The sequence below is a fragment of the Streptomyces sp. NBC_00400 genome (assembly GCF_036048035.1).
Lineage (GTDB): Bacteria > Actinomycetota > Actinomycetes > Streptomycetales > Streptomycetaceae > Streptomyces.
The window spans coordinates 2,727,954-2,783,933 of the sequence record NZ_CP107940.1; the positions used below are offsets into that span (position 1 = coordinate 2,727,954).

Below are 55,980 nucleotides of genomic sequence, written 5' to 3' on the forward strand. Positions count from 1 at the left end.
ACAGCGGCTCCCCCACGTCCAGTGAGGCTCCGGGAGCCACCACCACCCCCTCGACCTGCGGCGACGCGGCGAGCACGGCGAGCGGCCTGAGCACCTTGTCGCTCTCCACGCGGCCGGCGCGTACGGACAGCAGGAGTTCGGCGCGCGGGCCGCGCAGCGGATCGGCCAGCACGGCGGTGGGATCGGCCATCGGCTGCGCGGACATCCCGAGCGTGGCGTATCGCACCACCCCGTTGTCCACGAAGCGGAGGACCTCGATACGGTCGGTGCCGAGGAACGTGACGGCGGCGCGCGCGTCCGGCTCGCCCAGGGTCGTCCGCAACCGGGCCTCGACCAGCTCAAGAACGTCAGACATGACGCGAGCATAGGCCGGAGCCTTCGCCCGGCCGTCACCGCTCCACGGGCTTCCCCGGGCGCCGTCCGGGGACCCGGCGCGGCGTCCCGTTCTTCGTATGGAACGGGCAAAGCGGCGCCGTAGCACTGCAGGCGACTGATAGCCTTGCCGTCTGCTCAGGGAATGACGTCGTCCCCCAACGGGGACCGGCCGGAGGAGGTGGGGCTGCGGTGGATCCGAGTCGACCGTGCAGTACCGATAGTTCTCCTGTCATCCCCTTCGCGCAGCGAATCTCCTGATCCGAGAGCTTCCGTACCCCGCCGCTCAGCGGCGAAACCAAGGAAGCACCTTTGCGCCGGATGTAGATGACGGAAGAGCGCCTTCGACTCTTTGTTCCGTGTTTTCTGCGAACTGCCGTCAGTGCCCTCGCACGAGCGCCGCCCGCTTTGCGGACGTACAGCCGATGACGCCTCGTACGTCCACGTTCCGGGCAGCGTTGCGCCCCGCGCTCGCCACTGACGGCCGGCCCGTGAAGGAGCCTGCCATGTCGATGATCCGTGACCTGCGTGCCGCCGTCCGCCCCTCCCGGCGGCGCGACAGCACCCCGTACCACTACGAGAAGTCCGCCCCGGCCTGCGCCAACAGCGCCATCGTCGACTGCGGTGTGTACCGCGAGGGCCGCCGGGTGAGCGAGCACGTCACCCCGGCCGCGGCGATGGCCTCGGTCCGCTCCGAGGGCGGCTTCGCCTGGATCGGGCTGCACGAGCCCACCGAGGCCGAATTCGCCGGTATCGCCCAGGAGTTCGGGCTGCACCCGCTCGCCGTCGAGGACGCCGTGCACGCCCACCAGCGGCCGAAGCTGGAGCGCTACGACGAGACCCTGTTCACCGTCTTCAAGACGGTCCACTACGTGGAGCACACCGAGCTGACCGCCACCAGTGAGGTGGTGGAGACCGGTGAGGTGATGTGCTTCACCGGCCGGGACTTCATCGTCACCGTGCGGCACGGCGGCCAGGGCTCGCTGCGCGCGCTGCGGCACCGGCTGCAGGACGATCCGGAACTGCTGGCCAAGGGGCCGTCCGCGGTGCTGCACGCCATCGCCGACCAGGTCGTCGACGGCTATATGGCGGTGGCCGGCGCGGTCCAGGACGACATCGACGAGGTGGAGATCGACGTCTTCAGCTCGGGCACCAACGGCAAGGGCACCGGCGGCAAGGGTTCCCCCAAGGGCGGCGACGCCGGGCGGATCTACCAACTCAAGCGCGAGGTGCTGGAGTTCAAGCGGGCGGTGTCGCCGCTGCTGCGGCCGATGCAGCTGCTGAGCGAGCGTCCGATGCGGCTGGTCGACTCCGACATCCAGAAGTACTTCCGGGATGTCGCCGACCACCTGGCGCGGGTCAACGAGCAGGTGCTGTCCTTCGACGATCTGCTCAACTCCATCCTGCAGGCCAACCTCGCGCAGGCGGCCGTCGCGCAGAACGAGGACATGCGCAAGATCACGGCGTGGGCGGCGATCTTCGCCGTCCCCACGATGATCGCCGGGATCTACGGCATGAACTTCGACTACATGCCGGAGCTGCACTGGAAGTTCGGCTATCCGGCGATGATGCTGGTGACGGTCGCCATCTGCTTCGGCATCCACCGCGGGTTCAAGCGCAACGGGTGGCTGTGACGCGGACCGGGCGGGGTCCGGGCCGGCCGCGTCCCATCGCCCGGACGGCCCCCGACCGCCCGGTGCCGGGCCATTAGGCTGGACCGTATGACGGAGACCGTGTCGCAGGCCCTGCAGGATCGGGCGCTCATCGAAGAGGCCACGAAGAAGTCCGGCCTCATCTGGGTGCGGGGGAACGCCGGCCCGGCCCGGGCGCTGTGGCATCTGTGGCACGACGGAGCCGCCTGCCTCGTCGGGGGCGGACCCGGCGAACAGCCGCTGGACGACCTCGGGCTCACCGACGGCGGCACGGCGACGGTCACCGTACGCAGCAAGGACAAGGGCGGCCGGCTGATCGCCTGGCAGGCCACCGTCGTCGAGCCGGCGCCCGGGAGTGAGGCCTGGCAGGCCGCCGTCGACGAGCTGAAGGGCAAGCGCCTCAACGCGCCGGATGCCGACACCCTCACGGAGCGCTGGGCGCGCGAGTGCCGGGTGCTGCGGCTGGAGCCGACCGGGGCGGCGGAGCAGCGCCCCGGGCAGATGCCGGAGGGCTCACACGCCGCACCGCCGCTCGCGACCCCCGCGATCACCCGGCGTCCGGCGCCCGCGGCGCTGCCGAAGCTGCTGCGGCGGGGGCGCAAGGGCTGAAGCCCGGGTGGTGGCGCCAAGGGCTGAAGCCGAGCGGTGAGGGCCGCGGCCCGCCCCCGGATCTCAGCCCTTTTCCGGCCCTTTCCCGGCCCTTTTCGCTTCTCGGCGCTTGCCCGGCGCTTGCCCGGCCCGTATCTCAGCGCTTGCCGGAGATCTTGGAGCCGTAGTCCACGACCTGGTCCCTGGGCGGGGCCTTGAGGTCCACGCTCCGGCCCCAGTCGGCCAGCCGGACCACCCCCGCGCCGCCCGCGCGCTGGAGCCGCAGCGGGTAGGGCGTGCCCTCCAGGGAGACGTCCAGGGTGCCGCCGGAGCCCGCGCCGGCGGCCACCCGGACGGTGCGGACCCCGTCGATGTCGCTGCGGCTTCCGGTCGTCAGTTTGCCGTGCAGCCCGAGGAGGCCGGCGAGCAGTGTGTCCTTGTCGGTGAAGCCGCTGAAGCGCTGGTAGACCGGGTCGGTGGACGGAACCTTGACGTATTTGCCGTCGAGCTTGCCCGCCGCCTGGCTGGGCTTGCCCGAGGCACCGCCCTTCTCGCCGGCCCAGAAGGCCGCGTTCGCCTTCAGATAGAGCGCATCGCCGACCCGCAGCAGCTGGAAGGCGGCCGCCTTCGTGGTCAGCTCCCCCTTCGCGCCGTCCTTCGCCAGCCGCATGTCGAGCTTGTAGGTGCGGCCCTGGCTGACGACATTGCCGGAGAGGTGCACGGTGTCCGCCCGCTGGGCCGCGGCCCGCGCCTTGGATTCGATCTTCGCGGCGGGCAGCTTCCCCACGCCGTTGGTGCCGGCGTCCGGGTCTTCCCCGCCGCAGCCCGTCACCGCCACGGCCAGTACCGCACAGACCGCCCCCACGAGCGCGGCCCGTCCCGTACGACGGGTTCCGGCCAGGGGTCGAGGGCCGGCGCCCGGGGGAATTGCGCTCACGTCGGCTGTGCCTCCTGATGCGGGTGACCTCGACAGCAGTACGGCAGCGTACCTGGGCCGCGCACGGTCTTCGGCGGGGTGCGTGGCGGTCACCCTACGGCCTCCTTCCCCGGGGCGGCGCGGGCCGGGGCGCGTTAGCCTGAACCCGCATTGATGCCCTATTTCGGGGCCGAACGGGAGAAAGGGCGGCACTCTGCATGGCAGTGGTGACTCCCCGGGTCTTCGTCTCCCATCTCGCCGGCATCGCCGTCTTCGACCCCAACGGCGACCAGGTCGGCCGGCTGCGGGACCTCGTCGCGCTGCTCCGGGTCGGCGACCGTCCCCCGCGGGTGCTCGGGGTGGTCGTCGAGGTGATCAGCAGGCGCCGGATCTTCGTGCCCATGACGCGGGTGACGGGGGTGGAGTCCGGCCAGATCATCATCACCGGCGTGGTCAATATGCGGCGCTTCGAGCAGCGGACGTCCGAGACGCTGGTACTCGGCGAACTGCTCGACCGGCGGGTGCGCCTGGTGGAGACCGACGAGGAGGTCACCGTCCTCGACATCGGCCTCACCCAGCTGCCGGCCCGCCGCGACTGGGAGATCGACAAGGTCTTCGTGCGGAAGGGCAAGGGCGGGGCGCTGCGCCGCAAGGGCGAGGTGCTGACCGTCGAGTGGTCGGCGGTGACCGGCTTCTCGCTGGAGGAGCACGGGCAGGGCGCGGAGAGCCTGCTCGCCACCTTCGAACAGCTGCGGCCCGCCGACCTCGCCGGTGTGCTGCACCATCTCTCCGCCAAGCGGCGCGCCGAGGTCGCCGCGGCGCTCGACGACGACCGGCTGGCGGACGTCCTGGAGGAGCTGCCGGAGGACGACCAGGTCGAGATCATCGGCAAGCTGAAGGACGAGCGGGCCGCCGACGTCCTGGAGGCGATGGACCCGGACGACGCCGCCGACCTGCTCTCCGAGCTGCCGGAGGAGGAGAAGGAACGGCTGCTGGCGCTGATGCGGCCGGAGGAGGCCGCCGATGTGCGACGGCTGATGTCGTACGAGGAGCGGACCGCGGGCGGGCTGATGACCACCGAGCCGATCGTGCTGCGCCCGGACGCGACGGTCGCGGACGCGCTGGCGCGGGTGCGCGACCCGGACCTCTCGCCCGCGCTGGCCGCCCAGATCTACGTCTGCCGGCCGCCGGACGAGACGCCCACCGGCAAGTACCTGGGCCTGGTGCACTTCCAACGGCTGCTGCGCGACCCGCCGTTCACCCTCGTCAGCTCGATCGCCGACACCGATCTGCCGGCCCTGCCGCCGGACACCCCGCTGCCGGAGGTGACCAGCTATCTGGCCGCGTACAACATGGTCGCCGCCCCGGTCGTGGACGAGAGCGGGGCGCTGCTGGGCGCGGTCACCGTCGATGACGTGCTGGACCATCTGCTGCCGGACGACTGGCGGGAGGACGGGCTGCACGGCCCGGCCACGGCCGGCCTGAACGGCGACCGGCCCCTCGGGGAGAGTGCGCATGGCCGGTGAGGAGCGGGAGGGCGCCAGGGAGCGGTCGCGGGCGAACGGCTCCTCGGCGATGCGCCGGGGCGCCGCGGACCGGCCGCGGGTGCGCCTCGACCAGCCGCGCGCGCCGCGCCGTACGTTCCTGCCGGAGTACGACCCGGAGGCGTTCGGGCGGCTTTCGGAGAAGATCGCCCGCTTCCTGGGGACCGGCCGCTTCATCGTCTGGATGACCGTCACCATCATCCTGTGGGTCCTCTGGAACACCACGGTGCCCAGCGGCCTGAGGTTCGATCAGTACCCGTTCATCTTCCTGACGCTGGCGCTGTCCCTGCAGGCGTCGTACGCCGCGCCGCTGATCCTGCTGGCGCAGAACCGCCAGGACGACCGCGACCGGGTCACCCACGAGCAGGACCGCAAGCAGAACGAACGGTCCATCGCCGATACCGAGTATCTGACCCGGGAGATCGCGGCCCTGCGGCTCGGCCTGGGGGAGGTCGCCACCCGCGACTGGATCCGCTCCGAGCTCCAGGACATGCTCAGGGATCTGGAGCTGCGGCAGCCGGCCGGCGCGGAGAGTGATGAACGCGACCGCTGACGGGCTTTCCGGAGGCACCCTCACGCGCCGTACCATCGGGACATGGCCAACGACACTCCCCCAGGCACCGCACCGAGCGAGGACGCGATCCGCGACGCGCTCGCGACGGTGAACGACCCCGAGATCCACCGTCCCATCACCGAACTGGGGATGGTCAAATCGGTGGACATCGCGGCGGACGGCGCGGTGGCGGTCGTGGTCTACCTCACGGTCTCCGGCTGTCCGATGCGCGAGACGATCACCAACAACGTGCGGGAAGCCGTCGAGCGGGTCGAGGGCGTCACCTCCGTCGCCGTCGAGCTGGACGTGATGAGCGACGAGCAGCGCAAGGAGCTGACCACCTCGCTGCGCGGGGGCACCGCCGAGCGCGAGGTGCCGTTCGCCCAGCCCGGTTCGCTGACCCGGGTCTACGCCGTCGCCTCCGGCAAGGGCGGCGTCGGCAAGTCGTCGGTGACCGTCAACCTCGCCGCGGCGATGGCGGCCGACGGCCTGAAGGTCGGTGTCGTGGACGCCGACATCTACGGCCACTCCGTGCCCCGCATGCTCGGCGCCGACGGCAAGCCCACCCAGGTCGAGAACATGATCATGCCGCCGTCGGCGAACGGCGTGAAGGTCATCTCGATCGGCATGTTCACCCCGGGCAACGCCCCGGTGGTCTGGCGCGGCCCGATGCTGCACCGCGCGCTCCAGCAGTTCCTGGCCGACGTGTACTGGGGCGACCTGGACGTTCTGCTGCTGGACCTGCCGCCCGGCACCGGCGATATCGCCATCTCGGTGGCGCAGCTCGTCCCGAACGCCGAGATCCTGGTCGTCACCACCCCGCAGCAGGCCGCGGCCGAGGTCGCCGAGCGGGCCGGTTCGATCGCCGTGCAGACCCACCAGAAGATCGTCGGCGTGGTCGAGAACATGTCCGGGCTGCCCTGCCCGCACTGCGACGAGATGGTCGACGTCTTCGGCACCGGCGGCGGCGAGCGGGTCGCCGAGGGCCTGACGAAGACGACCGGTACGCAGGTGCCGGTGCTCGGTGCCATTCCGATCGACGTCCGGCTGCGCGAGGGTGGCGACGAGGGCAGGCCGGTCGTGCTGACCGACCCCGACTCCCCCGCCGGCTCGGCGATCCGCACGATCGCGGGCAAGCTGGGCGGCCGGCAGCGGGGCCTGCAGGGCATGTCGCTGGGTATCACCCCGCGCAACAAGTTCTGAGAGCGCGGCGGCCGCGAACACCGGATGACGCGCAGAAGGGGCGGGCCCGTGCGGGCCCGCCCCTTCTGCGTTGCCGTTCAGCTCTTTTCCTGCGCTGCCGTTCAGCCCTGGTACTCGGCCAGATCCTTGATCACCGAGAAGCCCAGCCCGTACGCGCTCATCCCCCGCCCGTAGGCACCGATGTGGACGCCCTCGGATCCCTCGGGCCCCTCGCTCGCCGAGCCGGCCAGGACCCAGCCGTACTCGGACTCGCGGTAGGCGAAGGACGTCGGCACACCGTCCACCGGCAGCATCAGCTCGCTCCAGCTCCCGCCGCCGAGGTCGTCGGCCAGCTCCCAGGCGAGCATCGTCTGCTGGTCCAGCCAGTCCTGGCGCAGCGTCCGGTCCATCCGGGTGGGCCAGGTCTGTGCGAGCAGGCCCGAGCCGGCGAGCCAGGCGGCCGTCGAGACCGAGGTCGCCTCCAGTACGCCGGTGCCGTCGGCGCTGCGCCGTACGGGGCGGCTGGCGACCGTCACCACGACCGCGAACCGCTCGTCCTGCGGCGGTTCCACCTTGATGGTGGGCTCCTCGCCATGCCCCGTGGCGCCGTGTTCGACGGTGCCGTCCGCGGCTGCGCCGACCTGCATCAGCCAGCGCGGACCGGTGAACGCCTCGTCGAGGCCGTACCACGGGAACGCGGCCAGCAGATAGCCGTCGACCTTCCGGCCGGCCTCTGCGGACACCCCTTGTGCCGCTGTCCGACTCGTCGTCTCCATCTGCGCGGAGCCTCCTTGTTGCCCTGCGTCGTGGGCGGCCCGCCCCCCTCAGGCGACCGAACCCCGGACACCCGGAGCATAGCCATAGGCGTCAACACAGCCGGTCATACCGGTGTGTGTCAGGTGGCGTCGGCGTCGAACGGCGGACGCTCGTCCGGCTGACGGCTTCCGGCCTTCTTGACCAGGTCAGGGCGCCCGGCGGAGGCGGCCGGGGACTCCTTGGACAGGCTGGGACCTGCCCCGTTCGAGGGCGTGGCGGAAGAGGCGCTGTCGTGGCCGTGGACGGCGTCGGTGACCTCGGCCATCTCCTTCTTCAGGTCGAAGCCGTTACGGATCTCCTGGAGGTCCTTGAGGCCGTACTCGTCCTTGTCCAGGACATGCTTGCGCACGAAGTTCTTGGGCTGGAGGTCCTCGAACTCGAAGTCCTTGAAGTCCGGCCCGAGCTCGCTGCGGATGTCTTCCTTGGCGCTGTCGGAGAACGCCCGCACCTTGCGGATGAAGCCCATGACGTCCTGGATGACCTTGGGCAGCTTGTCCGGGCCGAAGACGAGCACCGCAAGGATCACGAGCGCCACCAGCTCGAGGGGTCCTATATCGAAGAACACCTAGCAGCTCCTTGGGTAATCCGCGGCCTTCGTCGGCCTATGGGCCAGGCCGCCTATCACGGTACCTGGCCCCGTACGTCGGGCGGGAGTCGCCCGTACCAACACCATGCAAACGATCAACCCGTGCTGGAGGAACCCAGGCTGAGCCGTACGGAGCGGTCCTTGCCGCCCCGCAGGAGGGTGAGCACCAGCGTGTCGCCGGGCCGGTGGCTGCGGATCTTGACGATCAGTTCCTCACCGCTGTGCACCGGGGCACCGTCCACCTTGGTGATCACGTCGCCGGCCTTGATCCCGGCCTCGGCGCCGGGGCCGTCCGGGATGACCGACGGCTTGCCGCTCTTGCTGTGCTCGCTGACCCGCGCCCCGTCGCCGGCGTACTCCATCTCCAGGGTCACGCCGATCACCGGATGGGTCGCCCGGCCGGTGTTGATCAGCTCCTCGGCCACCCGCTTGGCCTGGTTGATCGGTATGGCGAAGCCCAGCCCTATGCTGCCGCCCTGGGCGCCGCCGGCCTGGCCGCTGCCGCTGTCGGCCGCCCGGATGGCGCTGTTGATGCCGATCACCCGCGCCTTGGCGTCCACCAGCGGGCCGCCGGAGTTACCGGGGTTGATGGGCGCATCGGTCTGCAGCGCGTCCACGTACGAGACATCGCTGCCGTCGCCCTTCTCGCCGCCCGCGGTGATCGGGCGCTGCTTGGCGCTGATGATCCCCGAGGTGACGGTGTTGGCGAGGTCGAAGGGTGCGCCGATCGCCACCACCGGGTCGCCCACCTGCACGGAGTCGGAGTTGCCGAGGGTGAGCGGACGCAGTCCCGTGACGCCTTCCACCTGGACGACGGCGAGGTCATAGCCGCCGTCCTGGCCGACGACCTTGGCCTTGGCCGTCTGGCCGCCGCTGAAGGTCACCGAGATCTCGCCACCGTTGCCGGCCGGCTGGACGACATGGTTGTTGGTGAGGATGTGGCCCTGATGGTCGAGGACGAAGCCGGTGCCGGTGCCCTGCTCGGCGCTGCCCCGCACATGGATCGTGACCACGCCGGGCAGCGCGGTCTGCGCGATCCCGGCGACGCTGTCGGGCCTGCGGCCCCCCTCGTCACCGGCGGACTGCGGCAGCCTGATGTCGTTGATCCCGCCGTAGCGCTCGACATACGCGCCGATGCCGCCGCCGATGCCGCCCGCGAGCAGCGCCAGCGCCACCGCGCCGGCGACCAGCGGCCCGCGCCGACGGCGCCGGTCGTGCGACGACGGGGCGAGGGGGCCGCCCTGCAGGGGCGCGCGCCACGGGTCGTAGTGCTGCCAGGCGCCGTGGGGGGCGGGGTGCTGCCCCTGGGAGGCGGGGTGCTGTCCCTGGGGGGCCGGGTGCTGTCCCTGGGGGGCCGGGTGCTGTCCCTGGGCGGAGGCCGGTCCCTGGTCGCCGGGCAGGGCGGGGTAGGGCTGCGGCTGGGCCGCATACGGCGCGGCGGGGGCGGCCGGCGGGCGGGGGCCACCGTCGCCGGGGTGGGGGACGAAGGCGCCGTCCGCGCTGTCCTGCGCCGAGCCGTTGGGTCCGGCTGCCGCCGCTCCGGGCACGGCGCCCAGGGGGGTGGTCTGCGGGGCAGCGGCCTGGGGGCCGGTGGCGGGCGGGGCAGCGGTCCGGGGTGCGTCGGGCTGCTGGGGGACGGGCTGTGCCGCGGCGGTGTGCGGTGCGTCGGCGCGGGGGGCGGCACCCGGAGCGGAAGAGGGCTGCGGGGGGCCGGACTTCTGGAGTCCCGGGTGCGAGGCGCGCGGCTCGGCGGCCGGGGCACCGTACGGGGGCAGCGGCCCGGCGGCCGGCGGGAGGGCGGTGCCGTGCGCGGGGGTGGCCACCGGCCGCTGTACGGGCGGTGCGGGCGCCCACGGCCCGGGACCGCCGTACGGAGGGGTGCCGTACGGGTCCTCGGCGTGCAACGGCTGCTGCCGCGGCGGTGTGGCGCTCGGGGTCCCGGATGCGGGGGCTCCGGGCGCGGGCGTCCCGGAAACCGGAGCGGGGGCTGCCGCCGTGGTCGTGGCCGCTTCGTCCGGGGCCCCGTCTGCCCGGTGCAGTGCCTCGCCCCGCGTGGCACCGGTGACCCGGCCGAGCGTCATGGTCGACGGGGCCGGTCGCGCACCGCTCGTCCCGGCGCCCGCGGCCCCGGCTTCCTCCTCGCGCGTCCGGTCCGGGGCTGTCGTTCCGCGTGCCACCGTCAACTCATCGGCCGCGGCGTCCGCTTCGGGACTCCCGGTGCTCCCGGAAGAAGGCTCCGGCGGTATGCCCGCCCCTGAGCCCTCGCGCGGCTCCGGCGGACGGACGATCCAGTCCTGTGCCCCCTGCGCGTCGGGGGTGCCGGATGCGCCGGACGCTTCGGCCACCGTGCCGTCCGCAGCGCCGCCCGCCCTGCCGTTCGCAGCACCGCCCGCCGTGCCGCCGGCGGGCGGCACCGCCTGCGGACCGGCCTCGGCGGACGGTTCGGTGCGCGGGGGGTCTCCCGGGCGGCTCCACCACTTCAGCTTCGGCCCGGCGGCCTTACCGTCGTCCATGCTCTCCCCAGAATTCGCCCGCGGACCTGCGCGGGCCACCACCACCTCGCGGTACGCGCCCGGTCAGGGGTGCGCCGCCCACAGGGATTCAACCAGTTCCCCGCGGGGCTGCGCAGGAGACGGTCAGCGCTGGGCCGGTGTTGAGCCAGAGACGGAGGGGGCGGCCACGACCGCGGAACCGGTCAGCGGGCGCATGGGCTCCAGGGGCGGGAGCGCGGGCGGGTTCTTCCGCACAGGGGCGGCGCCGGCACCGGCCACCAGGGGCGCGAGGTAGGACGCCGAGGCCGGACCCGTCGCGGCTATCAGGGGCGACAGTCCGAAGCGGCCGGCCTGGGCGGGCGCCGGCGCCGGGGACTGCGGGGAGGGGGGTGCCGCGGTGGGGCCGTACAGGGTCATGGCGCTGGGGGCCGGGGCCATGGTCGGGCCGCCGGACGGCTGCCAGGCACCGGACCGGGAATTCTTGGCGGGAAATTCCGCACCACGCAGGAGAGCACCGGCGTCGGCCGCCGGGCTGACGCTGAGCGGGGTGACGGCCGTGCCGCCGCCGTCGACGCGTCCGCCGGGCAGATCGACCGCCGCCTCCAGCGGGAGGGCACCGCCCAGCGCGAAGGCCGCGAGGGAGACCGCACCGGCCGCCGCGAAGGCGAACCGGCGCCGCTGCGCGGGCCGGTAGCTCTCCTGCAACCGGAAGCCGCGCCCGCGGGGCTGCAGGGGGACCGCCGCCATGGGATGGCCGGAGTGAGTGCCGGAGGGGACATAGCCGAACGCGTCACCGCCGCGGACGAACTCGCCACGTCGTGCGAACTCACCACGTCCGAATCCGCCGCGCCCGAAGCTGCCGTTGCCGAGCCTGCTGCCGTTGCCAAGGCGGCTGCCGTTGCCAAGGCGGCTGCCGGGACCGTCCGGATCGCCACCGGGCAGTTGCTGCAGTCGTGCCAGCAGCCCCTCGGAAGGACCGGGGGGTGCCGTCTCGGCGAATACGCTTTTCAGCCGACGCTGGGCGTCGGCTTCTGCCTTGCACCGTCCGCATGTCGCAAGATGCGCGAGCACCCGCTCGCGTGCGTCATGCCCCAACTCGCCGTCGACCAGGGCCGCGAGGCGGTCGCCGAGATGCTGCTCGGCGGGGGACGGACCGCCACTGCCGCTCACGCGATTCCGACCTCCCCCGTGGGCACCACGGCCAACGACCGCCGCTGCTCACGCTCCTCGGCACGGGTGCCCGGGGCGCGGTGCTTGAGGGCCTTGCGCAGGTGGGAGCGGCCACGGTGGATCCGGCTGCGGACCGTGCCGAGCTTGACACCGAGCGTGGCGGCGATCTCCTCGTACGACAGGCCCTCGATGTCGCACAGGACGACGGCGGCCCGGAACTCGGGCGCAAGGGTGTCCAGCGCCTGCTGCACATCGGCGTCGAAATGGGTGTCGTTGAAGACCTGCTGGGGCGAGGGCTCGCGGCTGGGCAGCCGCTCGGCGGCGTCGTCACCGAGCGCGTCGAAGCGGATGCGCTGACGGCGGCGGACCATGTCCAGGAAGAGGTTGGTGGTGATCCGGTGCAGCCAGCCCTCGAAGGTGCCGGGGGTGTACGTCGACAGCGAGCGGAAGACGCGGACGAACACCTCCTGGGTGAGGTCCTCGGCGTCGTGTTGATTGCCGGTGAGGCGGTAGGCGAGGCGGTAGACCCGTGCGCTGTGGGTGCTGACGATCTCCTCCCAGCTGGGCGGAGTCCACGCCTGCGCATCCGCGTCTGCGGCAAAGGTCGCGGTGGTTGCGGAGTCGGCGACGGGGGCCCCTCCCTTGGCCTTCTGGCCATGGGGGCGGGAACGGTCAGCAGTGTCTGTCACGGATTTCGGCTCGGCGAACGACCTTTTCAAGCGCCTCAGCACTCCTCGGTCACCCGCCGCAGCCGCACCTCCCCTGGTGGCTCTGGTGGTGTCCAGTAGAGCCCCTACCATATCCACCTCGCCCGTTAGCTCCGGATAAGCAGTTTTGACCTGCATTTGGTCCTGCTTCTGTTCATGATTCGTGTCACGCGCGGTCTTCACCGGTGCATCCCCCCGTCATCCCCTTCCCATCCTTAACGTCCGGTCCCATCTGCGGGTTCCCGGACGCAGCGGATACAGTCACGGTTGCGTCAACTACGGGGACAGGAGAGGGCCATTACCGGCAACCGGCAGACGAGCTTGGCTTTCGCCGAGGCGTACGGCGCCGGGACCATCGACGACAGCGCCGAGACCGCCCTGCTGTGGTCCCGCGACTGCGCGCGCGAAGCCGGCATCCGTACGGTGACGAGCGGCACCGGCGCGGCCCTCCGCCTGCTCGCGGCCGCCGCCGACGCCAAGGCGGTTGCCGAGATCGGCACCGGCACGGGCGTGTCGGGCATCTATCTCCTGCACGGCATGCGGCCCGACGGGGTGCTGACCACCGTGGATCTCGAACCGGAGCGGCAGACCTTCGCCAAGCAGGCGTTCCGTGCGGCCGGCTTCGCCGGGAACCGCGCCCGCTTCATTCCGGGCCACGCGCTGGACGTACTGCCCCGTCTCGCGGACGGCGGCTACGACCTCGTGTTCTGCGACGGCGACCTCATGGAGTGCCTGGAATACCTCGCTGAATCGTTGCGTCTGCTGCGCCCCGGCGGCCTGGTCTGCTTCGAGGGCGTCTTCGCCGACGGCCGTACGGTCGACTCGTCGCTGCAGCCCGCCGAGGTGCTGCGGCTGCGGGAGCTGCTGCGGGCCGTCCGGGAGAGCACCACGCTGGTACCGGCCCTGCTGCCGGTCGGCGACGGCCTGCTGTGCGCGGTCAAGCGCGGCTGACCGGCCCCGGTCTCCCGGCCGCCGTAGGCCACAAGCCGCAGGTCACAGGCAGCAGGTCACAGGCCGCAGGTCACAGGCCGCAGGTCACAGACCCGCCCCCCGGACCCGGCCCGGCCCCGGCGCCCGGACATGCAAACGGCCCCGGCACATGGCGCGCCTTGGCGCGTGCCACCTGCCGGGGCCGGGGTAATTCGGCTGGGGATACCGGGGTCAGCCCCGGGAAACCGCCGGTTGCGCCGCCCTTGTCAGACGGTGACCTTGTCCAGGGCCTCACCCAGGGCCTTGGCTTCGTCGGGGGTCAGCTCGACGACGAGCCGCCCGCCGCCTTCGAGCGGAACGCGCATGACGATGCCCCGCCCCTCCTTGGTCACCTCGAGCGGGCCGTCGCCCGTCCGCGGCTTCATGGCCGCCATGCTCGTTCCCCTTCCTGAAACCAGCTCAATCAAGCTCATCTCAGCCGACGGCCCGGATAGGCACGTGTCACCGGCATCGAACAGATTGCTTCCAGGCCATTATCCCGCATCGAACGACCCGATGACCAACATCGGGCCGCATCCCTTCGGCAACCCGCTCCCGCAAACCCCCTCAATTCGGGGAGGTGGCTGCAATACTTCTCCGCCCGCCGACCTCCGGCGCGCCCGCAATCTTTGATGTACGTCACATGCCGAGGCCCGATGATCTCCGGCATCCTGAGCGCTGGCTGCCGCTGACGAGCAGTCCGAGCCGCGACGGAGGGGACTCCCACTATGGCCGACACCGTGCTCTATGACGTGACCGACGGACTCGCGACGATCACTCTCAACCGCCCCGACGCGATGAACGCGCTGAACATCGAGGCGAAGGTCCTGCTGCGGGACACCCTGAAGGAGGCCGCCGCCGATCCGGCCGTACGCGCCGTTCTGCTGACCGCCACCGGGCGCGCCTTCTGCGTCGGGCAGGACCTCAAGGAGCACATCGGACTGCTGGCCGAGGACCGGGCCACCGGCTCCGGCGGCACCATGAACACCGTGCGTGAGCACTACAACCCCATCGTGACGGCGCTGACCGAGATGCCCAAGCCCGTGGTCGCGGGCGTCAACGGGGTCGCCGCGGGCGCCGGTGCGGGCTTCGCCATGGCCGCCGACTACCGCGTGGTCGCCGACACCGCGTCCTTCAACACCTCCTTCGCGGGCGTCGCGCTGACCGCCGACTCCGGGGTGTCCTGGACGCTGCCGCGGCTGATCGGCCATGGCCGGGCGGCCGATCTGCTGCTCTTCCCGCGCAACATCAGCGCCCAGGAGGCGTACGACCTGGGCATCGCCAACAAGGTGGTGCCGGCCGACGAGCTGGCCGCGACGGCCGCGGCCGTCGCCCGCCGGCTGGCCCAGGGTCCGACCGCCGCCTATGCCGCGATCAAGGAGTCGCTGGCCTACGGGGCGGGGCACTCGCTCGCCGAAACCCTCGGCAAGGAGGACGAGCTGCAGGGCCGGGCGGGAGCGTCGGAGGACCACGCGATCGCGGTCGAGGCCTTCGTGAAGAAGGAGAAGCCGGTCTTCCTGGGACGCTGACCCGGCGTCGGCGACCGGGGGTCGGCGACCCGGTGTAGCCGACCCGGCTCCCGGCGAAGCGGCCCCGTCGGCCCGGCCCCGTCGGCCCCGGCCGGCTTTCCGTCCGCTCCGACCGGCGGCCCGTCCGTCCGGGCCGGGTCAGCCGGCCGCCGCCGCTTCCACGGCCCGGCGGACATGGCAGTCCGCCAGATGGTCGTTGACCAGGCCGCACGCCTGCATCATCGCGTAGGCGGTGGTCGGGCCGACGAAGCGGAAGCCGCGCTTCTTGAGGTCCTTGGCGAGCGCCGTCGACTCCGGGGTCACCGGCTGCAGATCGCTCACGGTCCGCGGCACCGGCCGGCCGGCCCGGTCGGGGGCGTAGGACCAGATCAGCTCATCGAGCTCGCCCGCGGCGAGTTCGGCGGCGATCTTGGCGTTGTTGATCGTCGCGGCGATCTTGGCGCGGTTGCGGATGATGCCCGGGTCGGCGAGCAGCCGCTCGGCGTCCGCGTCCGTGAACCGCGCCACCTCGGCGATCCGGAAGCCGGCGAACGCGGCGCGGAAGCCGGGGCGGCGGCGCAGGATCGTGATCCAGGAGAGCCCGGACTGGAACGCCTCCAGGCTCATCCGCTCGAAGAGGGCGTCGTCGCCGTGGACCGGCAGGCCCCATTCGGTGTCGTGGTAGGCGCGGTAGTCGGCCATCTGCGCCGACTCCATCCCCCACGGGCAGCGCGGGATGCCATCCGGTTCGGTCACCACGCCGCTCATGCCCGGTCCCCGCTCTCCGGTGCCGCCCCGGGGCCTTCGGGCGGCTGCCGGTCCTTCTCCGGGGCGAGCCGCTTCTCCTCCATCGGCCCGAGCAGGGGCGGGCCGTCCTGTATGAGCCCCGGGCCGCCCATGGCGGAAGCGTGCACACCGGCCAGCGCCGCCTCCAGCTCGGCGATCCGGGCGTCGCGCTCGGCCAGCTCGGCGCCCAGGCGGTCCAGGACGTCGTCGACCTCGTTCATCCGGTATCCACGGACGGTCACCGGGAAGCGCACGGCTTCCACATCGGCGCGGGCCACCGGGCGGGCTTCCGGCAGCGGGTCGTACAGCCGGTCCGGCTCGGAATCCCGCAGCCCACCGCCGTCACCGCCGCCGACGACCACGAGGGTGACGGCTGCCACCACCACGACCATCGCGATCAGCAAGAACCAGAACACGACCAACTCCCCGGACTATGTGCCTGCACTGATCGTGCCATGCGGGTGTGACAGTTAGGGTCGCTCCCGGACCACGGAGAGGGAGTACGGGAATGCTGCGGCTGGGGAATCGCGAGTTCGGGGCGCACGAGCCGGTGATCATGGCGATCGTCAACCGGACACCGGACTCGTTCTACGACCAGGGCGCCACGTTCCGTGACGAACCCGCGCTGGCCCGCGTGGAACAGGCGGTGGCCGACGGTGCCGCGATCATCGACATCGGCGGCGTCAAGGCCGGCCCCGGCGAGGAGGTCAGCGCCGAGGAGGAGGCCCGCCGCACGGTCGGGTTCGTGGCCGAGGTCCGCAAGCGCTTCCCCGATGTGGTGATCAGCGTCGACACCTGGCGCCACGAGGTCGGCGAGGCGGTGTGCGAGGCCGGCGCGGATCTGCTCAACGACGCCTGGGGCGGGGCCGATCCGCGGCTCGCCGAGGTCGCGGCGCGCTACGACGTGGGCCTGGTGTGCACGCACGCGGGCGGCGCCGAGCCGCGCACCCGCCCGCACCGGGTGACCTACGACGACGTGCTGGACGACATCCTGCGGGTGACGCTCGGCCTCGCGGAGCGGGCCGTTGAGCTGGGCGTCCGGCGCGACGCGATCATGATCGATCCGGGGCACGACTTCGGGAAGAACACCCGGCACAGCCTGGAGGCGACCCGCCGGCTGGACGAGATGACGCAGGCCGTTCCCCGGGATCTCGGCTTCGCCGGGGCAGGGGACGCCCCCTTCCCGGTGCTGGTCTCGCTCTCCAACAAGGACTTCGTCGGCGAGACGCTTGACCGGCCGGTCAAGGAACGGGTGCTCGGCACCCTCGCGACCACCGCCGTCTCGGCCTGGCTGGGCGCCCGGGTCTACCGGGTCCACGAAGTCGCCGAGACCCGGCAGGTGCTGGACATGGTGGCCTCGATCGCCGGCCACCGGCCCCCGGCGGTCGCCCGCCGGGGACTGGCCTGAGGAATCCGGGCCGGGCGGGACTGTGCGGACACGTCCCGGATCGTCCTAGATCCCGACCTCCTTGGTCACCAGCGCGATCGCCTCGTCCACGTCGTCGCTGAGGTGGAAGAGCTCCAGGTCGTGCATCGACGCCTTGCCCTCGGCGATGAGGGTGTCGCGCAGCCAGTCGACCAGTCCGCTCCAGTAGGACGTCCCGAACAGCACGATCGGGAAGCGGGTGACCTTACGGGTCTGGACGAGGGTGAGCGCTTCGAAGAGCTCGTCGAGGGTGCCGAGCCCGCCGGGGAGCACCACGAACCCGCGGGCATACTTCACAAAGCACGTCTTGCGGACGAAGAAGTAGCGGAAGTCGACGCCGAGGTTCACATACTCGTTCATGCCCTGCTCGAAGGGCAGCTCGATGCCCAGCCCGACGGAGGTGCCACCGGCCTCGTTGGCGCCCTTGTTGACGGCCTCCATGGCACCCGGGCCACCGCCGGTGATCACCGCGAAACCGGCGTCGACCAGGGCCCGGCCGATCCGCACGCCGGCGTCGTACTCCTTGGAGTCACGCGGCGTACGGGCGGAGCCGAAGACACTGACGGCCGGGCCCAGCTCGGCCAGCGCGCCGAAGCCCTCGACGAACTCCGACTGGATGCGCATCACGCGCCAGGGATCGGTGTGCACCCACTCGGAGGGGCCTTCGGAGTCCAGCAGACGCTGGTCCGTGGTGCCGGTCCGCACCTGGTCCTGGCGGCGCAGTACGGGACCCAGCCGCTGCTCCTCGGGGACCGGTGCTCCCTCGGGACTGGCCATGTCGTGCTCCCTCCGCTGGCAGATCGTTTGCCGTTTCAGCGTAGATCCGCGGACGTGAAGCGCAGGGGAATTCGGTGCGGAGGCGTGCAGTCGGGCCGACCCGGGGGCCGGCCCCCGGGTCGGCGCCGGGCGGGTCAGGCGGTCAGGCGGTCAGGCGGTCAGGCGGTCAGCCAGGCGCGCAGCCGCTCCTCGCAGTGGAGAATGCGGTCGATTTCGACCCTTTCATCCTTCTTGTGCGCCAGCAGCGAGTAGCCGGGGCCGTAGTTGACAGCCGGGACGCCCAGAGCGCTGAAGCGCGAGACATCGGTCCAGCCGAACTTGGGCATCGCGCTGCCGCCGACGGACTCCATGAAGGCCTTGGCCGCCGGGTGGGACAGTCCGGGCAGCGCGCCCGGGGAGTGGTCGTCGACGACGAACTCGTCCACCGGGCAGTCGGCGAAGACCTCGCGTACATGGGCCAGCGCCTCGTCGGGGGTGCGGTCCGGCGCGTAGCGGAAGTTCACGGTGACCGTGCAGGCGTCGGGGATGACGTTGTTGGCGACGCCGCCCTCGATGCGTACGGCGTTGAGGCCTTCGCGGTATTCGAGGCCGTCGATGACCGGGCGGCGCGGCTCGTAGGCGGCGAGCTCGGCCAGGATCGGGGCGGCGGCGTGGATCGCGTTGCCGCCCATCCAGCTGCGGGCGGAGTGCGCGCGCTCACCGGTGGTGCGCAGCAGGACCCGCAGGGTGCCCTGGCAGCCGCCCTCCACCTGGCCGTCGGAGGGCTCCAGGAGGACGGCGAAGTCACCGGCGAGCCAGTCGGGGTGGGCGTCGGCGACATGGCCGAGCCCGTTGAGGTGCGCGGCGACCTCTTCCTGGTCGTAGAAGACGAAGGTCAGGTCGCGGTTGGGCGCCGGGACCGTGGCGGCCATCCGCAGCTGGACGGCGACGCCGGACTTCATGTCGCAGGTGCCGCAGCCCCACAGGACGCCGTTCTCGTCCAGCCGGGAGGGGACGTTGCCGGCGATCGGCACGGTGTCGAGGTGCCCGGCGAGCACCACCCGCTCGTCGCGGCCCAGGTGGGTGCGGGCCACGACGTTGTTGCCGTGGCGGTCGACGGTCAGGTGCCCGAGCCCGCGCAGGGCGTGCTCGACGGCGTCGGCGAGGTCCTTCTCGTTGCCGCTCTCGGAAGGGAAGTCGACGAGCTGCGCGGTGAGCGCGGCGGCGTCGAGCGACAGGTCGAGGGCGGGGTGGTCTGTGCGGCGCTCCATGGATCCGACCCTATCCGCAGCACTCCAGTACGGTAGGCGCGTGTCCGCGCAGCCCTCAGCCTCCGTCCGTCGCACCCGCCCGTGGCGTATTGCCGCGGCCGTCGCCGTGCTGATCGGACTGGCCTGCTATCTCGCGGTGCAGTACATCACCGGCGGCCCGGGGGCACCGCGCTGCACGGTGCGCGGCGCGGGCGATGCCGAGGCCTACGAGCTCTCCCCCGAGCAGGCCGCGAACGCCGCGACGATCGCGGCCGTGGCGTCCTCGCGCGGGCTGCCGGAGCGGGCGGTGACCATCGCGCTGGCGACCGCGATGCAGGAGTCGGGGCTGCGCAATATCGACTTCGGTGACCGGGATTCGGTCGGGCTCTTCCAGCAGCGGCCGTCGCAGGACTGGGGCACCGTGCAGAAGATCATGGATCCGGTCTACTCGGCCGGGGAATTCTACCGGCATCTGGCGAACGTGCCCGGCTACTCCCGGCTCCCGCTGACCGTCGCCGCACAGCGGGTGCAGCACAGCGGCTATCCGCAGGCCTACGCCAAACACGAGGCGAACGCCGCGCAGTTGACCGGGGCGCTCACCGGCCGCGACGAGGGTGCGATGACCTGCGCCGAGAGCCGCCCGGTGGACAGCAGGGCGGGCGGCGCGGCGAAGGTGCGGGAGAAGCTGCTGCGGGAGTTCGGCCCCCGGGTGCTGCCGCGGACGGGCGCCGGCGGCCGCACCGCGGGCGACGGGCGCGGGGTGACGATACCGGTGCGGGCGGCCGGTGCGATGGCCGTGGGGGACACCCCTCGGCGCGGCTGGGAGCTGGCGACGTGGGCGATGGCGCACTCCGCCGAGCTGCACATCGAACAGATCTCTTACGCCGGCCGGACGTGGACCGCGGCCGATTCGGGGAAGGGCTGGCAGCAGAAGCCGGCCGCTTCCGCGGCGTCCGCGCGCGACGTTCGTATCATCACCGAGCAATAGTTTGCCGGGTCCCCCGGGAGGGGTACGGGCAGCAATTCGCTTAAGCCACAGGGAAGTTGGCCCCGCGCTTTCGCGCACCCCGCCAATTCCCTTGCACGCAAAGGGCTGTGACGTTTCCGCAGCCCATCAGGTCATGCGTATATTGCCCTTCTTTATCCAGGCCCGATTATGTGACGCGTTACCAACTCTTTACCGGAGTTCACCGCAACCTTCGGGGTTCTGACGCGGTAGTCAGGGCGTCCGCCAGGCGGATATGGCACATCTGTCAGAAGTACGAGTCCTTCTCCGTAAAAGGAGCACCATGTCCCACCCCGTTACGCGTCGGATCGCCCGAGCCGCCCTGCTCGTTGCAGCGGGTGCCGCTCCCGTGGTCGCTGCGGCCGGCTCCGCGAGCGCCGCGGATCTGCCCGCCAAGACACTGGGCGGGCTGACGGCGCCCCTGGACTCCCAGAACACCAGCCGGACCCTGGACCACACCGCGCGCCACGGCGTCGGCCTGGTGAACGAGGCCGGCAACAAGGCGGCGACGAAGCTCGCCCCGGCGCTCGTGGAGACCGCCGGCCCGGTCGTGAAGAAGGCCATGCCGGTCACCCGGAGTGCCGCCGACAAGGCGGAGGGCATGGTCCGCCCGATCGCCAAGCACGGCGTCTCGACCAACACGCTGCCGCTCGAGGCGGCCAAGGGCCTGGTCGGGTCCTCCAAGGGCCTGCTCGCGCCGGCTCAGGGCCTGCTCGGCGGCCTTCCGCTCGGCGGCCGCTGACCGGCCGTCCGCCCGCAGACGCGCAGGGGCCCGGGGAGTTCGCTCTCCCCGGGCCCCTGCGCGTGGTCAGCTGCGGCTCACTGCGCCAGCCTGCGCACCGCCGCGGCAACCCGCTCGTCGGTGGCGGTGAAGGCGATCCGTACGAACCGCTCCCCCGCCGTGCCGTAGAAGTCGCCGGGGGCGACCAGGATGCCGCGCTTGGCGAGGTCGCCGACGGTGTCCCAGCAGGACTCGTCGCGGGTCGCCCAGAGGTAGAGCGAGGCCTCGCTGTGCTCGATGCGGAAGCCCGCGGCCTCGAAGGCGCCGCGCAGTGCGGTACGGCGGCGGGCGTAGCGCTCGCGCTGTTCGGCGACATGGGCGGTGTCGCCCAGCGCCGCGACGGTGGCGGCCTGCACCGGCGCAGCGATCATCATGCCGCCGTGCTTGCGGATCTGCAGCAGGTCGCCGAGGACCGCGGCGTCGCCGAGGAGGAAGGCGGAGCGGTAGCCGGCGAGGTTGGAGCGCTTGGAGAGGGAGTGGACGGCGATGAGCCCGTCGGGGGAGCCGTCGCAGATGTCCGGGTGCAGCACGGAGACCGGGTCGGCCTCCCAGCCCAGCTCCAGGTAGCACTCATCGCTGACGACCAGCACGTCGTGCTCGCGTGCCCAGGCGACGGCGCGGCGCAGTGCGTCGGCGCCGAGCACCCGGCCGGTCGGGTTGGACGGCGAGTTCAGCCAGAGCAGCTTCAGGCCGCTGGGGTCCAGCTCCCAGGGCTCGTCGTAGACGACCGGCTCGGCGCCGGCCAGGCGGGCGCCGACCTCGTACGTCGGGTAGGCCAGCCGCGGGTAGGCGACCTTGTCACCGGGGCCCAGGCCCAGCTGGGTCGGCAGCCAGGCGACCAGCTCCTTGGAGCCGACGACCGGCAGCACGTTGGCGTGCTCCAGTCCCCGGGCGCCGAGGCGGTCGGCCGCCCAGCCGGTGAGCGCGTCGCGCAGCGCGGCCGTCCCCCACACCGTCGGATAGCCGGGACTGTCGGCCGCCGCGGTCAATGCCTGCTGGACCAGCGCGGGGACCGGGTCGACCGGGGTGCCGACGGACAGGTCGACGATGCCGTCGGCGTGTGCGGCGGCGGTGGCCTTGTACGGCTCCAGCCGGTCCCAGGGGAAGTCCGGAAGACGGTCGCGGAGCGACTCCCTGGAAGGGCGGGAGGACGGTGCTGCGCCCACGGTGCTCTCTTTCTCAGTGGTGCCGGAACCCGGCGCACAACGCGCCGGTCCCGTACGGCGGGCTGGCCGTACGGGACCGGGTGGCGCCGTGCGACCTCTCCCGGCTCACACCGGGAGGTGCCCCCGACGACATCGGAGGCGAGAGGGAGCGGGCGGGCTGCTCCCCCTTGGGCCTCGCGTCGTTACTGGTTCTGCGGCGGAAGGGCCGCGATGAAGGAGTGGTCGCGCTCGATCAGGCCGAGCTTGCTGGCACCACCGGGCGAGCCGAGCTCGTCGAAGAACTCCACATTCGCCTTGTAGTAGTCCTTCCACTCCTCCGGGGTGTCGTCCTCGTAGAAGATCGCCTCGACCGGGCAGACCGGCTCACAGGCACCACAGTCGACGCATTCGTCCGGGTGGATGTACAAGGACCGCTTGCCCTCGTAGATGCAGTCGACCGGGCACTCCTCGATGCACGCCTTGTCCTTGACGTCGACACAAGGCTGCGCGATGACGTAGGTCACGCTGTCGTTCCTCCTCGGTAGGGCCGGCGGACCGATTGGCAGTACCGCCGCTGGGCGCGCGGGAGCGCGGCGTCGTCGATGCCCGCCATCTAGTATCTCCGTTCCCGGGCGCGAGACGAACAAGAGGGGCGGTTTGAGCGATGGAATTCCTGGCCGGCGGCCACGCGGAAGTCCGCATCACCCGTGCTGACGTGGGCAAAAGGGTATCCGTCCGGCGCTTGACCGGGGGCGGAGCGGGGGAGCCGGCGTTCACGGACGCGGTCGGGGTTCTCACATCCTGGGATGAAGGTGTGCTGAGCATCACACGACGCAATGGTGAATGCGTCAGGATCGAGGAGTCCTCGCTGGTGGCGGCCAAGGTCGTGCCCGCCCGTCGCCCGTCCGCCGCCCCGCAAGGATCTTCGGGCCACGCCTCGACGGCACCGGCCCGCCGCCGGGGCCCGTCGGCCACCGCCCTGGAACTCCAGCGGATCGCCGCCCGCGGCTGGCCCGCCGCGGAGACGGAGCCGCTCGGGGAATGGACACTGCGGGCCTCCGGGGGTTTCACCCGCCGCGCCAACTCCGTCCTGCCGCTCGGCGACCCTGGCGTCCCCTTGGACACGGCGCTGGAGCGGATCGGCCGGTGGTATGACGCGCGCGGGCTGCCGACGGTGATCACGGTCGCCACCGGACAGGCCGGCACCGACGAGGAGCTGGCCGCGGCGCTGGCGGAGCGTGGCTGGGCCGCCGAGCGGCACACCCGGGTCCGGATCGCGGCGCTGGCACCGCTCGCCGACCTCGACACCGACGCCACGGACACTCCCCCAAGCTCCGCCGGAGCTGCCCCCGCCCGCGTCGCCCTGTCCCGGGAACCGGGCGCGGACTGGCTGGCGCTGTACCACCGGACCGGCGAGGGCGTCCCGACCGGCAAGGCCGCACGGGACGCCCTGAAGGTGCTGACCGGCGGGCCCTCGGTGTGGTTCGCGACGGTGCACGACGCGGACGGCCAGGCGGCGGCGATCGGGCGGCTGGTCGTCGACGGGCGCTGGGCGGGTTTCGCGGCGGTCGAGGTGGCACCGGCCGCACGGCGCCGGGGGCTGGCCACCCGGGTGATGGCGGCGCTCGCCGAGCGGGCCCTCACAGAGGGTGCCTCGGCCGCGTATCTGCAGGTCGAGGCGGACAACACGGGCGCGCTCGCGTTCTACGACCGGCTCGGCTTCACCGACCACCACGGCTACCACTACCGGCGGGCCCTGCCGGGCGGCGGCCGGCACTGAACGGGGAGCCCTCTGCCATGTCCCACGCACCCGGGCCCGGACCCGACCCCGAGCCGGAACCCGAGCCGGAGCCGGACGGCGGCCGGGCCGCACGGCGGCGGCAGTTCGCCGACGCCGCGCGCGCCGAGCGGCCCGATCTGGCGGTGCTGTGCCTGCTGATCGGCGCCGAGGCCGACCCCGCGCTGGACGAGGCGGGTTTCGACGCGGTCCAGATCGAGCTGGACCGGCTGGCCGGGCTCCTCCCGTACTCCCCGGCCGGCGGCCCCGGTGCCTGGGCCCGCAACCTCGCCGAGCTGCTCGGCACCCGCTGCGGCTTCGGCGGCTCCCCCGCCGACTACCGGCGGCTGGAGTCCTCGCTGCTGCACGAGGTGCTGCGGCGGCGCCGGGGCCTGCCGATCCTGCTGTCGGTGGTGTGGATGGAGGTGGCGCGGCGGGCCGGCGCACCCGTCTACGGGGTGGCCCTGCCGGGTCACTTCGTCGTCGGCTTCGGTGATCCTGCCGGTGCGCATGTCCTGGCCGATCCGTTCGCGGGCGGGCGGCTGCTCACCGAGGAGGACGCGGGGCTGCTGGTCACCGGCGCGACCGGTGAGCCGCTGAACGCGCGGATGATGACGCCCGCCGATCCGCTGGAGATCGTGCTGCGGGTGCTCAACAACATCCGGGCCTGGGCGCAGGCGCGCCCGGAGCACAGCGCGGTGCAGCTGTGGGCGCTGGAGCTGTCGCTGCTGCTGCCGAGCCATCCGGCGCGGCTGCGCCTGGAGCGCGCCCAGCTGCTCGTCCGGCGCGGGGAGTTCCTTGCCGGGGCGGCCGAGCTGGAGGAGTACGCCCGGGTGGTGGAGACGGTCGACCCGGCCGGTGCGAAGGCGATACGGCGTCAGGCCGCCGCGGCGCGAGCCATGCTCAACTGAGCGGCGGCGGGGCTGCGGCGGACGACCAGCGCGGTCGCGTCGTCCTTGAGCCCGCCGTCGGTGAAGCTCTCCAGGTCGGCGCGGAGGGTACGGGCCAGCTCGGCGGGCTCCAGGTCCGTCCACCCGGCCAGCCGTTCGGCCAGCGGGTAGAACGCGCCGTCCTTGCCGCGCGCCTCGGTCACCCCGTCCGTGCACAGCACCAGCCAGTCGTCGGGCTCGGGGTGCACCCGGACGCTGTGCCGGGGCTCGCCGCTGAGCGCGCCCAGGCCGAGCGGCAGCCCGCCCTCGCCCTCCCGGCGTTCGTAGACCTTGCCGTCGCGCACCAGGTAGTACGGGATATGGCCGCAGGACAGCACCCGGCCCTGCGGCAGACCGACCGGGTCGCGCACCTCCATCAGCAGCGCCGTGACGAAGCGCTCGTCGGCGCCCTGCTCGACCGAGCGGGTGTTGTGGCGGGTCAGCGCCTGCTCCATGCGCTCGGCCACCTCCTCCAGCGAGTCCACATGCTGGGCGGCCTCCCGGAACGACGCCAGCACCTCCAGGCCCGCCCCGATCGCCGGCATGCCCTTGCCCTGCACATCGCCGATCATCAGCCGCAGCCCGTGCGGGGTCTCGATGGCCTCGTAGATGTCGCCGCCGACCCGGGCCCCCTCCTGGGCGGAGACATAGAAGCCGTACGCCTCGACCGCGCCCGCGCTGAGCGGCAGCTCGCGCAGCATCGCCCGCTGCACCGCGTCGGCCACCATGCGCGTACGGGCGTGCAGCGCCTCACGCTGCAGGCGGGTGCGGCACAGCACCAGGGAGAAGACCGCCACCAGGACCACGCCGAAGATGCTGACGACCCGGCTGGCCGGAGCCCAGTCGGGCACCGTGAAGAGGTCGACGGGGATCAGACACACCACGAAGACGGCGGCCACCAGGAGTGTCACCCGGAACGAACAGCGCAGCGCGGCGTACAGCGGGGCAATGCCCAGGAAGGCCGAGATGTGCAGCTCAGGGCTGGTCGTGGCGTCCAGGACCGCGACGACGAAGATCGCAAGGATGAGCAGCGCGGGAGCAAGGCGGTTGCTCTCCGTCTGCCGGTCGGCAGGCATAACACTTCAAGAGTGCGGGACGCCGCCCGGCACCGCACAGGGGCCAAGGTCCCCGGCGGCTCCCGCGGCGGGGGCGGCTCCCGTGGCGGGGCTGGGCGCCGGGCCGGGCTTCCGAGTCCGGGGCCAGGCACGGGCTTCCGGGCTTCCGGGCTTCCGGGCTTCCGGGCTTCCGGGCTTCTACAGCCAGCCCTTGTCGCGGGCCGTGGCGACCGCCTCCGCGCGGTTGCGGGCGCCGGTCTTCTGGATGGCCGTGGAGAGGTAGTTGCGGACCGTGCCCTGGGACAGGTGCAGGGCGTCGGCGATCTCGGCGTTGGTGGAGCCGTCGGCGGCGGTCCGCAGCACCTCCCGCTCGCGCTCGGTCAGCGGGCTGGCGCCGTCGGCGAGCGCGGCCGCGGCCAGCACCGGGTCGATGACGCGCTCGCCGCGCAGTACACGCCGTACCGCCTCGGCGAGCCGGGCCGCCGGGGCGTCCTTGACCAGAAAGGCATCGGCGCCGCACTCCATCGCGCGGCGCAGATAGCCGGGGCGGCCGAAGGTGGTGAGGATGACGACCTTCACGCCGGGCAGCTCGTCACGCAGCACGGCCGCGGCGTCCAGTCCGCTGATGCCGGGCATCTCGATGTCCAGGAGGGCGACGTCCACGGCGTGGGCGCGCGCCGCCACCAGCACCTCGTCCCCGCGCGCCGCCTGTGCCACGACCTCCAGATCGTCCTCCAGCGACAGCAGCGCGGCCAGCGCCTCCCGGACCATCGACTGGTCCTCCGCCAACAGCAGTCTGATCATGCAGGTCACCTTAAGCCGTATGGGGGAGCGGGAGGAGTGGGCCTGTTGGCGCATGGGCCGGTGCGTCCCATGCGCCTGCGCGGGGCCGCGTGTGTACGCCGGGCCGCGTTCCTACGCCGGGTCGGTGGCGGGCTCGGGGGATATCTCCGGGGCGCGGGCGGCGGCGCTCCTCGGGGCCGCGACCAGGGGTACGTAGGCCCGGAGGGCGAAGCCGCGGCCGCGCGGGGCAGGTCCGGTTTCCAGGCGGCCTTCGGCCAGGGCGAGGCGTTCGCGCAGGCCGCTGAGGCCATTGCCGTCGTGCTGGGTGCGGGGCGGGCCGGCGCCGTCGTCGATCACCGTCAGGCACAGACAGCAGCGCTCGTCGGCCTCCCACTCCTCGGCGAGCAGCAGCTCGCAGCGGTGGGCGCCGCTGTGCCGTACGACATTGGTCACGGCCTCCCGCAGCGCCCAGGCCAGCGCGCTCTCCGCATCGGTCGCGAGCCCGCGGTATTCGCCCTCCAGCGCGGGGTCGGCGGTGACGTGCACCCCCGCGGTACGCAGCGCGGTCCGCGCCCCGGCGAGTTCGACGGCGAGCCGCGGTCGGCGATAGCCGGTGACGGCCTCCCGCACATCGACCAGCGCCTGCCTGCTGACCTGCTCGATGTCGGCGATCTGCCGGGCGGCGTCGGACGGCCGGTCGGGCAGCATCCGTCCGGCCAGCTCGCTCTTGAGCGTGATCAGCGAGAGGGAGTGGCCGAGGAGGTCATGCAGATCGCGGGCGAGGCGCAGCCGCTCGTCGTTGGCGGCGAGACGGGCGACCTCCTGGCGGGCGTCACGCAGCTCCGTGGTCGTACGGATCAGATGCTGCACTCCGATCATCATGAAGCCGCTGCCCAGCGCGGGCAGGCCGTAGGCGAAGAGGTAGTAGCCGCGGATCTCCGGATAGCGCGCCCCGACGGCGAGCAGCACCACGGTCACCAGGGGGATGGCCCAGCGGGACTGCTGCCAGGGCAGCACCACGGCACAGGCCACGTTGGTGAAGATGAACAGCACCAGCCAGGAGAAGCCCAGCGTCCACGAGAGCGCGGTGGCCAGCGCCAGCATCAGGGCCGGCGCGCCGTACTGCAGCAGGCTGGTCATCTTCCGCCACATGTGCCGGAAGACCAGCAGCAAGTAGGAGAGCGAGAAGAGGGTGAGCCCCAGGCCGCCCCAGACCCGCTCGGCGGCGGGGACACCGGGCTGCAGCAGCTGGCCCACCGGCCCGGCCAGATACAGCAGCCAGACGCCGACCCACATCGTCTTGGCGACCGCCTGGCGGCGGTTGCGGGGCGCCTGCCCGATCCTCATGGGGCCGCCCCCGGCCCAGGGCTCGCTCTCCATCTCCCGTGCCTCACGCCTTCCGGGTGTCCTTGCGGTAGAGCCAGGCCGCGCCACCGGCGAAGACCAGCAGATACCCGGCCAGTATGGCCATGTCCTTCACATGCGGTGCCTCACCGGCCTCCACGGCGGTGCCGAGCGCGGTGTACGCATGCGTCGGCAGCCATTCCGCGATGTTCTGCGCCCACTGCGGCAGGCTCGTCAGCGGCATCCACAGGCCGCCGAGGAGGGCCAGGCCGAAGTAGCACAGGATGGTGATCGGACGGACCGCGTCACCGGTGGCCAGATAGCCGATGGCGACGCCCAGGGCGGCGAAGACGAAGCTGCCGAGCCAGGTGCCGGCGGCGATGGAGATCCACTGCCAGGCTTCGAGCCGTACGCCCTTGACCGCCGCGGCGACGATCATGACCAGCAGGATCGACGGCAGGCTGACAGTCGCGGCGGAGGCCATCTTGGCGGCGACATAACCGCGTCCGGGCAGGGCCGTCAGCCTCAGCTGCCGCACCCAGCCCGTCTCCCGCTCCTTGGCGATGCGCTCGCTGTTGCCCATCAGCACGGCGGTCATGGCGCCGAGTGTGGCCATGGACACCATGAAATAGAGCGCCATGTCCAGCTTCATCCCGGGGATCGGCTTGCTGTCCGCGCCGCCGGCGATGATCAGGTACAGCGCCGGCGGATAGATCACCGAGAAGAAGAGGAACTTCTTGTTGCGCAGTGCGCGGGTGATCTCCAGCTTGATCAGGGTGGTCATCGGGCCGCCTCCTCGGCGGTGGCGGGGGTCGCGTCGGAAGCGGTGGTCAGGGCGATGAAGGCCTGCTCCAGACCGAGGCCGGTGACTTCGAGGTGGTGCGGACGCAGGCCGAGGCCGTAGAGGGCGTGGACGGTGGCATCGGCGTCATGGGACCGGATGCGGACCGTGCGTCCGGAGACCTCCAGGGCGGCCAGGGACGGCAGGCTCTGCAGCGCCTCGCGGTCGACCGGCGCGTCGAGCTCGAAGCTGACCCTGCGGGCGCCCGCCCTGGCCTTGATCTCGGCGGCGGTGCCGTCGGCGAGCACCCGGCCGCGGTGCAGCACGATCACCCGGTCGGCAATCTCGTCGGCCTCTTCGAGGTAGTGCGTGGCGAAGAGGACCGTACGGCCCTGCTCGGCCTGCCGGCGCATCGCGCCCCAGAAGGTCTGCCGGGCGGAGACGTCCATACCGGTGGTCGGCTCGTCCAGCACGATCAGGTCATTGGCGCCGGCCGTGGCAAGGGCGAAGCGCACCCGCTGCTCCTGGCCGCCGGAGAGCTTGTCGACCAGGCGGTCGGCGATGTCGGTGATACCGGCGGTGGCCAGGATCCGGTCGAGCGGATAGCCGCGCGGGTGCAGATCGCGGGCGAGCGTGACCAGTTCTTTGACCTTGACGCCCTCCATCAGGCCGCCGCTCTGCAGCATCGCGCCGACCCTGCCCTGCGCGATGGCGCGCTGCGGGGTCGTGCCGAAGAGGGTCACACTGCCGGAGTCGGCGTTGCGCAGGCCGAGGAGCAGGTCGAGGGTCGAGGACTTGCCCGCGCCGTTCGGGCCGAGGAGTGCGACGGTCTCTCCCGGGGACAGCTCCAGATCCAGGCCGGCCACCGCGCGCACCGCGCCGTAACTCTTGCTGACCTGCCGGAAGCTGACCACGGGTGCCCGGTCCGCCCCCTGCGCGGTGGTGGGTCTGGTGGTCGCTGTGGTCGTCATGTGCTTCAGCTTCCGGGATCCGGCCCGCGCGCGGCAGTGTCGGCTGTATGCACTGTGGCATGACATCTGTCATGGGTGAGGCCCCCTAGGGGTCTTCTCCGGGGATTCCGGGAAGACGCCCTGCGGGGGCCTCTTACCTGCGGTTTCGCGTCGCTGGTTGTGCTTCGCTCGGCGGTCGGCTGCCGTTCGCGGCGGCGGCCGGCTGCCGTGCGCAGCGATGCTCAGCCGCCGCTCGTGTCCATGCTCAGCTGCCGTTCGTGGCGATGGTCTGGACCCGTTCGGCCGGGGTGGTGCCGAGCAGCGCCTTGCCGACGGCGCTCGCCACCTCCTCGACGCTGACCGGGTGCTTGGAGCCGTCGCCCTTGGTCACCGTGACGCCGTTGAAGGTGTCGCCGTAGAGCACCTTGAGGGCCGGACGGTCGTAGTACGGCACCAGACCGCCGTCCACGATCTTGAACGACAGGAACTTCGGGATGGACTTCTGCGGGCTGAAGGAGACCGTGTGCGCCGCATCCGTACGGACCGTCACCAGGCCGGACATCGCGGGCTCGGCGAACTGCTTCATCGCCTTGTTCACCGCGGCCTTGTCGACCTGCGGCTGCTGCGTGCTCGCGGCCAGCACCACCGGTGCGTCGGTGCCGGTCGTGGCGCGGTTGCGGTAGGCGTCGGTGACCTTCTTCTTGGAGGCGTTCACATCGATCGCCTTGTGGGGCACGCCGTAGTGCGGCACCGCCTTGCCGTTCTCGAAGGTGATCCCGCCGTCCTTGGCGGCGCCCGCGGGCCCCGCGGCGTTCTCCAGCGCGATCTGCAGCTTCTCGTCGTCGACGACCACCGCCGGCTCGGCCGGGCGGGTGCCGCCGAACAGCGAGCCGATGACGGAGACCGGGTTGTAGTCCCGGCCGGCCGCCTTGCGGACCGTCGCCTGCGGGTCGATGTCCAGGCCGGCCTTGTCGGGTTCGAGGGTCGCGGCCTTGCCGTCCACGGTGAGCTTGAGCGGTGTGGCGCGGCGGCCCTTGAGCGCCGCCTCCAGCTTCTTGACGGCGTCTTCCTTGGTGGTGCCGCCGATGTCCACACCCAGCGCGGTGGTGCCGTTGGGCACGTCGGCGTGGTCGAGCAGCAGTCCGGCACCGTAGGCGACACCGGCCAGGACCACCACGGCCACGCCCGCGAGGACGAGCTTGTTGCGGCCCGTCTTGGGCGGGTTGATCGGCTCGGGGATCTTGGGCCGCGGCTTCGGCGCGGCCCGGTCGCCGTCATCGGCCGGGGAGGCCGCGAACGGCGACGGCGGCGCCGGCGGCCCGTCGGCTCCGGGCACCTTCGGGATGCCGCTGACCAGCGTGTCGCCGGACACCCGGTCGCGGCCGCCGCCCTGGGGGCCCTGTGCGCCGCCCTTGCCCTGAGGGCCGCGGGGCGTCGTGCCCTTCGGCCCGCCGGGCAGCCCGCCCGTGACACCGCCGGGCGCACCGAGGCCGCTGCCCGGCCCGGCGAGCGGCGCCGGCGGCTGCGGGGTGAGCTCCGCGGTGTCGTCGATCCGGGGCGTGCTGCCGGTGCCGGGGTCGCTGAAGCCGGGCGGGAGGTTGAGCGCGGAGTTGCCGCGCGCCGGCCCGGTCGTCGGGCCGTTCGGCCCGGTCGGGCCGCCCCCCGGGGCGTCGAACGGGGTGTGGTCACGCGCGGGCCCGGCGGGGGCGTCGAACGGCGTACCGCCGCCGGAGCCCGCACCGTCGAACGGCGAACCGCCGCCGCGCGGACCACTGTCGAACGGCGAGCCGCCGCCCTGGCGCGCACCTCCGCCGGTCCGGGCACCGCTGTCGAACGGCGAAGCGCCGTCCTGCGGAGCCGGGCTGTCGGAGAAGTACGGGAGGTCGGGGCGCTGCGGCGGCTTGGCGCCGGACGGGGCACCCGGCGGGGTCGCACCACCCGGGGCGGGCGGCACGGCATGGGAGCCGGTGGAGGACTGCCCGCCGGATCCGCCCTGCGACTTGCGCGGCGCGAACCAGTCGCTGGTCTTCTCGCCCTGGCCGGGCCGGCCGGCCGCGGGGGCCTCGTCCGCCGGGGCCTCGGGCCGGGGGGTGTTCGCCGTGCGCTCCGCGTTCCGCTCGCTGCCGCGGGCAGGGCGGGGCGTACCGCGCGATGCGGCGGGACCGCCGGATGCAGCCGATCCGTTCATGCCGGACTCCTCACCGACGGGCTTGCGCACGACGACCGGCGGGATGGGGCGCGACCCCGGAATATTGATCTTGATCCGCGTCGTCAGTGTGGTCTCGGTTTTGGGCTCCTCCGGCTGCGCCGCGGCACCGGGCGCCGGCGCCTCGTCGGCATCTCCCCTGGGCGAGCCGTACGGCGGCGTCCCTGATGGGTACGCGGCTCCGCCACGGCCCTGAGGGCCGGAGGACGAACTGTCAGATTCACGACTCAAAGCAGGTTCTCCCGGTTGGCTCCGCCGCTCGTCAGAGATGATCCCCGGCCACAGGCCGGGGGGTGCCCCCAGGGCGGCGCGACGGCGCGCACCACCATACTGTCCGCCGCGGGCGGGCACCCGGGGAGCGTACGAACACCGCCGCCACGGGCGAACCCCCGGTACCCGGTCCGTTCACCCCGGCCCGCGCGGCATCCGTCCCGGTATGGGCCGGGTCATCCGCCAACTCGCCCGTACCGGGCGCCCGTCGTACGCATCTGGGCGGCGGTGGCGCAGATCACAGCGACCAGGATGCCGCCCAGCAGGAAGATGTACGAGCCGATCCCCGCACCGAAAAGAAAGTCACCTTCCGGCCGGACATTGCTGAGCAGCAGGAACACCGTCACCAGCCAGGCCCCGCCGGGCACCAGCACGCCCGCGGAGGTGCCGGTCGCCCGGACACCCCCGTAGAAGAGGCCGCCGACACCGGCCAGCGCCAGCACCAACCCGCCGGGGAACCAGGCCGCTTGCACCAGCGTTCCGGCGAAGGCGACCAGCACGCCCGTGACCAGAAGAAGCACATATATGCCCACCCGGCCCGGCGTCAGCGGCGCGGTCAGCGCGGCACCGGCCCGCGGCACCACGGGGGCACCGGACCGCGCACCGGGCGCGCCGCCCGAGCCCGCCCTGGACCGCTGCCCCTTGCCGGAGCCCGCGCCACTCTTGCCACCGGAGGCCGCACCGCTCTTACCGGCGGCCGCCCGTCCGTTTCCTTCGGCGTCGCCCCCGCCGCCCTTCGCCGTACTCATTCGGCCACCTCCTCGATACGGACACTCTCCTCCATACCCGCCATTTCACCCACACCCGCGAAAAGATCGTCCTCGTGTGCGCCCACCGCGGCGCCCGGGACACCGTGCACCAGCCGATAGTGTTCCGAGCCGAACAGCGGCTGGCCCAAGTCGTTGGAGAGCGCGAAGAACGGCCCGTCGACCGCGATCTGGGTGTAGTGCGCCCGCATCGCCGCGGTCTTGGCGGCGATCTGCGCAGGATCGCCGTGGAGGGCAGCCGTGACCTCGGAGTCCGGCACCACGCCCGGCACATCGTCGACGGTGGCGACTCCGGGGAAAGGGTGACCGGCCGCGTGCAGCCGCGCGAAGCCCTCCTCGACCACGGACCGGGGGGTGCAGTTCCAGTAGATCTTCCCGATCGCATGCGCACGGCCCAGCTCGGGCCGGAAATCCGCCTGGGCGGCCAGCTCGGCGCCACGCATCGCCACCCGGTGGGCCTGGATGTGATCGGGGTGACCGTATCCGCCATGCGGGTCGTAGGCGACCAGGACCTGCGGCCTGACCTCGCGGATCACGGCCACCAGATCGGCGGCCGCCTCGTCGAGCGGGGCCTGCCAGAAGGCTTCAGGACGCTCGTTCTGCACCGCGCCCATCATCCCGGAGTCCCGGTAGCGGCCCGGCCCGCCGAGGAAGCGGTGGTCCGTGACGCCCAGGGCCTCCATCGCGGCGGCCAGCTCGCCGGCGCGGTACGGGCCGAGGGTGTCGTCACGGTCCGGCGCGAGATGCGCGAGCTCGGGCGGGATAACCTCGCCCTCCTCGCCGAGCGTGCAGGTCACCAGGGTGACCAGCGCACCTTCGGCCGCGTACTTGGCCATGGTCACGCCGTTGACGATCGACTCGTCGTCGGGGTGCGCATGCACCAGCAGCAGCCGGCGGGAGAAAGCCGGGCGCGAAGCGCTTCCCCCGGAGGGGACCGACCGGGACGGGGCGGGCTGAGGACTCATACCGACAGCCTACGAGCCGCCCGCCCCGCCTCCCACGGGCGATCCCGGCCGCCCCCCGCACGCCCCGCCGGAGGGCGGGCATGCGACGGACGGGACCGGGCAGGAGCGGTTCAGAACTTGATGTTTCCCAGCATGCCGGCGACGTTCGTCGTCAGCTGCTTGATCGTCGGCGCGATGGACGAGCTGGCCAGATAGAAGCCCAGCAGCATGCACACAAAGGCATGAGGGGCCTTCAGTCCGGACTTCTTGACAAGCAAGAAGACGATGATCGCCAGCAGCACCACCGCCGAAATCGAGAGTGCCACGGCGGCTCACCTCCAAGTACTCGGGGTCCGGACAGAGTTGGTGGCACACGGGCCGTCTCCACGAACCCGCGCACCGGGTATGCCAAGGGCTCTTTACCCCGTACCCACGACACCCAAGAGATCATAACTTTCCGTCCTAGCGCATAAGTCGGAGCACGGAAGCAGAACGGGGGCGCACACGATCTTCACGAGCGCGACCAGGGTGAGCCGGTCCCCACGAACAGCGGCGTAACGGGAACGCGCCACCACTCCCCTCGCAACGCTCACGTCCCGCCTCGGTCATGTCCGGGTCCGGGTCGGCCCATGGAGGTAAAACGCAGGTCAGCCCCCTGTCCCGGACTCGTTGAGCCCCTTTCCCGGCAGCCGCTCCCCGACATACCACTGACGTCTGGTGACGTACTCGACCAGGGACTGGAGGAAGGCCGTCCCCGGGGCCGCGGACACCTTGGGGCGCCGGGATCGAGACGGACATGCAGGACTTGGCCAAAAACACCGGAGAAGCCGAAGAAGCCGGGGAAGGGGCGAGTTGGTCCGTGTCCCCTGCAGTCGGCACCGTGCTCCTGGCAGGGGTCGCGCACGTGCCAGGAGCACGACCCCGGCTGGGCCCCCGGCTTCTTGGAACTCCTCGGGATCTCCGGGTGCGTGTTCGTCCGTGCCGGTGTCGCGCTGACCCGCTCCCTCCCGCGTGTCAAGGACGGCAAGAACTGGTTCAACGTTGTCTTCGGGCCGGTGGTTCTCGTCATCGGTTGGTTCTCGTCATCGGTCTCGCCATGGCCGTCGTCGGCTTCGGCTTCGCCTTCCGGTTGCTGTGACCCGGTGCTTCGCCAGGTCCCGGGCCCGTCCGGGGGCCGGCGAAGCTGACGGCGAGGGCAGCGCACCGGACGCTGTCAGGCCGGCTCTCACGAGCACACGACGCGCCGTGAACACAGCCCGTAGGCTCGGCCCATGACCGGACAGCCTTCGTTCCCGCGGCAATACGCCCGTACGCAGCGCTTCACTCTGGGCGCACCGCGCGGCTACGCCCTCTCCCCCGACGGCGCACGCGTCGTCTTCCTGCGTTCCCGCTCGGGCACCGACCGCAGCCAGCAGTTGTGGGTGCTCGATCTGGAAGCGGGACGGGAGTTCCCGGCCGCCGATCCGCAGGCCCTGCTGGCCGGGGCGCAGGAGGACCTGCCACCACAGGAGCGGGCCCGCCGCGAGCGCAGCCGGGAGAGCTCGGCGGGCATCGTCGGCTATGCGACCGACGCCGCCGTGGAGTTGGCGGCCTTCACCCTCTCCGGCCGGCTGTTCGTCTCCGAGCTACGGGCCGGCACCACCCGTGAACTCCCGGTCCAGGGACCGGTCGTGGACCCCCGCCCCTCACCCGACGGCCGGCAGGTGGCCTTTGTGGCGGACGGCCGGCTGCGGGTGGTCGCGGTGGACGGCGCCACGACCTCGGACGGGGACGACGGCGGCCGCGCCGGCGCCGGACCGGCGGACCGGGTGCTGGCCGAGCCCGACGGGCCGGAGGTGACCTGGGGGCTCGCGGAGTTCATCGCGGCCGAGGAGATGGGCCGATACCGGGGCTTTTGGTGGTCTCCGGACAGTGACGCGGTGCTGGCGGCGCGGGTCGACGAGGCGCCGGTGCAGCGCTGGTGGATCGCCGACCCCGCCCATCCGGACCGGGAGCCCGTACGGGTCGCGTACCCGGCGGCAGGCACCCGCAACGCCGGGGTCACGCTGACGCTCTTCGGCCTGGACGGCTCGCGCACGGACATCGGCTGGGACACCGAGCGCTACCCCTATCTGGCGCGCGTCCACTGGTCGGCGGCCGGGCCGCCGCTGCTGCTCGTCCAAGCCCGCGACCAGCGTGACCAGCGCTATCTGGCCGTCGACACCGCGACCGGTACGACCAGGACGGTGCACGAGGAGGAGGACGAGGCGTGGGTCGAGCCGTTCCCCGGGGCGCCGGCCTGGACGCCGGACGGACGGCTGGTGCGGATCTCGGACGAGGGCGGCGCGCGCAAACTGTTCGTCGGCGCCCGCCCGTTGACCGGCGCTCCGCTGCACGTCCGGGCCGTTCTCGACATCGGCGAGGACGATGTCCTGTTCTCCGCGAGCGGCGCCGACATGCACGACATCGGCGTCTACCGCGCCTGGTTCCGCGGCAGCGGTGACCAGGGCGGCTGGGAGCGGGTCGGCGAGCGTGCGTATCCGACGGTGTCCTCCGCGGTGCGCGGTGGCGCGGTGACCGTGCTGTCGCAGGCGTCGCTGGAGCGGCCCGGCACCCAGGTGGACGTGGTGCGGCTGGATCCCGACGGCGGTGAGAAGGTCCTCGCCTCCATCGGCTCCTGCGCCGAGGAGCCGGTGCTGACCGCCCGCCCCCGTCTCGTCCTGGCCGGGGAACGCGAGATTCCGTGCGCGGTGCTGCTGCCCACCGGATATCAGGAGGGCGACGGTCCGCTGCCGGTGCTGCTGGACCCGTACGGCGGTCCGCACGGCCAGCGGGTGGTGGCCGCGCACCACGCCCATCTGACCTCCCAGTGGTTCGCCGACCAGGGGTTCGCAGTGATCGTTGCGGACGGCCGGGGCACCCCGGGACGCTCCCCCGCGTGGGAGAAGGCGATGTTCCGCGATGTCGCGGAGGTCGCCCTGGACGACCAGGTCCACGCCCTCCAGGCACTGGCCGGATCCTTTCCCCTGGACATGGAGCGGGTGGCCATCCGCGGCTGGTCCTTCGGCGGCTATCTCGCGGGGCTCGCGGCGCTGCGCCGCCCCGATGTCTTCCATGCGGCGGTGGTCGGTGCGCCGGTGACCGATCTGCGGCTGTACGACACCCATTACCAGGAGCGGTATCTCGGCCACCCGGACGAGGAGCCGGCCGTCTACGCCGCGAACTCGCTGATCACGGACGAGGGGCTGTCCGGGGCACAGGAGCCGCACCGCCCGATGATGATCGTGCACGGTCTCGCGGACGACAACGTCGTGGTGGCGCACGCACTGCGGCTCTCCTCGGCGCTGCTGGCGGCGGGCCGCCGGCACGAGGTCCTGCCGCTGTCCGGCGTGACGCATATGGCCTCGCAGGAGCAGGTGGCCGAAAATCTGCTACTGCTGCAGGTGGACTTCCTCAAGCGGTCGTTGGGGATGGCGCCCTGAGGGCGTAGCGCGTCACGGCCCGGGGGACGTCACGCGCCCCAAGGGGCGCCTCACCAACCGGGCGGAAGCCTGGACGGCGGGGGCGGGGCGTGCGGCGGCCGCGCCTCGCCCGGGGCGGAGCCGTACGCCAGCACACCGTCCGTGGGGTGGGAGGCATCCGGCGCGCCGGGGCGGGCCGCCGCGATCAGCGCGGCCAGCGCGGCGGCCACCACGAAGGCCGCGGTGCCCACCTCCAGCCGGGCCCAGGCCGGCAGCGCGCCGAGGCGGCCGAACTCCCCGGTGCGTACGGCGAAGACGAGCGCCACGGCGCCGTGCACCAGCAGCAGGGCCGCGGCCGTCATCGCCGCGGGCCGGGCCCAGGGCGCGCGGCGCAGTACGGCGGCCGCGGCCCCCAGGGCCAGCAGCGCGAGGGCCGCCGCCTGCCAGTGCACCGGGGGCTGCAGCAGGGCGCGGAAGACGGACGCGTCCCCGAGCAGCCCCTTGCGGTAGACGTCCCCGCCGAGCCGCTGCTGCCAGTGGAACTCCCATCCGGCCACGGCGAGTCCGGCGGCGCCCAGAAGCACGCCGGCCGTGACGGCCGCTCCCTTGTGCGGCCGGCCGGGCCGCTCGGGACCCGCTCCGGACGGCACCGCGTGGACCACTCCGTACGCCGAGGACGCCCCCTGTGGCAGCCCGCGCACGGCGTGCCGCGCATGCCGGTCCGCCCGGCCGCCCCGCCGCCGGCCCGCCACGACCACCACGATCAGCCCCACCGCCAGGGCGAGCTGGGTGAGCGCGGTCAGCCGCGCCCGCGCCGTGAGCCCGCTGTCCAGCCCCTGGAGCCAGCCGGCGCCCAGCATCCACACCAGCGGGAGGCGGAGCAGTGCGGTGGCGGCCGCCAGGGAGAGCAGTGCGCCCGCGGCCACGGACGACAGGACGGCGGTGCGCACCGTGGCGATCGCGACGGCGAGCGCGCCGAGCGTCAGCAGCGGGTCGAGCGCCGAGGTCGCCCAGGCGGTGAACTCCCGCGGCCGGCGCGCCTCCCCCAGCCAGGTCCACCACACGTCCGCGCCGTGCTGGGCGATCGTCAGGTCCCGGATGATCCAGCCCGCGGTGAGCAGCGCGAGCAGCAGGCAGACCAGCGCACCGATACCGCGTGCGCCGCGGGTGAGATCGCCGTCCCGCGTTGTGGACACGGCCAGCCCCCGTCCGTGTCGATGTACTGGGTGGTCCTGGGCGGCCCCCTGGAGGCGCCTACCCGCAGGTCTACTCCAGACCCGGCGCAGGGACAACAGAGCCGCGGTCAGCGGCGGACGAAAGGTGCGCAAAACGGCAACCGGCCGGAACGCCGTCTGGCGTCCCGGCCGGTCTACGGCACCCGCACGGCCGTACGTTGTTCATCATGGCGCGTCCGTATATCGGTGTTGCGACAGTGAAGTTGCCTTCATGTTAAAGACGTTCGTACCGAAATGTCTCCCATGCCGTACATCACGCCCGCCTGTCAAGCACGCCGTGGCGTCAACTTGCGCAACGTTCGCTCAAGAAGTAGACGACCTGTTCACGAGCACACCCGATCCCCTTGACTCCGCCACAAATCACTTGCGAAAGTCCGCTCATCCAGCGGTGCATTCGGTGCCGCTTCATGTTCCAAGAGAACTCGGCGCGGGGGCACTTCGCGATGACTAGTCCATCCCAGACCGCGGCTACCACGTCCGATGACCCAGGACGTGGGCCGGAGGGTCTGAAGAAGGCAAAGGACGGCAAGGACGGTGAGCTCGTAGGCCGTTCACCCGGACAACTGATGTGGAGACGCTTCAAGCGGGACCGCACCGGTGTCGTCTGCGCCGTCATCGTGCTGGCCTTCTTCGTCGTCGCGGCGCTCGCCCCGGTGATCTCCTCGCTGTACGGCAAGAACCCCTACACGTTCTACGGCAACGAGGACCCGAGCCTCTTCGACGACTTCGGCTACCCGATGGGTCCCAACGGCGGGATCTCCGGCGACTTCTGGTTCGGCATCGAACCCGCGCTGGGCCGTGACCTGTTCACCAACCTGCTGTACGGCATGCGGATGTCCCTGGGCATCTCGGTGGCGGTGACCATTCTCGTGGTGATCACCGGCACCCTGCTCGGCGTCACGGCCGGCTACGTGGGCGGCAAGACCGACTACTGGCTCGGCCGGATCATCGACTTCCTGCTCGCCTTCCCCAGCCAGCTGACCTTCGTGGCCTTCATGCCCGTGGTCGTCGCGTTCTTCATCCCGCCGGGCGACGAGACCCCCACCTATGTGCGCGTCGTGGCGCTGATCCTGGTGCAGTGGGCGCTGGGCTGGATGGGTCTGGCGCGGCTGCTGCGCGGCCAGGTGCTGTCGCTGCGCGAGCGGGAATTCGTCGAGGCCGCGAAGATCACCGGCGCCTCCCCCTGGCGGATCATCCGCAAGGAACTGCTCCCCAATGTGGTCACGCCCATCCTGGTGCAGGCCACCTACATGCTCCCGCTGTTCGTCACGGCGGAGGCCGGCCTGTCCTATCTGGGCGTCGGCATCATGGAACCGACCCCGGACTGGGGGCGGCTGTTCCACACGGCCGGCATGGTCTACGAGAACGACCCGACCTTCCTGGTCTTCCCCGGCGCCGCGATGGTGATCTTCGTGCTGTGCTTCAACCTGCTCGGGGACTCGGTCCGGGACGCCTTCGACCCCAAGTCCGGGCGCTGATCGTCCATGTGAGGGGGGCGGCTGCCACCCCCGCGCCGGGCTCGTACCCGGATGCGTCAGGCAGCACATCTGGACAACAACCGACAGGCAGGTGCTTGGAACCTCATGAACGCACTATCTACGCGCAGAGCACGCGCGACGGTCGTGGCCCTGGCGGCCGCCTCCCTCGCGCTCACCGGCTGCAGCAGCGGCGGCGGCACCGGCAAGGACGACTCGCAGACGGACAAGGACGCCGCGGCGCAGGCCAAGGCGGTGCCGCTGGGCACGACCTCCGACTCCACCGGCCCGGCTGCCGAGGTCAAGGGCTCCCGCAAGGGCGGCACCATCCGCGTCTACCAGCGTGACAGCTTCAACCACCTGGACCCGGCGCAGATGTACGTCAGCGACCTCGGCGACCTGTCCAAGCTGATCTTCCGTGGCCTGACCACGTACAAGCAGGACGACAAGGGCAACAAGACGGTGGTCGGCGACCTCGCCACCGACGCGGGCCAGATGTCGGACGGCGGCAAGACCTGGAAGTACACGCTCAAGGACGGCATCAAGTTCGAGGACGGCAAGCCGATCACCTCGAAGGACATCCGCCACACCATCGAGCGGATGTACGCGAAGTTCATCACCGACGGGCCCTCCTACCTCCAGACCTGGCTGTCGGGCGAGGGGACCACGTACCGCAAGGCGCTGCCGGACGGTCCGTACAAGGGCGACCACCTGCCCAAGAGCGTCCTGGACACCCCGGACGACAAAACCGTCATCTTCCACTTCCAGAAGCCGCAGTCGCAGGTGCCCTACGCGCTCGCCATCGCGGGCTACAGCGTCGTCCCGGACGGCGCGAAGGACACCAAGGAGAACTACGACGTCAAGCCGGTCTCCGCCGGCCCGTACAAGTTCGCCTCCTTCAAGGAGGGCAAGTCCGCGAAGCTGGTGCGCAACACCAGCTGGGACCCGAAGACGGACCCGGCGCGCCACCAGTACGTCGACGCCTTCGACATCACCTTCAACCACCAGTTCTCGGACTCCACCAAGCGCCTGATGGCCGACCAGGGCGAGGCCAAGAACGCGATCAGCTTCACCAACGCGGTGGAGCCGACGCAGACCAAGCAGGTGCTGGACAACGCCAGCGCCAGCAAGCGGACGGTGCAGGGCTACCAGCCCTACGTCTGGCAGATGAACATGAACATGGACCGCATCAAGGACAAGAAGATCCGCGATGCGATCACCTACGCCATGCCGAACGCCCAGATCGTCCGCATCAACGGCGGCAGCTACGGCGGTGAGGTGGCCGGCGGCCTGCTCGCCCCGACCGTCGCGGGCTACGAGAAGGGCTACGACCCGTACGGGAAGCTCACGCACCCCAACGGCGACCCGGCGAAGGCCAAGAAGCTCCTCAAGGAGGCCGGCAAGACGGGCATGAAGCTCGTCTACGCCTACTCCAACACCGAGATCCGCCAGAAGGAAGCCGCGGTCGTCGAGGACGCGCTGAACAAGGCCGGCTTCAACGTCCAGAAGAAGGAGGTCGACTCCTCCTCCTGGTACCAGCAGATGGGCAAGGTCGACAACGGCTTCGACATCTACATGACCGGCTGGGGCCAGGACTGGGCGGACGCCTCCACCGTCATCCCGCCGTCGTACGACCCGCGGCAGATCCAGGACGGCGCGGCCAACTACTCCCACATCCGTGACAAGCACGTCAGCTCCGAGATCGACCGCATCCAGAAGATCGCGGACGTCACGAAGCAGACCGCGGAGTGGCAGAAGCTGCACCACTACATCGTGGAGAAGATCAACCCGGCCGCTCCGGTCTTCTACACCAAGGTGCTCCAGCTGTACGGCTCCAACGTCGGTGGTACCCGCTACAACAGCGACACCAACTACCTGGACCTGAACACGCTGTACCTCAAGAAGTAAGCAGCAGCAAGCACCGGAAGGCGGTCCGGAGAGCGCGCGGCACGGCGGAGCGCGCGCTCTCCGGGGCCTTCCCTGCCACCCTCACTCCCCACTGCCGCCGCCGTCCTGAGAGCAGCGAACTGCCATGCTTCCCTTCCTATTCCGCCGGATCCTCGGCGCGGTCATCATCCTTCTCCTGCTGAGCGCCTTCACCTTCTTCATCTTCTTCTCCACGGGTGACCCGGCGCTGATGGCGTGCGGCAAGAACTGCACCGCCGACAACGTCGCCCTGATCCACCACAACCTCGGTCTCGACAAGCCCCTGACGACGCAGTACTGGGACTTCCTCGTCGGCATCTTCGCGGGGCGCGACTACAGCGTCGGGCACTGCAGCGCCCCCTGCTTCGGCTACTCCTTCGCCACCCACCAGGACGTCTGGGCGACGATGATGGACCGGCTGCCGACCACGGCGTCGCTGGCCATCGGCGGCGCGGCCGCCTTCCTGGTCATCGGCCTGGGCGCCGGTCTGCTGGCCGCCTGGAAGAAGGGCTCGCTGCTGGACAAGACCGTCACCGGCGCGTCCATGGTGCTCAGCTCGGTGCAGATCTACATCCTGGGCCCGATCGTCCTCGGCATCTTCGTCTACAGCGGCATCATGGGCTCCCCCAAGTACGTGGACTTCACCAGCAACCCGGCCGGCTGGTTCATGGGTCTGCTGCTGCCGTGGCTGGTGATGTCGACGATCTTCACCGCCCAGTACACCCGTATGGCGCGCTCGACGATGATCGAGCAGCTCCAGGAGGAGCACGTCCGGACAGCCAAGGCCAAGGGCATGCCGGCGCGTTATGTCTTCCTGCGCTACGCCTGGCGGGGTTCGCTGATCCCGATCGTCACGATCCTGGGCATCGACCTCAGCTCGCTGTTCGGCGGCGCCATGATCACCGAGTACACCTTCTCGCTGGCGGGCCTGGGCCGTCTGGCGATCAACTCCGTCACCACCCTCGACCTGCCCATGATCCTGGGCGTGCTGATCTTCAGCGCCGCCCTGATCCTGGTGTTCAACATCATCGTGGATGCGACGTACGCCCTCATCGACCCGCGCGTGCGCCTGTCCTAGGAGAGCCTGAAGTGACCACACTCACCAAGACCGAGGGCACGCCGGTCCCGACCGGATCGGACCCCTTCCTGTCCGTCCGCGACCTTCAGGTGCGGTTCTCCACCGAGGACGGCATCGTCAAGGCGGTAGACGGCCTCTCCTTCGACCTGGAACGCGGCCAGACGCTCGGTATCGTCGGCGAGTCGGGCTCCGGCAAGTCCGTCACCAACCTCGCCGTCCTGGGCCTGCACGACCCGAAGAGCACCGAGATCGGCGGCGAGATCGTCCTGGACGGCCAGGAGTTGACCGGAGCCCGGGAGAAGACCCTGGAAAAGCTCCGCGGCAACAAGATGGCCATGATCTTCCAGGACGCGCTGACCGCCCTGTCGCCGTACTACACGGTCGGCCGGCAGATCGCCGAGCCGTTCATCAAGCACACCGGTGCCAGCAAGCGCGAGGGCCGGCAGCGCGCCATCGAGATGCTGGCCAAGGTCGGTATCCCGCAGCCCACGCTGCGGGTGGACGACTATCCGCACCAGTTCTCCGGCGGTATGCGCCAGCGCGCCATGATCGCCATGGCGCTGGTCTGCAACCCCGAGCTGCTGATCGCCGACGAGCCGACCACCGCCCTGGACGTCACCGTCCAGGCGCAGATCCTCGACCTCCTCAAGGACCTGCAGCAGGAGTTCGGCTCCGCGATCATCCTGATCACCCACGACCTCGGCGTGGTCGCCAACACCGCGGACGACCTGCTGGTGATGTACGCGGGCCGGGCGGTGGAGCGGGGCTCCGTCAAGGAAATCCTCACCCAGCCCCGGCACCCCTACACCTGGGGCCTGCTGAGCTCCATGCCGCGGCTCTCCTCGGACGTCAGCGAGGCGCTGCACCCGATCCCCGGGTCCCCGCCGAGCCTGCTCAACCCGCCCTCCGGCTGCGCCTTCAACCCGCGCTGCGGCTTCACCGGCGAGGTCGGCGGTGCGCGCTGCACCGACGAGCGGCCGCTGCTGGAGCTGGGGCGCGCGGCCGCGTGCCACCTGAGCGCCGAGCAGAAGCAGACCCTCTTCACCGAGCAGATCAAGCCCCGGCTGGGCTAGGGAGCTACCACCATGACAGACCACGTCACCCTCCCGGCGCCTCGTGACGCCGCGCCCGTCCCGGGCGAGCCGCTGCTCACCGCCGAGGGCCTTACCAAGCACTTCCCGATCTACGGCGGATTCCCGTTCAAGCGGAAGGTCGGTGCGGTCCAGGCGGTCGACGGGCTCGACCTGACCGTGCACGCCGGCGAAAGCTTCGGCCTGGTCGGCGAGTCGGGCTGCGGCAAGTCCACCACCGGACGGCTGCTCACCCGGCTGATGGAGCCGACCTCCGGCAAGATCACCTATGCGGGCCGGGACATCACCCACGCCGGCCGCAAGGAACTGGCACCGATCCGGTCCGAGATCCAGATGATCTTCCAGGACCCGTATGCCTCGCTCAACCCGCGGCAGACGGTGGGCACCATCATCGGCGGCCCGATGGAGATCAACGGGATCAACCCGCCCGGTGGCCGGGAGAAGCGGATCCGTGAGCTCCTGGAGACCGTGGGTCTCAACCCGGAGCACTACAACCGCTTCCCGCACGAGTTCTCCGGCGGCCAGCGGCAGCGCATCGGTGTGGCCCGGGCGCTCGCCCTGGAGCCGAAGCTGATCGTCGCCGATGAGCCGGTCTCCGCGCTCGACGTCTCGATCCAGGCGCAGGTCGTCAACCTGCTCCAGAAGCTGCAGCGCGAGCTGGGCATCGCGTTCCTGTTCATCGCCCACGACCTGGCGATCGTGCGGCACTTCAGCCAGCGGGTCGCGGTGATGTACCTCGGCAAGATCGTCGAGGTGGGCGACCGCGACGAGATCTACAACCGGCCGCGCCACCCGTACACCCACGCGCTGCTCTCGGCGGTGCCCGAGGCCAAGCTGGTGGAGGACGAGGAGGAGGACCGCGAGCGCATCCGCCTCGCCGGTGACGTCCCCTCCCCCGTCAACCCGCCCTCCGGCTGCCGGTTCCGTACGCGGTGCTGGAAGGCCCAGGACAAGTGCGCGACCGAGGAGCCGCCGCTCGTCCAGCTCACCGGCAACAAGAGTGGCCATCTCACGGCCTGCCACTTCCCGGAGGAACCGACGACCGCGGCCCGCGACGAGGACATCATCCTCGACCCGGCGCTGGCCGCGATGGAGGACGCCGAGCCGGCCGACGAGGGCGGCAAGACCGACTAGAGACGCAGCGGCTCGCAGCCGAAGCCGCGCAAACCGGAGCCCGCTTCCCCGGAGGGAGGCGGGCTCCGGCCGTACCGGGCCCGCACCGGCGGGTTGGCCGGGTCCGGAAAGGCGCATCGGCCTGCCGGTCGGTACCGGCAGGCCGATGGCTGAAGGCGAACACGCCTGCTCCGGATTCAGAGGCTGAGCGCGTCGGCCGGTACCGCTCCGGTGTGGCCGGGCAGCGGTACCGAAGAGGTTCCGACTAGTTGTAGTCGGCCACCCACCACTTCTGCTGGGTGGTGTGGCCCGGGGTGCAGACCGCATTGCCGCCCGACACCTTGAGGTAGCAGCGGCCGAGGCCATTTCCGTAGATGGCCTTCTCCCCGTCGTGGAAGGAGTTCACACTCCACGCCATGGACCACGTGTTCGGGTCGCTGGTGCACTTCTTCGCGTAGACGTAGCCGCCGCTGTTCTTCTTGGTCGCGAGACAGGGGCCCGCCGCCGGATTCGCATACGCCGCAATGATCTCGTCGCCGGGGTAATTCGCCCAGTTCTGCTTCGCATCACCGGTGTTGCACTTCACAGCGGTCACCCGCTTGTCGAACCCGTTGAACTTGAGGCACTTCTTGGCCACCACATTTTTGATGTTGAACCCCTGGACGGGTGCGGCAGATGCCGATGTCGCGCCAAGAGTCGCCAGTCCGGCCATAGCCAGATCTGCGATGGTCATACCGAAGCTACGCTTCACCATTCCCCCTGCTTTTGCCTCTGTTCGGTCGGCACCGACAGGACCGCCCATATCCGGGTGTGAGTAGTTGAGGTACAGGAAATCCCGGTGAGATTGATCTTGCTGCGGTTCCCCACTCCTGATGAGGCCCGGGTGTGCTGCATACGGCAGCGGTCTCATCCTCTTCGGGTTCGGGCCAGGGGCCGAAGGGACCGTGTTCCCCGGGGCCGGTGGCGCCGAGGAGGCCGGGATCCTTCCAGCGGTGCAGCGGCAGGGGGATCACTGTGCGTTTCCGTTCCGGGCCTGTGAGAGCACAAGGGCGTCTCGTCGCGCCGTGTCCCACTGCCGACCCCTCCGTGGAGTTGGCCGCTTGAAAGGTTCCCCACGACGCGAAGCGATTGACAGGGGACCGTGAGCCGCCGGTCGGCCGACACGCGGGGCGGATCAGTTGCGCGTGCCGGCCGGTGGGCCGACGACAATGGCGAGCTGGAGTTTGGTCTCGTCCTCGCTGCCCGGCGCGGCGGTCATGATGACAATCTTGAGCTCGGTGTCGCCGTCGGTCAGGACATCGCAGTCCACCGTGACCGGGCCCACCGACGGGTGGTCGACCGTCTTGCGGACCTCGCGGTTCGCGGTCACCTTTCCCTTCGCCCACAACTCGGCAAACCTCTCGTTGCCTGCGTTCAGGTCGCGGACCAGCGCGGCCAGGCGACTGTCCCGGGGGAAGCGGCCGGTGGCGTGGCGCAGATCGGAGACGAGGGCGGCGTCGGCGGTGTCGGGCATTTCCCGCTCCGAGTGCGGCAGGCGCTGCCCGCCGGGGCTTCACACTTCGGACAGTCGTTTCGTTCTACCGCGTTTGCTGCTTGATTGGGCGTCAGGTCCACCCGCGCAGTCTGTCAGAACTGTCTCGCACAACATGCTGGTTTTGAGAGGGGTTCTGCGAACGGCCACCTGCGGATTCGTGAGCAGCACCGGTGTGTTCGCAGAACTCTCGCAACTGGTCATTTGTGAGAATCACGCAGCACCCGGCCGTAGCCGCTGCGCTCGGGTACGCGGGCCGAACTGTTCCGTGTACAGAAGCCCCGGCCGCGCCTGGCGGTTCAACCCGTGAGGGTGTTGAGCCAGCCGGTCAGCAGACGGTTGATCTCCTCGGGGCGTTCCTGCTGAATCCAGTGGCCGCAGCCCTCTACGAGGTGGGAGGCGGTCAGGCCGGGGAGGGTGGTGGGGAAGGCGTCGATAGCGTCGGACATCCAGGTGGTGGAGGCGTCCAGGGCGCCGCCGATGAACAGGGACGGCTGCTTGATCGGGGCTCCGCGGTGGGGGGCGAGGTCCTCCCAGTCGCGGTCCACGTTGCGGTAGCGGTTGAGGGCGCCCGTCAGACCCGTGCGCTCGAACTCTCCGGCGTAAACGTCGAGGTCGTCCTCGGCCAGCCAGGCCGGGAGGATGCCGGCGGGAAAACGGTCACGCAGCTGGCCGCCGTGGGCGACGAAGTGCGGGTCGGGCTCGCCCTGGGTGGGCATGGTGTCGGCGGACAGGGCGGCGTAGAAGCCCGCGAGCCAGCCCCGCACGTCAGGCTCGATCTCCGTCTCGGCGCGGCCGGGCTCCTGGAAGTAGGAGACGTAGAACTCCTGCTCGGGGCCGCCGATCTGGCCGAAGATGTCGGTGGGGCGGGGGCCGCCGGGTGGCGCGTACGGGACGCTCAGCAGGGCGACGGCCCGGAAGACCTCGGGGTGGAGCAGGGCGGAGGTGGCGGCGATGTTGGAGCCCCAGTCGTGGCCGACGACCACCGCGTTCTCCTCGCCGAGGGCGTGCACGAGGGCGACGTTGTCCTCCACCAGGTCCAGCATCCGGTAGGCGTCGGTCTCCGCAGGCTTGGAGGAGCGGCCGTAGCCGCGCACGTCGAGCGCCACCGCCCGGTAGCCGGCCGCGGCGAGGGCCGGGAGCTGGTGGCGCCAGGAGTACCAGGACTCGGGGAAGCCGTGCACGAGCAGGACCAGCGGGCCGGTGCCCTGCTCGACCAGGTGAAGGCGCCCGGCCGGGGCCTCGACGGTGCGGTGGCGGAGTGCGGCGGACGGCTCGGGCTGCATGGGGGCTTCTCCTCGGTTCGCGGGTGGATGCAGGTACGCATCGATCATGCGGCGCAGCGACCGTCCACCGCGATTACCCTTGCCAATCTGGCAAACTTGCAGGACAGGATGGTGGGGCGGCACGTCCGGAAGGGGGCAGAGCGGGTGACAGGCGACGACGTGGCCGACACGCTGGCGGCGATGGGCCCCCGGCTGCGGGCCGCGCGCGAACACCGCGGCTCCACGCTCACCGGCGTCAGCTGCGCGACCGGCATCTCCCCGAGCACGCTGTCGCGGATCGAGACCAGCCGACGCAAGCCCACCCTGGAAGTGGTGCTGCAGTTGGCGAAGGAGTACGGCGTCTCCCTGGACGAGCTGGCCGGCACCGCTCCCGCCGCCGAGCCCCGCACCTCCGCGCTCCAGCGTTTCGGCGACGACAAGGCGGTGCTGCCGCTGACCCGGTACGTCGGGGGCCTGCACGCCCACAAACACGTCCTACCCGCCGTCCAGGAGCCGCCCGCGCGGCCTCGGCAGGTCTCCCACGACGGCTGGGAATGGCTGTGCGTCCTGTACGGGCGGCTGTGGCTCGCACTCGGCGACCAGGACCTCGTCCTGAGAGCCGGGGACGTCGCCGAGTTCGACACCCGCAATCCCCATGGGGTCGCGAACGCCGGCCCCGGCGGCCCGGTCGAGTACCTGATCATGTTCGGGCCGCAGGGAGAGCGCCTGCGACCGCGCACCCCGCCCGCCCCCGGCCCCAGGGCCCGGTAGCAAGCAGCGAACGAACGGCCTGACGTCCCGGGTACGCCCAGGATGTCAGGCCTCTTCCTCGTCGTCCTCAGCGGCGTCGGGGTCGCGGAAGGGGCGCAGGCCCTGGCCGGGGCCGCTGGCCTTGATGTTGAACAGGTAGCGGCCCAGGAAGTTGATGTGCCGGTCCTTGAGCGGGGAGAGCCGGGCGACGTCCTCGTCCTTGACGGCGTGGCCCTCGGCGCGGAGCCGGGCAACAGCAGCGTCCAAGTAGCGGGTGTTCCACAGCACGACGGCATTGAGAAGGAGACCCAGACTGGCCAACTGATCCTCCTGGCCCTCGCGGTCGCGCGAACGCCGAGATCTCCTCCACCCGCTCCATGGCCCGCACCATCGCCGTACCCGTCGACTTCGTCGGCGGAGTACGCAGCCGCTCCAGCTCAGAGACCCGCTTGCCCTCCGGCACGACCAGCAGCTCAGCCAGCGCCGGCGCGAGCGACGGATCGGCCCGGGACGCGGCGCGGGCCACCGCCTCGTACAAGCGCCGCTCGGCAACCGTCCGGGCCTCCGACACCTGCCGGGCCAACACCGAAACGCCGGGCAGCAGCACCTGGTTCTTCCGCAGCCACGTCACCGCGTGGTTTAACAGCGCCACAGGCCCCTCGGCATGCGTCCACGCCCGCCCGTACAGGAAGCCGCGGAACTCCCGACCCCACTTCCGATCGGTGAAGTCCCGGTGCTTGAACCGCTTCTGGATCCCCGCCGCGTGCTCGTACACCGTCGATCGGCGCTCCGGGTACCGCTTCACGCACGAGGCGTCGGCGATGCCGAGCTGCCCGGCCAGGTACTCCAGGGCCTCCCACGGCACCGCGAGTGGGTCCTCACCCAGGAACCGGCCGATGTAGCGGACCGTGCAGACCTGCAGGGCCATGCCCAGGCGATGTGCGTCCGTACGACGCAGGGCGATCAGGTCACGGTCGTCATCGTCGAGAAAGAAGAACCGCTCCAGTTCCGGGCGGGTGGGCACCTCGGTGAACGTCCCGTACGCCTCGGCCTGCTCATCAGTTAAAAATTCCACCGGCATGCGGCGAACGGTAGCCATGCCCCGACGGTGCCCATTACGGTCAATGCGAAGAATTGACCGACATTCCCTCACTCGCTGGGCACCACCTGCCGCTCCTCGGCGAAGTGACACGCCGAGGCATGCCCGGCCGGGCCCTTTGTCTCGCGGAATTCCACCGGCACTTCCAGCGGTGGCACGACATCCGCGCACAGCTGCCGGGCCTTCCAGCACCGCGTGCGGAAGCGGCAGCCGGAGGGCGGGGCGGCGGGCGAGGGGACATCGCCCGTGAGCAGGATGCGCTCGCGGTGGCTGCGGGCGTCCGGGTCGGGGACGGGGACGGCGGACAGCAGGGCCTGGGTGTACGGGTGGGTGGGGTGCTCGTAGATCTGCTCGTCGGTGCCGGTCTCGGCGAGCCGGCCCAGGTACATCACCGCGACGCGGTCGGAGATGTGCCGTACGACGGACAGATCGTGGGCGATGAAGACGTAGGAAAGATCGAACTCGTTCTGCAACTGCTCCAGCAGGTTGACCACTTGGGCCTGGACGGAGACGTCCAGCGCGGAGACCGGTTCGTCGGCGACGATGATCTCCGGGCGCAGCGCGAGGCCGCGGGCGATACCGATGCGCTGGCGCTGGCCGCCGGAGAACTGGTGCGGATAGCGGTTGATGTACTCGGGGTTGAGCCCCACCACGTCCAGGAGTTCGCGGACCTTTCTGCGGCGGTCTCCCTTGGGGGCCACCTCGGGGTGGATCTCGTACGGCTCGCCGATGATGTCGCCGACGGTCATCCGGGGGTTCAGGGAGGTGTAGGGGTCCTGGAACACCATCTGGATATTGCGGCGCACGGCCCGCAGGGCCCGCCCGGAGAGGGTGCTGATGTCCTCGCCGCGGTACCGGATCTGACCTGCCGTCGGACGCTCCAGGCCGACCAGCAGCTTGGCGACCGTGGACTTGCCGCAGCCCGATTCGCCGACGATGCCGAGCGTTTCGCCCTTGTGGAGGTCGAAGGAGACACCGTCGACGGCCCGGACCGCGCCGACCTGTTTGTGGAAGAGCACACCCCGCGTGAGCGGGAAGTGTTTGACCAGGTCGCGGACCTCCAGCAGCGGTTCCGGGGCACCGGCCGCCGGGGTGCCACCCTCACCGGGCCCCATCGATCGTCTCCTTCCAGAAGTGGCAGGCGCTGGCCCGGCCGGGGCCGACCTCGTAGAGCGGCGGCGGGTCGGTGCGGCAGACGTCCTGGGCCAGCGGGCAGCGCGGGTGGAAGGGGCAGCCCGGCGGGATGGCGGTCAGATTGGGCGGCAGGCCCTTGATGGCGTAGAGCTGCCGGCCCTTCTGGTCCAGGCGTGGGATGGAGTCCAGCAGACCGCGGGTGTACGGGTGCGCGGGCGCCCGGTAGAGCTGGTGGACGGGGGCGGTCTCGACGATCCGGCCCGCGTACATCACCGCGATGGTGTCGGCGACGTCCGCGACCACCCCGAGGTCATGGGTGATCAGGATCAGCCCCATGGTGAGTTCCCGCTGCAGCTCCGCCAGCAGGTCCATCACCTGCGCCTGGACCGTGACATCCAGCGCCGTGGTCGGCTCGTCCGCGATGATCAGGTCGGGGCCGAGGGCCAGCGCCATCGCGATCATGATGCGCTGGCGCATCCCGCCGGAGAACTGGTGCGGATAGTCGCCCACCCGCTCGCGGGCCGCGGGGATGCCGACCCGCTCCATCAGCTCCACGGCTCTGCCGCGGGCGTCCTTACGGGACATCCCCTCGTGGACTTCGAACATCTCCCCGAGCTGTGCGCCGACGGTGAGGACCGGGTTCAGTGCGGACAGCGAGTCCTGGAAGATCATCGCCATCTTGGCGCCGCGGACCTTCCGCCGCTCCTCCTTGCGCAGGGTGAGCAGATCGCGCCCCTGGAAGATGACCTCGCCGCCGGTGACGAACCCGGGCGGTGAGTCGAGGATGCCCATCACGGCCTGGGCGGTCACGGACTTTCCGGAGCCGGACTCCCCCAGCACCGCCAGCGTCTGCCCCGGCGCCACGCGGTAGCTGACGCCGTTGACGGCCTTCGCCACGCCGTCGCGGGTACGGAACTCGACCCGCAGATCGCGCACGTCGAGCAGGGCCGGCTCCGCGAGCGCCGTACCGCCGTCCGCGGGCCTGTGGTCCGCGTCCTCGTTCGTCATCTTCCGGCTCCTCAGCGCAACTTGGGGTCGAGGGCGTCGCGCACCGCGTCGCCGAGCATGATGAACGCCAGCACCGTGAGGCTCAGTGCGCCCGCGGGCCACAGCAGCATGTGCGGCGCGCTGCGGATGTAGGTGGAGGCCGTGGAGATGTCGATGCCCCAGGAGACGGTGGGCGGTTTCAGGCCCGCGCCGAGGTAGGAGAGCGTCGCCTCCAGCGCGATGTACGTCCCGAGCGCGATGGTGGCGACGACGATGACCGGTGCGACGGCGTTGGGGGCGATGTGCCGCAGCAGCATCCGTCCGTTGCCGGCGCCCAGCGCCCGTGCGGCCTGGACGTAGTCGTTCTGCTTGGCGGTGACGACGGAGCCGCGGGCGATACGGGAGACCTGCGGCCAGCCGAGCAGCACGATGAAGCCGACCACCGGCCAGACCGTGCTGCTGGTGACGACCGAGAGGAAGACCAGGCCGCCGAGGATCACCGGGATGCCGAAGAAGATGTCGGCGAGCCGGGAGAGCAGGTTGTCCCCCCAGCCGCCGAAGAAGCCGGCCAGCCCGCCCAGCAGGCTGCCGAGCAGCGCCGCGCCGGTCGTGGCGCAGACGCCGACGGTGATGGAGGCGCGGGCCCCGTAGACCACCCGGGTGTAGACGTCGCGGCCCTGGGTGTCGAAGCCGAAGGGGTGGCCGGGCTGGGAGCCCTGCTGTGCCTTGGCGAGGTCCGCGCGGTACGGGTTGCCGGTGGCGATCAGCTGCGGCCAGATCGCGATGATCACCAGGAAGACGATGACCAGCGCGGAGACCACGAAAACGGGGTTGCGGTACAGATCGTGCCAGGCGTCGCTCCACAGGCTGCGGGGCTTGCCGGGCTCCTTGCCGGGCGGTCCGGCGCCCGGCGGGGCCGCACCCGGCCGCCGCTCCAGCGACTCCGCCTCGCCGATGGCCAGCGCGGCGGAGCCGCCGTCGCCGTGGCCGATGGCTTCCTTGGGGACGTAGGGCTCAGGCATAGCGGATCCTCGGGTCGAGGACGGCGTACAGCAGGTCGACGAGGAGGTTCGCCAGGAGGAAGACCAGCACCAGGATCGTCACGAAGCCCACGACGGTCGGCGAGTTCTGCCGCAGGACTCCCTGGTAGAGCTGGAAGCCGACGCCGTGGATGTTGAAGATGCGCTCGGTGACGATCGCGCCGCCCATCAGGGCGCCGATATCGGTGCCGATGAAGGTGACCACCGGGATCAGCGAATTGCGCAGCAGGTGGCGGGTGATGATCCGGTGCCGGGGCAGGCCCTTGGCGAGGGCCGTACGGACGTAGTCGGCGCGGGCGTTCTCCGCGATCGAGGTCCGCGTCAGCCGGGTGACATAGGCGAGCGAGACCAGGGCCAGCACCAGCCCCGGCAGCAGGAGTTCGTTCAGCGGCGCTTCGGGGGCGACGGACGGCGCGGCCCAGCCCCACTGCACCCCGAACAGGAACTGCAGCAGATAGCCGCTGACGAACGTCGGGATGGACACCACGACGAGGGTGAGGACGAGGACCGTGGTGTCGACGTCCCGGCCGCGGCGCAGCCCGCTGAACACCCCCAGGACGATGCCCACCACCATCTCGATCACGACGGCGATGACCGTCAGCCGCAGCGTGACGGGAAAGGAGGAAGCCATCAGCTCGGTGACCGACTGGCCGTTGAACGCGGTGCCGAAATTCCCCTGGAAGATCTGGCCCATGTAGTGCAGATACTGCTTCCACAGCGGCTCGTCGAGGTAGAGGTCGCGGCGGATCTGCGCGGCGGTGGCGGGGTCGGGGGCCCGGTCGCCGAACATCGCGGCCACGGGGTCGCCCAGTGCATAGACCATGAAGAAGATCAGGAAGGTGCTGCCGATGAACACCGGGATCATCTGGAGCAGCCGCCGGATCACATAGCGTCCCATGAAGCGTCAACCTCCCTCACACCGCAGTCAGTTGACCTTGATCTCGTTGTAGACGGGCACGCTGAACGGATTCAGTGACACCTTGCTGATCCGGTCGGAATAGCCGGCGCTGCCGTTCTGGTACCAGAGCGGAATGGCCGGCATCTGCTGGGCGAGGATCTTCTCCGAGTCCTGGAAGGTCGCGACGGCCCGGCGGGTGTCCGTTGCCGCGTTCGCCTCGTTCACCAGCTTGTCGAAGGCGCGGTTGCTGAACTTTCCGTCGTTGGAGGAGGCGTCGGTGTAGTACAGCGGCTGCAGGAAGTTCTGGATCAGCGGATAGTCCATCTGCCAGCCGGCCCGGAACGGCCCCGTCATCCGCCTGGCCGTGATCTTGTTCCGGAAGTCGGCGAAGGTCCCGACCGGGTTGCCGACGCAGGCATTGTCGTCTCCCAGCGACTTGTTGACGCTGTTGCAGAGGGCGTCGACCCAGTCCTTGTGGGACCCCGTATCGGCGTTGTACGTGAGGGTCATCGTCCCGCCGGGAATCCCGCCCCCCTCCTTGATCAGCTGCTTCGCCCTGGCCGGGTTGAACACACAGGCGTCGCCGCACAGCCCCGCCTTGTAGCCGCCGTGCGCCCCCAGCACCGGCGAGGTCCAGTCGGTGGCGGGGGTGCGGGTCCGCTGGAAGATCTCCCGGGTGATCTGGTCCCGGTCGACCGCCATGGACAGACCGCGCCGCAGCTTCTCCGCGCCCGGGTGGTTCCACCGCTTGTCGTACATGGGGAAGGTCAGGGTCTGGATGATCCCGGCCGGCTGGTTGATGTAGCGGCCCCCGAGGTCCGCCTTCACGTGTGTGAGCTGCGCGGCCGGCACGTCATCGACCAGGTCGATATTGCCCGCCTGCAGATCGGTGTAAGCGGTGTTGTTGTCCGTATAGACCCGCAGGTCGATTCCGCCGTTCCGCGCCGGATCGTCACCCGGGTACTTCTGCCACTTCCGCATCCGCAGCACGGACCCCTTGTCATAGGAGTCCACGAGATACGGGCCGTTCCCGACGGGATTCCCGAGCCAGGCGTCGTGATGGCGGAAGAACGCCTGCGGGAGGGGCATGAAGGCCGCGTAACCCAGGGTGTCGGGCCAGCTGGAGAATTTCTGGTTGAGTTTGACGGTAAAGGTGTGGTCGTCCTTCACCACCAGCCCCGACAGGGCCCTGGCCCGCGGACGCCCGCTGTCCGGATGCACCTGCGCAAAGCCGTCGATATAGGAGAAGAACGCCGCGTTCTTCTGCTTGTTGCTCAGCAGCGCACCGTAATTCCAGGCATCCACGAAGGACCGGGCCGTGACCTTTTCCCCGTTGCTGAAGGTCCAGCCCTTCTTCAGCGTCACCGTGAAATTCCGCGAATCCTTCGTCTCGATGCGGTCGGCAATCACATTCTCCGCCGCGCCGGTCTTCGGGTTGTAGCGCTTGAGCCCCCGGAACAGCATCTCCAGAACCTTGCCGCCCTGGACCTCATTGGTGTTCGCCGGCTCCAGCGGATTCTGCGGATCGCCCCAGGACGAGCTGACCACCCCGGAGCGGCCGGCGCCGGCCCCGCCCCCGCAGGCCGTGGCCACGAGAGCGACGGCGACGGCGCAGCCGCCCCACTTCGCGCGCGTGGCTCTCCGCATGACGCCTCCTCAGGTCCGGATCATGCCTAGCCACATCAGAGCGCAAAGGGGGACGTACCGCACTTCGGCGGCGACCGCCCTGCTCCGAAGACCGGAGAAAACCCTCGGATGCCCGAGCGGGGACGGAGCGGAGGAGCGCCCCGGGGAGAGTCCCGGGAGGGACGCCAGGGGCGCCCCGGGGCTCCCTCAGGGGCGCCCTCCCCGGCAACCCCTATATGTGATGCACGGACTCCACCGCGAACAGCCGCGGATCGAACCCC

The 55,980-nt window shown here is 71.2% G+C and carries 53 protein-coding genes and 1 pseudogene (2 of these 54 running past the window's edge); 19 read left to right on the top strand and 35 right to left on the bottom strand.

Annotated elements, in window-relative coordinates:
- Positions 1–355 carry the 5' portion of a suppressor of fused domain protein gene (locus OHS81_RS11850; protein ID WP_328384748.1) on the bottom strand. 230 nt of this gene lie to the left of the window's left edge, so only the first 355 of its 585 coding nucleotides appear in the window; its start codon is at positions 353–355; its stop codon lies beyond the left edge, outside the window.
- A 523-nt stretch (positions 356–878) separates the two neighbouring features.
- Here OHS81_RS11850 and OHS81_RS11855 point away from each other — a divergent pair.
- Together OHS81_RS11855 and OHS81_RS11860 are read left to right on the top strand one after the other, a co-directional pair.
- The gene (locus tag OHS81_RS11855) at positions 879–2,006 is read left to right on the top strand and encodes a magnesium and cobalt transport protein CorA (protein ID WP_328384749.1); all 1,128 of its coding nucleotides are present in this window, start codon (positions 879–881) and stop codon (positions 2,004–2,006) included.
- 87 nt (positions 2,007–2,093) lie between these two features.
- Entirely contained in the window at positions 2,094–2,633 is a 540-nt protein-coding gene (locus OHS81_RS11860; protein ID WP_328384750.1) for a hypothetical protein, read from the top strand.
- Positions 2,634–2,769: 136 nt separating this feature from the next.
- On the opposite strand, the gene OHS81_RS11865 is transcribed toward OHS81_RS11860, so the two are convergent.
- Positions 2,770–3,549: a hypothetical protein gene (locus OHS81_RS11865; RefSeq protein WP_328384751.1), complete on the bottom strand. Its 780-nt coding sequence runs from the start codon at positions 3,547–3,549 to the stop codon at positions 2,770–2,772.
- Between the two features lie 197 nt (positions 3,550–3,746).
- Between OHS81_RS11865 and OHS81_RS11870 the strand changes: the two genes are divergently transcribed.
- The 3 genes from OHS81_RS11870 to OHS81_RS11880 are packed head-to-tail and all read left to right on the top strand — an operon-like array spanning position 3,747 to position 6,828.
- On the top strand, positions 3,747–5,054 hold the full coding sequence (locus tag OHS81_RS11870; RefSeq protein ID WP_328384752.1) for a magnesium transporter MgtE N-terminal domain-containing protein: 1,308 nt from the start codon (positions 3,747–3,749) through the stop codon (positions 5,052–5,054).
- Positions 5,044–5,625, top strand: coding sequence for a DUF1003 domain-containing protein (locus OHS81_RS11875; RefSeq protein WP_328384753.1), 582 nt, complete (start codon positions 5,044–5,046; stop codon positions 5,623–5,625). Before OHS81_RS11870 ends, OHS81_RS11875 begins: the two co-directional genes overlap by 11 nt.
- Before the next feature lie 42 nt (positions 5,626–5,667).
- Positions 5,668–6,828, top strand: a complete 1,161-nt coding sequence (locus OHS81_RS11880; RefSeq protein ID WP_328384754.1) for an Mrp/NBP35 family ATP-binding protein — start codon at positions 5,668–5,670, stop codon at positions 6,826–6,828.
- Positions 6,829–6,929: 101 nt separating this feature from the next.
- On the opposite strand, the gene OHS81_RS11885 is transcribed toward OHS81_RS11880, so the two are convergent.
- The 5 genes from OHS81_RS11885 to sigE form a co-directional block, all read right to left on the bottom strand.
- Positions 6,930–7,583, bottom strand: coding sequence for a hypothetical protein (locus OHS81_RS11885; protein ID WP_328384755.1), 654 nt, complete (start codon positions 7,581–7,583; stop codon positions 6,930–6,932).
- A gap of 119 nt (positions 7,584–7,702) precedes the next feature.
- Positions 7,703–8,188: a sec-independent translocase gene (locus OHS81_RS11890; RefSeq protein WP_328384756.1), complete on the bottom strand. Its 486-nt coding sequence runs from the start codon at positions 8,186–8,188 to the stop codon at positions 7,703–7,705.
- Positions 8,189–8,304: 116 nt separating this feature from the next.
- The gene (locus OHS81_RS11895; protein WP_443058688.1) at positions 8,305–10,722 is read right to left on the bottom strand and encodes a trypsin-like peptidase domain-containing protein; all 2,418 of its coding nucleotides are present in this window, start codon (positions 10,720–10,722) and stop codon (positions 8,305–8,307) included.
- Between the two features lie 123 nt (positions 10,723–10,845).
- Positions 10,846–11,871: a zf-HC2 domain-containing protein gene (locus tag OHS81_RS11900; protein WP_328384757.1), complete on the bottom strand. Its 1,026-nt coding sequence runs from the start codon at positions 11,869–11,871 to the stop codon at positions 10,846–10,848.
- The gene (gene sigE, locus OHS81_RS11905; protein WP_328384758.1) at positions 11,868–12,560 is read right to left on the bottom strand and encodes an RNA polymerase sigma factor SigE; all 693 of its coding nucleotides are present in this window, start codon (positions 12,558–12,560) and stop codon (positions 11,868–11,870) included. Before sigE ends, OHS81_RS11900 begins: the two co-directional genes overlap by 4 nt.
- A 372-nt stretch (positions 12,561–12,932) precedes the next feature.
- On the opposite strand from sigE, the gene OHS81_RS11910 reads away from it, so the two are divergent.
- Complete coding sequence (locus OHS81_RS11910; protein ID WP_443058842.1) at positions 12,933–13,529, top strand: O-methyltransferase; 597 nt, start codon at positions 12,933–12,935, stop codon at positions 13,527–13,529.
- A 245-nt stretch (positions 13,530–13,774) separates the two neighbouring features.
- On the opposite strand, the gene OHS81_RS11915 is transcribed toward OHS81_RS11910, so the two are convergent.
- Complete coding sequence (locus OHS81_RS11915; protein ID WP_006603288.1) at positions 13,775–13,942, bottom strand: DUF3117 domain-containing protein; 168 nt, start codon at positions 13,940–13,942, stop codon at positions 13,775–13,777.
- A gap of 333 nt (positions 13,943–14,275) precedes the next feature.
- On the opposite strand from OHS81_RS11915, the gene OHS81_RS11920 reads away from it, so the two are divergent.
- A complete protein-coding gene (locus OHS81_RS11920) occupies positions 14,276–15,076 on the top strand; it encodes an enoyl-CoA hydratase/isomerase family protein (protein WP_088799774.1) in 801 nt (266 codons plus the stop codon).
- A gap of 138 nt (positions 15,077–15,214) precedes the next feature.
- Here OHS81_RS11920 and OHS81_RS11925 read toward each other — a convergent pair whose 3' ends face one another.
- Together OHS81_RS11925 and OHS81_RS11930 are read right to left on the bottom strand one after the other, a co-directional pair.
- Positions 15,215–15,823: a DNA-3-methyladenine glycosylase I gene (locus OHS81_RS11925; protein ID WP_328384760.1), complete on the bottom strand. Its 609-nt coding sequence runs from the start codon at positions 15,821–15,823 to the stop codon at positions 15,215–15,217.
- A complete protein-coding gene (locus OHS81_RS11930) occupies positions 15,820–16,257 on the bottom strand; it encodes a DivIVA domain-containing protein (RefSeq protein ID WP_328384761.1) in 438 nt (145 codons plus the stop codon). The genes OHS81_RS11925 and OHS81_RS11930 overlap by 4 nt, the downstream gene beginning before the upstream one ends.
- Positions 16,258–16,349: 92 nt before the next feature.
- Here OHS81_RS11930 and folP point away from each other — a divergent pair, with 92 nt between their 5' ends.
- Positions 16,350–17,249: a dihydropteroate synthase gene (folP, locus tag OHS81_RS11935; protein WP_328384762.1), complete on the top strand. Its 900-nt coding sequence runs from the start codon at positions 16,350–16,352 to the stop codon at positions 17,247–17,249.
- A gap of 45 nt (positions 17,250–17,294) precedes the next feature.
- On the opposite strand, the gene OHS81_RS11940 is transcribed toward folP, so the two are convergent.
- Both OHS81_RS11940 and dapE read right to left on the bottom strand, forming a co-directional pair.
- Positions 17,295–18,044, bottom strand: coding sequence for a TIGR00730 family Rossman fold protein (locus OHS81_RS11940; protein WP_129294324.1), 750 nt, complete (start codon positions 18,042–18,044; stop codon positions 17,295–17,297).
- Positions 18,045–18,202: 158 nt separating this feature from the next.
- Positions 18,203–19,294 (bottom strand): succinyl-diaminopimelate desuccinylase, encoded by a 1,092-nt coding sequence (gene dapE, locus OHS81_RS11945; protein ID WP_328384763.1) that lies wholly within the window; start codon positions 19,292–19,294, stop codon positions 18,203–18,205.
- A 40-nt stretch (positions 19,295–19,334) separates the two neighbouring features.
- Here dapE and OHS81_RS11950 point away from each other — a divergent pair, with 40 nt between their 5' ends.
- Both OHS81_RS11950 and OHS81_RS11955 read left to right on the top strand, forming a co-directional pair.
- A complete protein-coding gene (locus OHS81_RS11950) occupies positions 19,335–20,261 on the top strand; it encodes a heavy metal transporter (protein WP_328384764.1) in 927 nt (308 codons plus the stop codon).
- 301 nt (positions 20,262–20,562) lie between these two features.
- Positions 20,563–21,021, top strand: a complete 459-nt coding sequence (locus OHS81_RS11955) for an ATP-binding protein (RefSeq protein ID WP_328384765.1) — start codon at positions 20,563–20,565, stop codon at positions 21,019–21,021.
- A 77-nt stretch (positions 21,022–21,098) separates the two neighbouring features.
- On the opposite strand, the gene dapC is transcribed toward OHS81_RS11955, so the two are convergent.
- Both dapC and fdxA read right to left on the bottom strand, forming a co-directional pair.
- A complete protein-coding gene (gene dapC, locus OHS81_RS11960; RefSeq protein WP_328384766.1) occupies positions 21,099–22,226 on the bottom strand; it encodes a succinyldiaminopimelate transaminase in 1,128 nt (375 codons plus the stop codon).
- A 182-nt stretch (positions 22,227–22,408) separates the two neighbouring features.
- Positions 22,409–22,729, bottom strand: a complete 321-nt coding sequence (gene fdxA / locus OHS81_RS11965) for a ferredoxin (protein WP_030020287.1) — start codon at positions 22,727–22,729, stop codon at positions 22,409–22,411.
- 140 nt (positions 22,730–22,869) lie between these two features.
- Between fdxA and OHS81_RS11970 the strand changes: the two genes are divergently transcribed.
- Both OHS81_RS11970 and OHS81_RS11975 read left to right on the top strand, forming a co-directional pair.
- Entirely contained in the window at positions 22,870–23,985 is a 1,116-nt protein-coding gene (locus OHS81_RS11970) for a GNAT family N-acetyltransferase (RefSeq protein WP_328384767.1), read from the top strand.
- A gap of 17 nt (positions 23,986–24,002) precedes the next feature.
- Positions 24,003–24,893: a transglutaminase-like domain-containing protein gene (locus OHS81_RS11975; RefSeq protein WP_328384768.1), complete on the top strand. Its 891-nt coding sequence runs from the start codon at positions 24,003–24,005 to the stop codon at positions 24,891–24,893.
- Here OHS81_RS11975 and OHS81_RS11980 read toward each other — a convergent pair.
- From OHS81_RS11980 to OHS81_RS12020, 9 genes are all read right to left on the bottom strand, one after another.
- The gene (locus tag OHS81_RS11980) at positions 24,860–25,987 is read right to left on the bottom strand and encodes a PP2C family protein-serine/threonine phosphatase (protein ID WP_328384769.1); all 1,128 of its coding nucleotides are present in this window, start codon (positions 25,985–25,987) and stop codon (positions 24,860–24,862) included. The two genes, OHS81_RS11975 and OHS81_RS11980, sit on opposite strands and share 34 nt — an antisense overlap.
- A gap of 177 nt (positions 25,988–26,164) precedes the next feature.
- Positions 26,165–26,770: a response regulator transcription factor gene (locus tag OHS81_RS11985; protein ID WP_328384770.1), complete on the bottom strand. Its 606-nt coding sequence runs from the start codon at positions 26,768–26,770 to the stop codon at positions 26,165–26,167.
- 111 nt (positions 26,771–26,881) lie between these two features.
- The gene (locus tag OHS81_RS11990; RefSeq protein ID WP_328384771.1) at positions 26,882–28,096 is read right to left on the bottom strand and encodes a sensor histidine kinase; all 1,215 of its coding nucleotides are present in this window, start codon (positions 28,094–28,096) and stop codon (positions 26,882–26,884) included.
- A gap of 43 nt (positions 28,097–28,139) precedes the next feature.
- Positions 28,140–28,877 (bottom strand): ABC transporter permease, encoded by a 738-nt coding sequence (locus OHS81_RS11995; protein WP_328384772.1) that lies wholly within the window; start codon positions 28,875–28,877, stop codon positions 28,140–28,142.
- The gene (locus tag OHS81_RS12000) at positions 28,874–29,845 is read right to left on the bottom strand and encodes an ABC transporter ATP-binding protein (RefSeq protein WP_328384773.1); all 972 of its coding nucleotides are present in this window, start codon (positions 29,843–29,845) and stop codon (positions 28,874–28,876) included. Before OHS81_RS12000 ends, OHS81_RS11995 begins: the two co-directional genes overlap by 4 nt.
- 244 nt (positions 29,846–30,089) lie before the next feature.
- On the bottom strand, positions 30,090–32,261 hold the full coding sequence (locus OHS81_RS12005; RefSeq protein WP_443058689.1) for a hypothetical protein: 2,172 nt from the start codon (positions 32,259–32,261) through the stop codon (positions 30,090–30,092).
- Positions 32,262–32,476: 215 nt separating this feature from the next.
- The gene (locus OHS81_RS12010) at positions 32,477–33,049 is read right to left on the bottom strand and encodes a DUF6113 family protein (RefSeq protein ID WP_328384775.1); all 573 of its coding nucleotides are present in this window, start codon (positions 33,047–33,049) and stop codon (positions 32,477–32,479) included.
- Positions 33,046–34,032, bottom strand: a complete 987-nt coding sequence (gene mshB / locus OHS81_RS12015) for an N-acetyl-1-D-myo-inositol-2-amino-2-deoxy-alpha-D-glucopyranoside deacetylase (RefSeq protein WP_328384776.1) — start codon at positions 34,030–34,032, stop codon at positions 33,046–33,048. The genes OHS81_RS12010 and mshB overlap by 4 nt, the downstream gene beginning before the upstream one ends.
- A gap of 110 nt (positions 34,033–34,142) precedes the next feature.
- Positions 34,143–34,337: a hypothetical protein gene (locus OHS81_RS12020; RefSeq protein WP_328384777.1), complete on the bottom strand. Its 195-nt coding sequence runs from the start codon at positions 34,335–34,337 to the stop codon at positions 34,143–34,145.
- A 945-nt stretch (positions 34,338–35,282) separates the two neighbouring features.
- On the opposite strand from OHS81_RS12020, the gene OHS81_RS12025 reads away from it, so the two are divergent.
- Entirely contained in the window at positions 35,283–37,472 is a 2,190-nt protein-coding gene (locus OHS81_RS12025) for a S9 family peptidase (protein WP_328384778.1), read from the top strand.
- Between the two features lie 50 nt (positions 37,473–37,522).
- Here the strand turns inward: OHS81_RS12025 and OHS81_RS12030 are convergent, their stop codons facing one another.
- On the bottom strand, positions 37,523–38,647 hold the full coding sequence (locus tag OHS81_RS12030) for a hypothetical protein (protein ID WP_328384779.1): 1,125 nt from the start codon (positions 38,645–38,647) through the stop codon (positions 37,523–37,525).
- Between the two features lie 482 nt (positions 38,648–39,129).
- Here OHS81_RS12030 and OHS81_RS12035 point away from each other — a divergent pair, with 482 nt between their 5' ends.
- From OHS81_RS12035 to OHS81_RS12055, 5 genes are all read left to right on the top strand, one after another.
- Positions 39,130–40,164, top strand: a complete 1,035-nt coding sequence (locus tag OHS81_RS12035; protein WP_328384780.1) for an ABC transporter permease — start codon at positions 39,130–39,132, stop codon at positions 40,162–40,164.
- Between the two features lie 105 nt (positions 40,165–40,269).
- A complete protein-coding gene (locus OHS81_RS12040; protein ID WP_328384781.1) occupies positions 40,270–42,069 on the top strand; it encodes an ABC transporter substrate-binding protein in 1,800 nt (599 codons plus the stop codon).
- A gap of 124 nt (positions 42,070–42,193) precedes the next feature.
- The gene (locus OHS81_RS12045) at positions 42,194–43,165 is read left to right on the top strand and encodes an ABC transporter permease (protein ID WP_328384782.1); all 972 of its coding nucleotides are present in this window, start codon (positions 42,194–42,196) and stop codon (positions 43,163–43,165) included.
- 11 nt (positions 43,166–43,176) lie between these two features.
- A complete protein-coding gene (locus OHS81_RS12050) occupies positions 43,177–44,238 on the top strand; it encodes an ABC transporter ATP-binding protein (protein ID WP_328384783.1) in 1,062 nt (353 codons plus the stop codon).
- 12 nt (positions 44,239–44,250) lie between these two features.
- Positions 44,251–45,390 (top strand): ABC transporter ATP-binding protein, encoded by a 1,140-nt coding sequence (locus tag OHS81_RS12055; RefSeq protein ID WP_328384784.1) that lies wholly within the window; start codon positions 44,251–44,253, stop codon positions 45,388–45,390.
- Between the two features lie 244 nt (positions 45,391–45,634).
- Here the strand turns inward: OHS81_RS12055 and OHS81_RS12060 are convergent, their stop codons facing one another.
- The 3 genes from OHS81_RS12060 to OHS81_RS12070 all read right to left on the bottom strand — a co-directional run bounded on the left by OHS81_RS12060 (position 45,635) and on the right by OHS81_RS12070 (position 48,186).
- Positions 45,635–46,123, bottom strand: coding sequence for a ricin-type beta-trefoil lectin domain protein (locus OHS81_RS12060; protein ID WP_328384785.1), 489 nt, complete (start codon positions 46,121–46,123; stop codon positions 45,635–45,637).
- A gap of 420 nt (positions 46,124–46,543) precedes the next feature.
- Complete coding sequence (locus OHS81_RS12065; protein ID WP_328384786.1) at positions 46,544–46,882, bottom strand: MmyB family transcriptional regulator; 339 nt, start codon at positions 46,880–46,882, stop codon at positions 46,544–46,546.
- A gap of 317 nt (positions 46,883–47,199) precedes the next feature.
- Positions 47,200–48,186 (bottom strand): alpha/beta fold hydrolase, encoded by a 987-nt coding sequence (locus OHS81_RS12070; protein ID WP_328384787.1) that lies wholly within the window; start codon positions 48,184–48,186, stop codon positions 47,200–47,202.
- A gap of 144 nt (positions 48,187–48,330) precedes the next feature.
- Between OHS81_RS12070 and OHS81_RS12075 the strand changes: the two genes are divergently transcribed.
- Positions 48,331–48,936: a helix-turn-helix domain-containing protein gene (locus OHS81_RS12075; RefSeq protein WP_328384788.1), complete on the top strand. Its 606-nt coding sequence runs from the start codon at positions 48,331–48,333 to the stop codon at positions 48,934–48,936.
- A gap of 45 nt (positions 48,937–48,981) precedes the next feature.
- Here the strand turns inward: OHS81_RS12075 and OHS81_RS12080 are convergent, their stop codons facing one another.
- The 8 genes and pseudogenes from OHS81_RS12080 to OHS81_RS12115 form a co-directional block, all read right to left on the bottom strand.
- On the bottom strand, positions 48,982–49,236 hold the full coding sequence (locus OHS81_RS12080; protein ID WP_328384789.1) for a Tn3 family transposase: 255 nt from the start codon (positions 49,234–49,236) through the stop codon (positions 48,982–48,984).
- Positions 49,237–49,264: 28 nt separating this feature from the next.
- Positions 49,265–49,996: pseudogene (locus OHS81_RS37425) on the bottom strand (DUF4158 domain-containing protein); the annotation flags it as partial.
- Between the two features lie 68 nt (positions 49,997–50,064).
- Complete coding sequence (locus tag OHS81_RS12090) at positions 50,065–51,129, bottom strand: ABC transporter ATP-binding protein (protein ID WP_328384790.1); 1,065 nt, start codon at positions 51,127–51,129, stop codon at positions 50,065–50,067.
- The gene (locus OHS81_RS12095; RefSeq protein WP_328384791.1) at positions 51,116–52,156 is read right to left on the bottom strand and encodes an ABC transporter ATP-binding protein; all 1,041 of its coding nucleotides are present in this window, start codon (positions 52,154–52,156) and stop codon (positions 51,116–51,118) included. The genes OHS81_RS12090 and OHS81_RS12095 overlap by 14 nt, the downstream gene beginning before the upstream one ends.
- Positions 52,157–52,167: 11 nt before the next feature.
- Positions 52,168–53,157 (bottom strand): ABC transporter permease, encoded by a 990-nt coding sequence (locus tag OHS81_RS12100; RefSeq protein WP_328384792.1) that lies wholly within the window; start codon positions 53,155–53,157, stop codon positions 52,168–52,170.
- Positions 53,150–54,073 carry an ABC transporter permease gene (locus OHS81_RS12105; protein WP_328384793.1) on the bottom strand — a complete coding sequence of 308 codons (924 nt, stop codon included), beginning with the start codon at positions 54,071–54,073 and terminating at the stop codon, positions 53,150–53,152. The genes OHS81_RS12100 and OHS81_RS12105 overlap by 8 nt, the downstream gene beginning before the upstream one ends.
- 27 nt (positions 54,074–54,100) lie before the next feature.
- On the bottom strand, positions 54,101–55,720 hold the full coding sequence (locus tag OHS81_RS12110; protein WP_328384794.1) for a peptide ABC transporter substrate-binding protein: 1,620 nt from the start codon (positions 55,718–55,720) through the stop codon (positions 54,101–54,103).
- A gap of 211 nt (positions 55,721–55,931) precedes the next feature.
- Positions 55,932–55,980, bottom strand: the 3' end of a protein-coding gene (locus OHS81_RS12115) for an antibiotic biosynthesis monooxygenase family protein (protein ID WP_328384795.1). 284 nt of this gene lie beyond the right edge of the window; 49 of the gene's 333 nt are visible here — the last part of the coding sequence; the start codon falls outside the window, past its right edge; it ends in the stop codon at positions 55,932–55,934.

What these genes read in the sequence shown, in the direction of transcription:
- OHS81_RS11855 (WP_328384749.1), top strand. Translation starts at nt 879, where the DNA reads ATGTCGATGATCCGTGACCTGCGTGCCGCCGTCCGCCCCTCCCGGCGG.
- OHS81_RS11860 (WP_328384750.1), top strand. Translation starts at nt 2,094, where the DNA reads ATGACGGAGACCGTGTCGCAGGCCCTGCAGGATCGGGCGCTCATCGAA.
- OHS81_RS11870 (WP_328384752.1), top strand. Translation starts at nt 3,747, where the DNA reads ATGGCAGTGGTGACTCCCCGGGTCTTCGTCTCCCATCTCGCCGGCATC.
- OHS81_RS11875 (WP_328384753.1), top strand. Translation starts at nt 5,044, where the DNA reads ATGGCCGGTGAGGAGCGGGAGGGCGCCAGGGAGCGGTCGCGGGCGAAC.
- OHS81_RS11880 (WP_328384754.1), top strand. Translation starts at nt 5,668, where the DNA reads ATGGCCAACGACACTCCCCCAGGCACCGCACCGAGCGAGGACGCGATC.
- OHS81_RS11885 (WP_328384755.1), bottom strand. Translation starts at nt 7,583, where the DNA reads ATGGAGACGACGAGTCGGACAGCGGCACAAGGGGTGTCCGCAGAGGCC.
- OHS81_RS11895 (WP_443058688.1), bottom strand. Translation starts at nt 10,722, where the DNA reads ATGGACGACGGTAAGGCCGCCGGGCCGAAGCTGAAGTGGTGGAGCCGC.
- OHS81_RS11915 (WP_006603288.1), bottom strand. Translation starts at nt 13,942, where the DNA reads ATGGCGGCCATGAAGCCGCGGACGGGCGACGGCCCGCTCGAGGTGACC.
- OHS81_RS11920 (WP_088799774.1), top strand. Translation starts at nt 14,276, where the DNA reads ATGGCCGACACCGTGCTCTATGACGTGACCGACGGACTCGCGACGATC.
- OHS81_RS11925 (WP_328384760.1), bottom strand. Translation starts at nt 15,823, where the DNA reads ATGAGCGGCGTGGTGACCGAACCGGATGGCATCCCGCGCTGCCCGTGG.
- folP (WP_328384762.1), top strand. Translation starts at nt 16,350, where the DNA reads ATGCTGCGGCTGGGGAATCGCGAGTTCGGGGCGCACGAGCCGGTGATC.
- OHS81_RS11940 (WP_129294324.1), bottom strand. Translation starts at nt 18,044, where the DNA reads ATGGCCAGTCCCGAGGGAGCACCGGTCCCCGAGGAGCAGCGGCTGGGT.
- dapE (WP_328384763.1), bottom strand. Translation starts at nt 19,294, where the DNA reads ATGGAGCGCCGCACAGACCACCCCGCCCTCGACCTGTCGCTCGACGCC.
- OHS81_RS11955 (WP_328384765.1), top strand. Translation starts at nt 20,563, where the DNA reads ATGTCCCACCCCGTTACGCGTCGGATCGCCCGAGCCGCCCTGCTCGTT.
- OHS81_RS11970 (WP_328384767.1), top strand. Translation starts at nt 22,870, where the DNA reads ATGGAATTCCTGGCCGGCGGCCACGCGGAAGTCCGCATCACCCGTGCT.
- OHS81_RS11975 (WP_328384768.1), top strand. Translation starts at nt 24,003, where the DNA reads ATGTCCCACGCACCCGGGCCCGGACCCGACCCCGAGCCGGAACCCGAG.
- OHS81_RS11980 (WP_328384769.1), bottom strand. Translation starts at nt 25,987, where the DNA reads ATGCCTGCCGACCGGCAGACGGAGAGCAACCGCCTTGCTCCCGCGCTG.
- OHS81_RS11985 (WP_328384770.1), bottom strand. Translation starts at nt 26,770, where the DNA reads ATGATCAGACTGCTGTTGGCGGAGGACCAGTCGATGGTCCGGGAGGCG.
- OHS81_RS11990 (WP_328384771.1), bottom strand. Translation starts at nt 28,096, where the DNA reads ATGAGGATCGGGCAGGCGCCCCGCAACCGCCGCCAGGCGGTCGCCAAG.
- OHS81_RS11995 (WP_328384772.1), bottom strand. Translation starts at nt 28,877, where the DNA reads ATGACCACCCTGATCAAGCTGGAGATCACCCGCGCACTGCGCAACAAG.
- OHS81_RS12000 (WP_328384773.1), bottom strand. Translation starts at nt 29,845, where the DNA reads ATGACGACCACAGCGACCACCAGACCCACCACCGCGCAGGGGGCGGAC.
- OHS81_RS12010 (WP_328384775.1), bottom strand. Translation starts at nt 33,049, where the DNA reads ATGAGTACGGCGAAGGGCGGCGGGGGCGACGCCGAAGGAAACGGACGG.
- mshB (WP_328384776.1), bottom strand. Translation starts at nt 34,032, where the DNA reads ATGAGTCCTCAGCCCGCCCCGTCCCGGTCGGTCCCCTCCGGGGGAAGC.
- OHS81_RS12025 (WP_328384778.1), top strand. Translation starts at nt 35,283, where the DNA reads ATGACCGGACAGCCTTCGTTCCCGCGGCAATACGCCCGTACGCAGCGC.
- OHS81_RS12035 (WP_328384780.1), top strand. Translation starts at nt 39,130, where the DNA reads ATGACTAGTCCATCCCAGACCGCGGCTACCACGTCCGATGACCCAGGA.
- OHS81_RS12040 (WP_328384781.1), top strand. Translation starts at nt 40,270, where the DNA reads ATGAACGCACTATCTACGCGCAGAGCACGCGCGACGGTCGTGGCCCTG.
- OHS81_RS12045 (WP_328384782.1), top strand. Translation starts at nt 42,194, where the DNA reads ATGCTTCCCTTCCTATTCCGCCGGATCCTCGGCGCGGTCATCATCCTT.
- OHS81_RS12055 (WP_328384784.1), top strand. Translation starts at nt 44,251, where the DNA reads ATGACAGACCACGTCACCCTCCCGGCGCCTCGTGACGCCGCGCCCGTC.
- OHS81_RS12060 (WP_328384785.1), bottom strand. Translation starts at nt 46,123, where the DNA reads ATGGTGAAGCGTAGCTTCGGTATGACCATCGCAGATCTGGCTATGGCC.
- OHS81_RS12065 (WP_328384786.1), bottom strand. Translation starts at nt 46,882, where the DNA reads ATGCCCGACACCGCCGACGCCGCCCTCGTCTCCGATCTGCGCCACGCC.
- OHS81_RS12070 (WP_328384787.1), bottom strand. Translation starts at nt 48,186, where the DNA reads ATGCAGCCCGAGCCGTCCGCCGCACTCCGCCACCGCACCGTCGAGGCC.
- OHS81_RS12090 (WP_328384790.1), bottom strand. Translation starts at nt 51,129, where the DNA reads ATGGGGCCCGGTGAGGGTGGCACCCCGGCGGCCGGTGCCCCGGAACCG.
- OHS81_RS12095 (WP_328384791.1), bottom strand. Translation starts at nt 52,156, where the DNA reads ATGACGAACGAGGACGCGGACCACAGGCCCGCGGACGGCGGTACGGCG.
- OHS81_RS12100 (WP_328384792.1), bottom strand. Translation starts at nt 53,157, where the DNA reads ATGCCTGAGCCCTACGTCCCCAAGGAAGCCATCGGCCACGGCGACGGC.
- OHS81_RS12105 (WP_328384793.1), bottom strand. Translation starts at nt 54,073, where the DNA reads ATGGGACGCTATGTGATCCGGCGGCTGCTCCAGATGATCCCGGTGTTC.
- OHS81_RS12110 (WP_328384794.1), bottom strand. Translation starts at nt 55,720, where the DNA reads ATGCGGAGAGCCACGCGCGCGAAGTGGGGCGGCTGCGCCGTCGCCGTC.